41 protein-coding genes and 1 pseudogene are annotated in these 57,671 nt (G+C 54.1%); 13 read left to right on the plus strand and 29 right to left on the minus strand.

What is annotated here, in order from left to right; all coding sequences use genetic code 11:
- From KVT38_RS20505 to KVT38_RS20610, 22 genes are all read right to left on the minus strand, one after another.
- Window positions 1-567 (minus strand): thiamine pyrophosphate-binding protein (locus KVT38_RS20505; RefSeq protein WP_254639385.1); only part of this gene is annotated, 567 nt, incomplete at its 3' end.
- A 381-nt stretch (window positions 568-948) separates the two neighbouring features.
- Complete coding sequence (locus KVT38_RS20510; RefSeq protein WP_217595613.1) at window positions 949-1,641, minus strand: SGNH/GDSL hydrolase family protein; 693 nt, start codon at window positions 1,639-1,641, stop codon at window positions 949-951.
- A 42-nt stretch (window positions 1,642-1,683) separates the two neighbouring features.
- Window positions 1,684-2,442 (minus strand): sulfite exporter TauE/SafE family protein, encoded by a 759-nt coding sequence (locus tag KVT38_RS20515; RefSeq protein ID WP_217595614.1) that lies wholly within the window; start codon window positions 2,440-2,442, stop codon window positions 1,684-1,686.
- Window positions 2,443-2,524: 82 nt separating this feature from the next.
- Window positions 2,525-3,814, minus strand: a complete 1,290-nt coding sequence (locus KVT38_RS20520; RefSeq protein WP_368859138.1) for an alpha-L-fucosidase — start codon at window positions 3,812-3,814, stop codon at window positions 2,525-2,527.
- A 2-nt stretch (window positions 3,815-3,816) separates the two neighbouring features.
- A complete protein-coding gene (locus tag KVT38_RS20525; protein ID WP_217595616.1) occupies window positions 3,817-4,887 on the minus strand; it encodes an SGNH/GDSL hydrolase family protein in 1,071 nt (356 codons plus the stop codon).
- A 38-nt stretch (window positions 4,888-4,925) separates the two neighbouring features.
- Window positions 4,926-5,378, minus strand: a complete 453-nt coding sequence (locus KVT38_RS20530) for a NanQ anomerase/TabA/YiaL family protein (RefSeq protein ID WP_217595617.1) — start codon at window positions 5,376-5,378, stop codon at window positions 4,926-4,928.
- A gap of 4 nt (window positions 5,379-5,382) precedes the next feature.
- Complete coding sequence (locus KVT38_RS20535) at window positions 5,383-7,146, minus strand: fumarylacetoacetate hydrolase family protein (RefSeq protein WP_217595618.1); 1,764 nt, start codon at window positions 7,144-7,146, stop codon at window positions 5,383-5,385.
- A 91-nt stretch (window positions 7,147-7,237) separates the two neighbouring features.
- A complete protein-coding gene (locus KVT38_RS20540) occupies window positions 7,238-11,251 on the minus strand; it encodes a bacterial Ig-like domain-containing protein (protein WP_217595619.1) in 4,014 nt (1,337 codons plus the stop codon).
- Between the two features lie 94 nt (window positions 11,252-11,345).
- On the minus strand, window positions 11,346-13,025 hold the full coding sequence (locus tag KVT38_RS20545; protein ID WP_217595620.1) for a type 2 periplasmic-binding domain-containing protein: 1,680 nt from the start codon (window positions 13,023-13,025) through the stop codon (window positions 11,346-11,348).
- A gap of 84 nt (window positions 13,026-13,109) precedes the next feature.
- A complete protein-coding gene (locus tag KVT38_RS20550) occupies window positions 13,110-14,024 on the minus strand; it encodes a carbohydrate ABC transporter permease (RefSeq protein WP_217595621.1) in 915 nt (304 codons plus the stop codon).
- A 15-nt stretch (window positions 14,025-14,039) separates the two neighbouring features.
- Window positions 14,040-14,972, minus strand: coding sequence for an ABC transporter permease (locus tag KVT38_RS20555; protein WP_217595622.1), 933 nt, complete (start codon window positions 14,970-14,972; stop codon window positions 14,040-14,042).
- 259 nt (window positions 14,973-15,231) lie between these two features.
- A complete protein-coding gene (locus KVT38_RS20560; RefSeq protein WP_217595623.1) occupies window positions 15,232-16,833 on the minus strand; it encodes an FAD-dependent oxidoreductase in 1,602 nt (533 codons plus the stop codon).
- 188 nt (window positions 16,834-17,021) lie between these two features.
- On the minus strand, window positions 17,022-19,280 hold the full coding sequence (locus KVT38_RS35415) for a helix-turn-helix domain-containing protein (RefSeq protein ID WP_217595624.1): 2,259 nt from the start codon (window positions 19,278-19,280) through the stop codon (window positions 17,022-17,024).
- A 285-nt stretch (window positions 19,281-19,565) separates the two neighbouring features.
- Window positions 19,566-20,948, minus strand: coding sequence for an FAD-dependent oxidoreductase (locus tag KVT38_RS20570; protein ID WP_217595625.1), 1,383 nt, complete (start codon window positions 20,946-20,948; stop codon window positions 19,566-19,568).
- A 181-nt stretch (window positions 20,949-21,129) separates the two neighbouring features.
- Complete coding sequence (locus KVT38_RS20575; protein WP_217595626.1) at window positions 21,130-22,194, minus strand: GntR family transcriptional regulator; 1,065 nt, start codon at window positions 22,192-22,194, stop codon at window positions 21,130-21,132.
- A gap of 146 nt (window positions 22,195-22,340) precedes the next feature.
- Window positions 22,341-23,246, minus strand: coding sequence for an N-acetylneuraminate lyase (locus KVT38_RS20580; RefSeq protein WP_217595661.1), 906 nt, complete (start codon window positions 23,244-23,246; stop codon window positions 22,341-22,343).
- 568 nt (window positions 23,247-23,814) lie between these two features.
- Window positions 23,815-24,828, minus strand: coding sequence for a LacI family DNA-binding transcriptional regulator (locus tag KVT38_RS20585; protein WP_217595627.1), 1,014 nt, complete (start codon window positions 24,826-24,828; stop codon window positions 23,815-23,817).
- A 403-nt stretch (window positions 24,829-25,231) separates the two neighbouring features.
- The gene (locus KVT38_RS20590) at window positions 25,232-26,983 is read right to left on the minus strand and encodes a right-handed parallel beta-helix repeat-containing protein (protein ID WP_217595628.1); all 1,752 of its coding nucleotides are present in this window, start codon (window positions 26,981-26,983) and stop codon (window positions 25,232-25,234) included.
- 163 nt (window positions 26,984-27,146) lie between these two features.
- Window positions 27,147-27,428: a hypothetical protein gene (locus tag KVT38_RS20595; protein ID WP_217595629.1), complete on the minus strand. Its 282-nt coding sequence runs from the start codon at window positions 27,426-27,428 to the stop codon at window positions 27,147-27,149.
- Window positions 27,428-28,621, minus strand: a complete 1,194-nt coding sequence (locus KVT38_RS20600; protein WP_217595630.1) for an NAD(P)/FAD-dependent oxidoreductase — start codon at window positions 28,619-28,621, stop codon at window positions 27,428-27,430. Before KVT38_RS20600 ends, KVT38_RS20595 begins: the two co-directional genes overlap by 1 nt.
- A gap of 402 nt (window positions 28,622-29,023) precedes the next feature.
- Window positions 29,024-29,170, minus strand: coding sequence for a sporulation histidine kinase inhibitor Sda (sda, locus tag KVT38_RS20605; protein ID WP_090110608.1), 147 nt, complete (start codon window positions 29,168-29,170; stop codon window positions 29,024-29,026).
- Window positions 29,171-29,465: 295 nt separating this feature from the next.
- On the minus strand, window positions 29,466-30,137 hold the full coding sequence (locus tag KVT38_RS20610; RefSeq protein ID WP_217595631.1) for a YheC/YheD family protein: 672 nt from the start codon (window positions 30,135-30,137) through the stop codon (window positions 29,466-29,468).
- A gap of 349 nt (window positions 30,138-30,486) precedes the next feature.
- Here KVT38_RS20610 and KVT38_RS20615 point away from each other — a divergent pair, with 349 nt between their 5' ends.
- On the plus strand, window positions 30,487-33,855 hold the full coding sequence (locus KVT38_RS20615; protein WP_217595632.1) for a DEAD/DEAH box helicase: 3,369 nt from the start codon (window positions 30,487-30,489) through the stop codon (window positions 33,853-33,855).
- Between the two features lie 28 nt (window positions 33,856-33,883).
- Complete coding sequence (locus KVT38_RS20620; RefSeq protein WP_217595633.1) at window positions 33,884-34,222, plus strand: hypothetical protein; 339 nt, start codon at window positions 33,884-33,886, stop codon at window positions 34,220-34,222.
- Between the two features lie 77 nt (window positions 34,223-34,299).
- Here KVT38_RS20620 and KVT38_RS34870 read toward each other — a convergent pair.
- Window positions 34,300-34,398, minus strand: a pseudogene (locus KVT38_RS34870) (iron-sulfur cluster assembly accessory protein); the annotation flags it as partial.
- A gap of 230 nt (window positions 34,399-34,628) precedes the next feature.
- On the opposite strand from KVT38_RS34870, the gene KVT38_RS20625 reads away from it, so the two are divergent.
- The 5 genes from KVT38_RS20625 (at window position 34,629) to KVT38_RS20645 (ending at window position 37,668) form a co-directional block, all read left to right on the plus strand.
- Window positions 34,629-34,931 carry a hypothetical protein gene (locus KVT38_RS20625; RefSeq protein WP_217595634.1) on the plus strand — a complete coding sequence of 101 codons (303 nt, stop codon included), beginning with the start codon at window positions 34,629-34,631 and terminating at the stop codon, window positions 34,929-34,931.
- A gap of 17 nt (window positions 34,932-34,948) precedes the next feature.
- Complete coding sequence (locus tag KVT38_RS20630) at window positions 34,949-35,368, plus strand: DUF6547 family protein (protein WP_254639386.1); 420 nt, start codon at window positions 34,949-34,951, stop codon at window positions 35,366-35,368.
- A 40-nt stretch (window positions 35,369-35,408) separates the two neighbouring features.
- Window positions 35,409-36,419 carry an ankyrin repeat domain-containing protein gene (locus KVT38_RS20635; RefSeq protein WP_217595635.1) on the plus strand — a complete coding sequence of 337 codons (1,011 nt, stop codon included), beginning with the start codon at window positions 35,409-35,411 and terminating at the stop codon, window positions 36,417-36,419.
- A gap of 338 nt (window positions 36,420-36,757) precedes the next feature.
- Complete coding sequence (locus tag KVT38_RS20640) at window positions 36,758-37,081, plus strand: hypothetical protein (RefSeq protein WP_217595636.1); 324 nt, start codon at window positions 36,758-36,760, stop codon at window positions 37,079-37,081.
- On the plus strand, window positions 37,078-37,668 hold the full coding sequence (locus KVT38_RS20645) for an SMI1/KNR4 family protein (protein ID WP_254639391.1): 591 nt from the start codon (window positions 37,078-37,080) through the stop codon (window positions 37,666-37,668). Before KVT38_RS20640 ends, KVT38_RS20645 begins: the two co-directional genes overlap by 4 nt.
- An 855-nt stretch (window positions 37,669-38,523) precedes the next feature.
- On the opposite strand, the gene KVT38_RS20650 is transcribed toward KVT38_RS20645, so the two are convergent.
- Window positions 38,524-38,886 carry a HesB/IscA family protein gene (locus KVT38_RS20650; protein WP_217595638.1) on the minus strand — a complete coding sequence of 121 codons (363 nt, stop codon included), beginning with the start codon at window positions 38,884-38,886 and terminating at the stop codon, window positions 38,524-38,526.
- A 151-nt stretch (window positions 38,887-39,037) separates the two neighbouring features.
- Here KVT38_RS20650 and KVT38_RS20655 point away from each other — a divergent pair, with 151 nt between their 5' ends.
- Complete coding sequence (locus tag KVT38_RS20655; protein ID WP_217595639.1) at window positions 39,038-39,634, plus strand: pentapeptide repeat-containing protein; 597 nt, start codon at window positions 39,038-39,040, stop codon at window positions 39,632-39,634.
- A gap of 40 nt (window positions 39,635-39,674) precedes the next feature.
- On the opposite strand, the gene KVT38_RS20660 is transcribed toward KVT38_RS20655, so the two are convergent.
- Window positions 39,675-40,136: a hypothetical protein gene (locus tag KVT38_RS20660; protein WP_217595640.1), complete on the minus strand. Its 462-nt coding sequence runs from the start codon at window positions 40,134-40,136 to the stop codon at window positions 39,675-39,677.
- A 270-nt stretch (window positions 40,137-40,406) separates the two neighbouring features.
- Here KVT38_RS20660 and mqnE point away from each other — a divergent pair, with 270 nt between their 5' ends.
- Window positions 40,407-41,510: an aminofutalosine synthase MqnE gene (gene mqnE / locus KVT38_RS20665; protein ID WP_217595641.1), complete on the plus strand. Its 1,104-nt coding sequence runs from the start codon at window positions 40,407-40,409 to the stop codon at window positions 41,508-41,510.
- 26 nt (window positions 41,511-41,536) lie between these two features.
- Window positions 41,537-42,598 carry an NAD(P)/FAD-dependent oxidoreductase gene (locus KVT38_RS20670; RefSeq protein WP_217595642.1) on the plus strand — a complete coding sequence of 354 codons (1,062 nt, stop codon included), beginning with the start codon at window positions 41,537-41,539 and terminating at the stop codon, window positions 42,596-42,598.
- A gap of 32 nt (window positions 42,599-42,630) precedes the next feature.
- Here KVT38_RS20670 and KVT38_RS20675 read toward each other — a convergent pair whose 3' ends face one another.
- A complete protein-coding gene (locus KVT38_RS20675) occupies window positions 42,631-42,897 on the minus strand; it encodes a YuzB family protein (protein WP_217595643.1) in 267 nt (88 codons plus the stop codon).
- A gap of 82 nt (window positions 42,898-42,979) precedes the next feature.
- Between KVT38_RS20675 and KVT38_RS20680 the strand changes: the two genes are divergently transcribed.
- Window positions 42,980-43,228, plus strand: a complete 249-nt coding sequence (locus KVT38_RS20680; protein WP_090111072.1) for a NifU family protein — start codon at window positions 42,980-42,982, stop codon at window positions 43,226-43,228.
- A gap of 73 nt (window positions 43,229-43,301) precedes the next feature.
- On the opposite strand, the gene KVT38_RS20685 is transcribed toward KVT38_RS20680, so the two are convergent.
- The 3 genes from KVT38_RS20685 to KVT38_RS20695 form a co-directional block, all read right to left on the minus strand.
- A complete protein-coding gene (locus KVT38_RS20685; protein WP_217595663.1) occupies window positions 43,302-44,084 on the minus strand; it encodes an SDR family oxidoreductase in 783 nt (260 codons plus the stop codon).
- Window positions 44,085-44,112: 28 nt separating this feature from the next.
- The gene (locus tag KVT38_RS20690; protein ID WP_217595644.1) at window positions 44,113-44,835 is read right to left on the minus strand and encodes a Cthe_2314 family HEPN domain-containing protein; all 723 of its coding nucleotides are present in this window, start codon (window positions 44,833-44,835) and stop codon (window positions 44,113-44,115) included.
- 178 nt (window positions 44,836-45,013) lie between these two features.
- Entirely contained in the window at window positions 45,014-53,899 is an 8,886-nt protein-coding gene (locus tag KVT38_RS20695) for an NHL domain-containing protein (protein WP_306795342.1), read from the minus strand.
- A gap of 93 nt (window positions 53,900-53,992) precedes the next feature.
- Here KVT38_RS20695 and KVT38_RS20700 point away from each other — a divergent pair, with 93 nt between their 5' ends.
- A complete protein-coding gene (locus KVT38_RS20700; RefSeq protein ID WP_217595646.1) occupies window positions 53,993-55,549 on the plus strand; it encodes an ABC-F family ATP-binding cassette domain-containing protein in 1,557 nt (518 codons plus the stop codon).
- Between the two features lie 81 nt (window positions 55,550-55,630).
- A complete protein-coding gene (gene cls / locus KVT38_RS20705) occupies window positions 55,631-57,082 on the plus strand; it encodes a cardiolipin synthase (RefSeq protein WP_217595647.1) in 1,452 nt (483 codons plus the stop codon).
- Window positions 57,083-57,671 lie beyond the last annotated feature (589 nt).

Below are 57,671 nucleotides of genomic sequence, written 5' to 3' on the forward strand. Positions count from 1 at the left end.
GTCCTGCGGCAGGGCGAGCGTCACGGCGCCCGGCTCCGCCGGGTCGGTCAGCACGCGCATCGCGGTCAGCGCCGCGATCATGAGCTGCTCCGGCCGTACGATCCGGTCCCAGTAGCGGCTCACCGGCTTGAAGCAGTCCGTGGCGGACACGGTGTAGTCGCCCGGTGCCTCGATCTGCTGCAGCACCGGATCGGGCTGGCGGGACGCGAAGTTGTCGCCCGGCAGCAGCAGCAGCGGAATCCGGTTGACGGTCGCGGTGCCCGCCGCCGTCACCATATTGAGCGCGCCCGGTCCGATCGAGGACGTGCAGGCGTAGATTTGCTTGCGTTTTTTCTGCTTGGCGTATGCGGTTGCGGCATGGGCCATGCCCTGCTCGTTTTTGCCCTGCACGTAGGTCAGGCTGCCAGGGCTTCGCTCGAGCGCCTCGCCGATGCCGGTCACATTGCCGTGGCCGAAGATGCCCATGACGCCCGCCACGAACTTCGTCTCGACGCCGTCCTCGCTGATGTATTGCGCGTCCAGAAACCGGAGCAGCGCCTGCGCCGTCGTCAGTCGGATCGTTTCCATATGCCAAGTCCTCCAATCGTCAAATAAGATTAAGCGCTTAATCCAACAAGCGTCAAACGGCTGCGAAATCGCATGCGATTCCCGCTATCTATTCGTCCGGAAATTGCCGGACGACCCGCTCCGCCGGACGGGGAATCCCGACGTTCTCTATGTTCCCGATGTTCCAATGTGTCTTGTATGCGACGTTTATGCCTTCGATTGACGGTACCGCCGCATTCCTCTGCAACCGTTTTATTCATCTCTACTTTAATCGAAAATGCGAGTTAGGTAAAGCGCTTAATCTGAATTTCAAAAAAAATTTGTTGTACAAAAATACACTACTGCCCCGCCACAACGGCTAGAGTGAAGGACTGAATAAATTCAGCCCCTCCTCTCGGCCGATCAGTTGCAGCAAAAATCCATTTGTTCCTTCAGTTGCAGCGTCTCCTGCATGATGTCTTGCGGCAGCTGCAGTTCGGGAAGTTGAAATGCACGGGAAATATGCATCCCCATGATCAGATTGCCTAAATGGTTCACATGCATTGAATCGAGCATCAGCTTCGCGTATTGTTCAGGCTGCTTGCGATAAAACGGTTCAAATCGGTCGTATTGATCGACAAGAAGAACGCCCATCTCCCTGGCGATCGTCCGAATGACTTCCATATAGCTTTCGAACACGCTCTTGAAACCGTCCGCCCGCTGATGGTACATCGGACAATAATAGGTTTGCAGGATGGGCTCGGCGTCCCCATGTCGGCTGCGCGTACAAATTCGACGCAAATTGTCGGCATAACGTTCGAGCGGAAGGCTTTGAATGGCATCGTTGCCTCCGATCGTAATGATGACCGCAGACGGCTGAAAAGAAAGGACATCCCGATCCATTCTTTCGAGCAGATTGTTCGTCGTCTCCCCTCCGATCCCTTGATTTATCACGCATACATGTCGACCGATATGATGCCGGACATTCATATTCAGCCATTCAACCCAGTTGTGTCTGCCATTGCTCGACCAGGTCGATTCGGTATTGCTGGAACCGAAAGCGATGATCCGGTATGATCGATCCGGATTCGATTCCAAACGCTGCAAGTTATCCATTGCTTCACGCTTCCTTCATTAAATAATTGAAAAGCAGCTACTTTATAATACGAGTATAGCTGCACCGACCATCGGAAGCAGCACCATCGAACGCTGCAAAATGATTGCCGGCACGCGTCGCGTAAATTTCGCCCCGATGTAAGACCCTAGCATAATGCCGACTGCCACTTCAAGCAACAGCGTCACGTCCAGATGGCCGAGCTGATAGAATCCCGCACCACCGCCGACAGCGATGGGGATAATGACGATCATGGACGTTCCGGCCGCTTGTCGGATCGAAGTGCCCAAGATCGTCATGAGACCAATTTGGATAAATGGCGTGGCACCGATTCCGAACAAGCCGGACAAGCCGCCAGTGACAAGCCCGACGCCGCAGGCCGAGGCCCAGTAGATCGCGGGGCGCTGCCTAGCCTTCGCCGGTTGCGAGTCATTGCGCTTAGAGACGAGCCGCATGCGAAACCAAAGCGCCACGCCTGATAGAAACAGCATCCCTGCCGTCATCCACTTCAATTCCTCCCCGGGAATTCCGTTTGAAGCAAACGAGCTAAGCCAGGCACCAAACATGCCTGCACCTCCGACGACAGCCCCCGTGCCAAGTACGATATTTCCTTCGCGATAATGGCTGAAGGCCCCGGCCGCCGAGGAGAAAAACATGGCAGCGAGCGCAGTTCCCAGGGAAGTGTGGATCGAAAAACCGAAGACTACCGTCAGGATAGAAATGATGAACCCGGAGCCCCCTGCACCAACAAAGCCCAATAGTAATCCTACTGCAAACATCGTCCCTACCAGCTGTACAAGCAAATGCGGTCCCCTCTTCCTTGCTTATCCACGCTATCCTCTCTCTTTTTCCATGGGGGCGTCTACTTGGATCTCAGTGGAGTGGCTAGAATCTATTTTCGAGCTGACCGACGCTCTCAAAGCTGCCCACGATCCCGCTAAGATCATCAAATACAAGCTTAATGACAATAACCTGCGAGACGAATTCGTTGACCGGAATGTCGAATAAATGGAGATAATCCTTCTCGTTGGCCAATGTAGGCATTTTCTCTACGACTGCCTTCACAGCGGCTCCATTATTTAACAAAATCGCGCTATGGGGCATGACCGTGACAGGATTCAGAATGATTCCAGAGCTCTCGGGCGTCGGCACCAGATGCACGTATAGCGCGTTTCCTTTGCGAGTGAACATCAAATCGTCTCTTCCGAATAGGGCCGAGATCGGCTCCGCGCCTTCATATGCCTCTTTAACCGACTGATACCACTGTCCAACTGCCCGGATTGTATGGGCTCCTATATCAGGAATCGTTCCATCGGCTTTCGGGCCGACGTTGAGCGCGTAATTGCCGCCCATCGCCATGATCTTGGCGATGCTCTGCGTCAGGAACTGCAGGGAATAATAATCCTCGTTCGTCCGATATCCCCAGCTTTGCCTGCCGATCGATTGGACGGCCTCCGTCGGCTTGTCGAATTTCCACCCTGCCGGTACGTGTCGCTCCGGCGTGGAATAGTCGCCTTCGTCATAGCCTCGGTCGTTAATCAGGATGCCGGGCTGCATGCGACGAATCATGGCATTGAGCGACGGATCGTAAATTCTCGGCGGGATGTCCCAAAAAAAGCTGAAGATTTGACCGTAATTTGTACATAGCTCCGCGATCTGATTTTTGACAAAATCGATATACCGGTCCATGTCCGGCTCGTCTTCCGGTACGGGCGGCACTTGGTGGGAGCTAAGCGGATTGTAGCCGTTAGGGTGATGCCAATCCGGAATCGAATAGTATAAGCTAAGTCCCATCCCCCTCCGCCCGCAAGCATCTGCTAACATGGCCAGTGTGTCTCGTCCGTAAGGTGTATTCGTAATCTTGAACGCCGTATATTGCGTATCCCACAAGCAAAAGCCGTCATGATGCTTGGTCGTGAAGCAGATGTACTTCATCCCGGCTTGCTCTGCCAAGTCGATCCACGCGTCCGGATCGAAGCGCAGCGGATCGAACTGCGCTTGCAGCGTTTGGTATTGCGATTTATCCATCCGTTGCCGCATCTGAATCTGTTCATGCCAGCCGGGAATCGCGTAGAGCCCCCAGTGAATGAACAAACCGAATCTTCGATCGCCGAATCCCTGATTAACACCGCTAGTTTGCGCTTGTCGTACCATTCCTTTGTACCTCCGGCGGATCGTTAGTCAATTAAAAAGGCTCCGATTCTTATCCAATTCCCTTCAGACTGCGGATGCTTCTCTTGCAGCACTTTAATCTTCAGTACATGCTCGCCGGCTTGAAGATTTGAGTCAAGTATGCAATAACCCGCTCTGGTAAAGTTAAGCGCATGTTTATCCCAGCTTGATATTATTCCCGTCTTGTTTCCGTCCAGACTCCACGCAATGTCGCCCGAATCCGGTGCGATTAACCAATATAATCCGATTGACCCGCCCTTAAACTTATATTCAAGTTCCGCGCCCGGATTACCGCATACAAGCATGTGCGGATATCTGCCCGCCAGTGAGTTATTGTCCTTTGCCCATGGTTCCCGGAACAGCTCCCAGGCATCGACGAGTCTCCCCTTGTCATTGACCCTTGACGTTAGGTAATTTCCCAACTTCCTTTCTATCTGCCCCGGCGCTATGCTGTCTGAAAGAAAACGCTGCATTTCATCGGCATATATTTGATAACCCTTGTCCGAAGGATGGACCGAATCCGGCAGTAGCTCTTCCCACGTAAGCATTCCGGCTCCCACGGATTGCCATAATTTTTTTCCCACATTGACAGATGGGATTTCATAAAAGTCGGCCATTTTTTGATGTAATTGTACAGTCCGGGGGGCACGATCAAGCGCATAGCTCTCAGCCATCGCCTCTGTAATTGTGTATACGAATACAATATCGATATTTTTATCGAAATCCCATATCTGGCGAACAATGCCTTCCATAGAGCGCAATATCAATTCTTCATCCTTTTTATGATCATTGACGGCAAATTCAACGAATACCAAATCAGGTTTTCCCTTCAGGAGGTCGGTCCGGCATCTGTATGCCCCAAGGTCCGAACCCGTACCTCCTATGGCGGCCTGTATTTCGGTAATTTCGCAATCCGGATGATTGTTGCTGAACCAGGATGTTGTCAAAGCTCTCCAGCTGCGCTTAGACGGATCGGATGCGCCGCTCCCTTCTGTAATCGATCCTCCGAAATAGCCCAGCGTTAATCTTTTTCTTTCTTTAAGAGAATTGAATGTATGATGCAGGGGTTTCTGCATAGCTTCACCGCTCCTTGGCCCAATCCGCTCCATCCGCATCATGCGGTTTTAATCTTGATAACGACCTTTTTAACGTGGCTGGAGCCGTTTAAATGACATTTAACCTTATGGCCATCCGCAGAAAAAAAGAAAATGCATAAGCCCGGCGTCGCTTTTAAAACCTGTCTGTATTCCCCTTTATAAAATTCGCAATCATTACCCGGGTTGTAATCCACGATGCTGGTTAATTCATCGACAGGCGCCCAAAATATGCATTCCTCACCCGTCAGCGGTACATGCAAATCCATGTATTCCCGATGACTTTCCCATTTCATCTCCTCCGGCGCAACCGTGTCGTATTCAAATACACTGGCGTAAATCCGCTCCCCGTCAATCTCATAACGACCGTTCTCCATCTGGTCGGAACAGCCGGATAAAAACGCCATTATTTTTGCCATTCCCGGGATCAGACTTTCATAACTTTGCAGTTGGTTGATACTGTCCAATATCATGTTGTCACGCCTCCTTTAACGCAAGCGATACATCCGGCAGTCCCGACGCTTTCATGGCAATGCGTACGCCGGTATGACCGCCCGGAATGATTGCCGGCGCGCACAGCCCGCCAAGCGAGATGACGTCGCCCGCGTACAGGGTTGAACCATAACCGATCATCTCCAGCACATCTTCCGCTTTACAGATATAATCCTCGTACTTGGCATCCATCACCCGCTCGCCGTCAATTTCAAGCATCACGCGCATCTGTGCCAGCTCGTCCTTTAAAAGAGGCGTAACGGTATCGCAAGTCCTATTGCAACCGTCGGCCCATCTTGCGTAAATTTCCGGCATTGCGCTTTCCCTTGGAAGCGCCGGCTGGATGACCTGCTGCGAGAGTCGCTTGTCTGTAACGCTAACCAGAGGCAGATAGCCAAGTATACAGTCCGACAAATTTTCCTTGTCTGCCCATTTGATTGTCTTACCGATCACAACGGCTATTTCGGCGTTTACGTACAATTCTTCCTTATCGTCAGGCATATATGACGTACTGCTGGAAAGGGCGGAAGCGACACTCCAAAGATAGCGCGGGATGGGCGACGTCTGGCAGCCGGTATCCAGCGCGCTTGCCTGCGTATTTGCGTAAGTCATTACGAAGTTGCCCGCTTTCCCCAGATTCCATTCTTCAGCCTTCATTGGCGCAGAAAGGCTGAATTTCCCGCGTTCCTCCTCTATTTCCTCATCATCGAGATAAATGACCGTATTTCGTAAAACACCCAGTTTTTCGATCTCGCATTCCAACTGAACCGTCTCGCCGTTAACCTGCCAATCCCTATCAATCCCGATGCCATCCTTGCCGTTTGCTCCCATGTGAATGACATCGCCGGGCAGCAGTTCCATGAATGAGCTGAAATAAGCGATTGTTCGCTCAACGCCCACCAGCGTCGAACAGGTATTGGCTCGATCCCGAAGCATACCATTCGTCCTGGTGTACACCATTAAATCGTACGGATGTCCGACTTCGTCCTTTGTAACGAGATACGGTCCCACCGCGCAGCTGCTGTCGGTGTTTTTATGTGTCCATCCATACGCCATAATGGAAATCGGATCGGTATGTGCGCCCATCTCGCCGTATTTCGTATTGTAATACCCATGTGCGGTATCCGAGACCACCGTATATCCCGCGACATAAGACATGGCTTCCTCCACCGGTATGTCCTTGCCGGCTTTGCCGATAATGACACCCAGTTCTGCATTAAAAGACATACCATCGTATGGTCCCTTTCGTCTTCTCATTACAAATGGCTCGCCATTGCCAATCGCGCTTCCCAGATGTCGTTGATGTGCCTGCGGAATAAGGTTGATATGCCTGATATTGACGTGATTGCGGCTAAACCCTGGGCAGTTGCCCACGATCCCCAGCAGAAGTCTCGGTTCGGGGATGGGCGGCAAGAGCTTCACATCTTTCAACAGATGACCTGCTCTGGCCAACACTGAGAAACCGTCCGATTGTTCAACAAATCTTTCTGTGAAGGAAACCAGCTTTCCAAGCGTGTCCATCCCTTCTTCGCCAAGCTCCAGAAACGCTTTCATCGTCAAAGGCCAGGGCTTCGGGGAGAGAAAGCGCGGGACACTGAACTGATAACCTGACGTTTTGGCGACCGCAAAATGGATCATATCGGTTTCAGCCTTGCCTGGCTCTACTAGCAGTTCATCGCCTGTTATCGGGTGAAGCATCAAAAAGCCGAATCGTTCCTGACCGTCAACTAAAAAACTTGCGAGCTTCATAGAAGTACCTCCAGTTATGCGGGTTTTCAAACTTTCAATGGCGAAAGCCAGGGCGTGCAAGCAACACTCACGCCCTAGCACTACTTACATGCTACGCGCCGGCGCTTACCGTTACTGTCACCGGGTCGCACACCGTCGTGCCGGCGGCATTCGTCAGCTCACAGCGATACACATAAACGCCGGGCGCCCGTCCCGACACATCGGTGAAGGCTGTCTGGGCATCGGGCGTATGTCCGCTCAAAGTCTGCGTATCGATCAGTTCCCCGTTCTCGTACAAGCGATATTGCGTTCCGTTCATTCCCCACCACATATTCATCGTGACCCTGTACTCGGCGGCTCCGCTCCAATTGTCTTGCGACAATACCGGCTTGCCTGGCACCGCATCGGTCACGACGACCTCCAGTGGTTCGCATGCCGTCGTTCCGAACGTATTGCTCAGCTCGCATGTATAGGTGTAACTGCCGTTCGCTCTGCCTTCAATCTTTACGGTCGCGCTTTGGGCCGCTGGCGTTTCATCCGTCAACTGCCGCGTCTCCAGCAGCTCGCCGTTTTCGAACAATCGAAACGTCGAGCCGTTGTCCCCCCACCACATATTCATGGTGATATCGTAGTTTCCGTCCTTCAAGCCCGTATCGTAGCCATTGTTGTCGGACAATACCGGCTTGCCGGGAGCGGACCCGGCGCTATTCAAGGCCGGCGTTATTCCCATAGCCGATTTCTCAAATCGGACCACTTGCAGTCTCTGTGCATTATGTGCATTTGGCGCATATTGCACGGAGCGTCCATATATCACATAGATGTATTCCTCATTGATAAAAATACTCGCATCCAGAATCTGATAGATTTGATGAGCGTGTCCGTCTTGAGGGCCATTTTGAGCAACGCCGCCTGTCGAAATATTCCGGTCGACATCCAGTACGAACTCCCAATCTTTTCCGTTCGTACTTTTTGCCATTGAAAGCCGTGTGCGCGGCACGCCTGCGCCTCTTGATTCCGGTTTATTGTTTATCCAAACCATATACCAGGTTCCCGGATTGGACGGATCCTCAAAAACATTAAAGGAACTGGCGACCGTCGGCAAATAAGGAATCGTGTGAAGTCCGCTCCATGTGACTCCGTAATCGTATGATTCTGTATATCCGATAAACCCTTCAGAATTAAGCTTGGAAAAATACAAGCGCAAGGATCCGTCCGAGCAGCTTACGATTTTCCCTTCCATCTGCATAAATTTGTCCGTTGCCAAATTGTAGTCATTCGCTATTAGGTCCTTCGTACTCGTCTGAGACGCCGTCCAGGTATTTCCTTCATTATCGCTGTAGTAAACGACCGTATATCCCGATCCCGTAACGCTGGTCGTCGGCGTTGGGAAATTTCGAAACCCGACCGGAAGCAGAATTCTCATGGTTCCATCCGGCATCTCGACTTCAGTGATTCCATTCACATGTACGATGGGGATCAAATTTCCTGCAGATGTGTAGCGATCCTCTTCATCCACCACTTGCCCGCGATTTTCCCAGGTTTTCAGATCTGGTGAAGCTTTTGCAATAAAATCGTTCCCGACTTGTAAATAGGTTCCGTTTTTCAGTTGAATGATGACTCTGTAGCTTCCTGAATTATTCAAACCGCTGTATTCGTTGCTGATCTGCCAGGTTTCACCGTCATCATTGGAAATGTACTGCCCGCTATTGCCCGCCGCAAGAACAAGCATGTCGCCGGATTGCTCGATATCACCGTAAGTCGTAAATGTATTTTCATCGACCGTATACTCGACTACCCCATCTGCAACCTCTCCGCCGCCAGGAAATACCGTATGGACTTCGTCCACAAGCATAACGGCATTTTCGGCATACAGACCGTTTCTGCCATACCAATCTCCATCGCCGTCTATCTCATTCTCAAGCGACAGGACCGTATTTCCGTCAATGCTTAGCTCTGCGCTATGATCGAGCAATGTGAACACCATGTTGTAATACTCATTCGTATGAAACGGATAGACTGCGCTATAGAACCGCTTTGTTTCGTAATCCGGTCCTCGGCTATATTCGACATACCATTTGGACGCATCAACGTCATACCCTGCTTTCAGGTATGCTCCGCCAATCACATATCTGGCAAGCAGACCAAAATTGGCGCCCGATCCAAAATCTTTAGCCAGAATTTTCGCGCTGATCGTTGGATTCATCTCAAAACCGTGCAGCCACGTATAGCTATAGCCCGAAGCGGTCGTGTTGCCGTAAGCTTTCGCACCGTTCTCATCCATCACGATCCAATGATCGGTAGCGGGATTCTCGATCCAATGGCTCGGGCTTTCTCCAACCGTTTCATCCTCAAACGTATCGTCGTACGCTGCGGCATTCGTTTGTTCGGGTTCAGCCTCAATGCCTCTTAGCATGACATTGTCGAAATACCCGTCGCCGGTCGTCCGCAGTGCCGCATAGCCGTAATCGGATATCGTATCAAATTCTTCTTCTGTATAAGTAAGAATTTGAACATCGTCGAAATAGACGATCAGTGAATTGGACGGTTTGTCGATATTTACTCTTAAATTATGCCAATGATCCAAAATGTCGCTTTCGTCTAAGTCCAATGCCGCAATTTCAGTAACCGGCAAGCTTTTAGCGGCTATATAGGAGCCTTTGGTACTGTTTCTCTCCGAATATTTGTTAATAATGACCTCATACGCATTATGATTCGATTGCTGCCTGGTGGTGAACCTTACGAGATACGACGTTTCCGCGTATAATCCCACAAAAAAGCCGGCGTACGTGTCTTCGCTCAATTTGATGTCGCCTTGTATGCTTGCGATCGTAGACATCTCCGCAGCTATTGCCGCGGTGTTATTTTTCCTCGTTCCGTCCGCTCTCTTATTGTCCGAATAAAACGCACCGTCTGTCAGTATCCAGGGACTGTAGAACTCGTCCATGTCGTAACGATACGTATATTTGCCGATATCGACATAATCGTCATAGAGAAGGACGTCATACTGGGATAAATAGGGGTACTGCAATTCTTCCATTTTCTTAACAATCAAAAACATTTTGTTGCGAAGCGCCGCCGAATCATAACCGGCAGCATCATACATCGACATATCCGTTGCGGTAAAATCCATAAATTGAGCCTTTAGCTCACGGACCATTTGACTGTCTGCAACTGTCAGGCCGTCTATGGTCACGGCAAGTACTTCATCCGCAAGATCTTTCACTTCCTGGAGACGGTCAGTCACGAAAACAGGAAGATCGGCAGTCACACCTTCGTACGACACAGTGACGGTCTGACTACCCGGTTGATCGGGGTCATAGCCCGATAACATCTCAGCGGTAAGCGGCACTGTTTCTCCCGGCTTCTGCGAACCATACGATACGAATAGAGATAAACCCTCAATATTCAGGGGTTGTCCCGACTTTGCTTGCAATACACCGTCAGCGGGCAGTCCCAAAACTTCCAGTGACGAAACGATGTAGCTGCCCCAATCCTCGCATGGCTCTACGAGAAAATCATCAACCGTGCCGGAGACGCTGAATGCCAAAATGCCGGCCTTGCCCGGATTTTTCGTCATCTCGTCAATGGTGTACACGACCTGGCCGTCAACAAGGAATCGCGCGCGCGCACCGTAAAAGTCCATTCGCAGCGTTACCTCTTCGCCCAATTGATACCGCCTGTCATTCGCACCGTTCAAGGTAATGAGCGTCGTATTATTCCGAAGACGGACGACCTGCTCCGTGCCGCCTCCAGGTGCGGATACTACGGCCAGAAACAAATCATAGCCATTGAGCGCTCCTGTAGCTGCTGCAGGATTATACGCCGTTATTCCGATCCGGCTGGATGTGGCGCCACTACTCATCGCTACTTTGGCCGCAACCGAGTAATTGCTCCATGTATCGGAACCCGCGACAAAATTCGTGAAGCTGTTCGTTGTGGCAAAGGCGTACTTATCGTTCTCAACTTTATGCGTGGTATTATTAGGGGCCGTTGTCCAGCCGCTTAAGGTACCGGATGAAAAATCATCCGAAAAAGAAGTCAGAGGTGCCGTGCCCTCTTCTGCATGAACGGGATAGGGAATTGCCAAAAACAATGAAAGCGCTAAAATTAAATTGAGTATTCTCATTCCCAGAACACACCTTTCGCGCTTGTCTCATATTTTTTTGGAAGAAGCAGAACCTATTAACTCGATCTGCTTCTTTCCTCTCTTCATTCATGCACTAGTGTGACATGTAGTTATCATAGGTTTTCTGCATAATGGCGACTAAATCGTCTACCTTCATGGACTTTAAGGAATTCAAATAAGCGTCCCACTCCTTGTCGATATCGGATTGCCCTGTGATCCAGGAAGCTCTGTACTTACCCACGGTATTGAAAATATCCGTTCTCATCTCGTTCAGCTTTGCCGCGTCATCCGGGTCCAAATAAGGACGCGGCCATACTTCAGTGTTGATTACGCCAGCTTTTTCATATAACGCGTAGGTTTCACCCTTCACTTTATCAGCCGCGCTCATCTCGACTTTTCCATTCTTATAATCCGATTCCAGCACCGCCCCCGGAAGATTGTTTTGGAAATAGTTTCTAAACGTGTTTGCTGCATATTTCGACATTTCTTCAGCCGGTATAGAATTAACCTTATAAACGCCGTTGTTCAAAGTCAGCCTCGGGTCTTCATTGGCGACTCCGTTATAAGCTTCCAGCGTATTTTCCATTAGATAAAGCTGATCAATGAAAGCCATCAGAATCTCCGGGTTTTTGCTATGGCTAGTCAGTTCGAATTGGCCTTTGCTTCCGGATAAATAGGCCGGATTCAAATAAAATTTCGGTTTGTATCCATCTACGACCGGGGGCAGAATCGCGATGTATTGATCTGCGAACTTCCCGGCCGGATTTTTGGACGTAAGTATACCGTATTTTGCGGCGTTGGCATCATTTTGGATCGCGCTGAAGGTCTGGGGAGATCCTGTAAAGTACTCATTCCACAGCCATTTCTTTTCATACCATTTTTGCATCGTTTTGATATAAGCCTTGTATTCTTCCGTCGTCGGAGCGAAAATAACTTTTCCATCCTTCACGTATATAAAATTCTCAAATGTGCTGTCTTTTGTAGGTATGCCCCATAGGGAGAGCCAAGCTTCCAGGTGTTCGAACCCAGCTCCTGTACGGGCCAGGAGCGGAATTTCATCCGTCGGATCTCCGTTTCCATTTGCGTCCTTTGTAGAAAATGCTTCCATCACGTTTTCCAACTCTGCGAGTGTCGTCGGAACAGACAGTCCGAGATGATCCAGCCATACTTTATTGATCCAGATCGGACTTTCCAGGTACGTGCCGGGAACCTGGTTTGCATAGGGCAGCGCGTATATATTGCCGTCAGGCGATGTAATTCCCGTCAGCATATCCGCTTTTTCTCCGAGGATTCTGCTGTTGAATACCGGCATCACCTTCGGATCCTTCAAGTACTGATTCATCGGAACCAAATACCCTTCCTTCGCGTACAAGGCCAAAAAGGTTTCATTCATGGCAGATGCGCCCATAATCGCGTCTGGAGCGTCTGCCGTACCTAGAAGTACATTCAGCTTTTCCGTGGCGCCGCTCGCATCCGCGCCCAAGCTGATATACTTGATATGGACATTGGTCTTCTCCGCCATCTTTTTAAGAAAATCGGTTTGCTCCGGATTTTCGCTCTCCGTGCCATTTACGCCTGCAATGGTGAACGTGACGGGTTCCGCAAGAGGAAAGGTAATGCCCGTCGTGGCCGTTGCCGTGCCTCCGGATGCGGTTGGCGCTGCCGTTGAGCTCTCCGTTGTCTCATTGGCATTGTTGGAGCAGGCCGCCGCCGACAGCGCAATGACCGGAACCATGACCAGGGATAACCATCTTTGCATTTGTGTCATACCCATTAAATAAACCCTCCTGTAAAAAATCGTTTATATTGTGACGTTTAATCGCTCCCTTACTGAGCTCACGATCAAACATAATCACCGTCAGCCTTTTACTGCGCCTAACATAACGCCTTGTATCAGATATCTCTGCAGAAATGGATATAACAAAATCATGGGAAGCGCGCCCACAAATACGACGGCGTATTTCATCAATGATTTCTCCATGAGTAAATGGTAAGCTTCTTCACTTGGCATCGTCTCCAGCAGTGTTGTATCCACGTTGGCGACCATTTGCGATATGATGATCGTAAGCGGCTGTTTGTCAGGCGTTCTAATGTAGATCAATGCCGAGAAGTAATCGTTCCAATGACTTAAAGCATAGTAGAGAAAAATGACCGCTATCATCGCTTTGGACAAAGGCAATGCAAACCGGAAAAAAAACTGGAACTTACTGGCTCCGTCTATAATGGCCGCTTCATATATGCTCTCCGGTATGCCTCCCTCAAAAAAGCTTCTCGCGATGATCATATTGAATGCGGACAAGGCGCCGGGAATGACCAGAGCCCATATCGTGTCCACCATGTGCAGCGATCTGACCAGCATAAAGGTCGGAATAAGGCCTCCGCCGAATATCATGGTGAAAATAAAAAACATACTGATAATCCCACGTCCCGGAAGCGCTTTCCTCGATAAAGCAAAAGCAGCCGGCAATGTCACCGCAAGATTAATAAATGTCCCCACTGCGGTATATAAGATACTGTTCCGATATCCTGTCCATATTTTAGGAGTATGCCACAGCTTTTCGTAGGCTTCCGTATTCAGCCCGCTTGGAATGACAAATACACGACCTAGAAAAATATCCGAAGGATTGCTTACGGACGCGATTAGAACAAACCAAAGCGGATAAATCGCCATTAACCCTAAAAGGAGCAAAAATACCTTTACTGCAAGATCAAAAATGCGATCGTCTAAACCAGAACCAGGCTTGAAGCTTCTGTTCAGAGTCGTATCTTCCACGACATCACCCCCTTGTCAAAAAATCGACGTTTCGCTGTAACGCTTGGATAACCAATTGATCAGAAGCAGCATAACCATATTAATGCAATTGTTAAACAAACCTACAGCCGAAGCAAAACCGTACTGCGCGCCTTGGATTCCCGCTTTATACACATAAGTGGCGATGACTTCAGAAGCTGAAATATTCAAATCGGTCTGCATGAGGAGCACTTTATCCACGGAGACACTTAAAATATGTCCCATATGCAGGATCAACATCGTAATGATGACACGCAGAATCCATGGGATTTGAATCTTCATCATCACTTTGAATTTATTCGCGCCATCTATTCGTGCCGACTCGACAATGGATGTGTCGATGGAATTCAGGGCTGCCAAATATACAATCGCCGAAAACCCGACATGCTGCCATAGATTTGTGATCGTGTACATCGGGAGTACCAAATCGTTTCTTCCAAAAAAGCTGATCGCTTCCTGACCCATTAACCTGAGCATGATATTGATAAGCCCTGTTTCTCCGTTGCAAAACAGGTTCAGTATTCCGATAACCAGAACACTGGAAAGCAAATGAGGCAAATAGGTAAATGTCTGCGTAAATTTAGCCAGTCGCTTGTTGACGGAATTAAAAATCATAAGCGCCAGCAATATCGTAAACGGGAATGTGATCAAATAGCTTACTACACTTAACAGAATCGTATTTTTCATGATGATGCCAAACCAGCCGGCGTTAAAAAAACGAATAAAGTTATCAAAGCCGATCCAATCGCCATTCAGATAATTAGCGCCCAGACGCGTGGTTTTAAATGCGATCTGCAAACCATACATCGGCAAATATGAGAATACAAATGTCACTGCTATAGCAGGCAGCAGCATGACATAGAACTCCCAATTCGACAAAAAACCTATTTTAATTTTTCTTGCCAGCGGTATGCTCGTTGTTTCTGTCATTCATAATCGTTTCCTTTCTTTTGTGATTGAGAATGAATATAGGCCGATTTTATGCCACCAAGAAAACGGTTTCAATCTTCAAAAAGGAAACAAGGCCGCAACAGGTTTAATTTTTATGCACATGCGAAAACGAAACCTCTTATAACGATTCAAGCGCTAAACAGCCTATTGCAACCAGGGACTTGCGCAAGTTATTATTGAGTCCTTTGCGATAGCTTCACTAGGGCGTGTATGCATACACGCCCTAAATCGTTAATGACTAAAGCCGCTTCGCTTCCCCGTAATACCAATTTTTTCTCTTTCCAGAATAACTGGCATAGGATTGGGAGTGGCTCAGGCGAGGCCAGCCTCTTTCAACGCCTGCCTTGTCGAGAATGTACTGAAAATCTTCCAACGTGGTTTTGGTATTGCGCACGGCCCGGGGAGATTCACCCGTGTTCAGGCAGTATGCCGCCAAAGAACCGGCAGCTTCTCCTATATTCCATTCTGTGGAATGCACCCGGAAGGAACCATTGGTGACGTGGGTCGTACCGATGTTTTTGCAGGCAGGAATCAGGTTTTGAAGACGTATGGGGATAAGTGCGCCGAGGGGAAGCTGCTGCACCCAATGCTGGCCATGAACAGCAGAGGTAACGTTTGGTCCCCCGTCCTTTGCCTTTTCATGAATGTCAATCCGGTAACCGGATACGCCTACGCTGTCGGCATAATCAATGGGGCCGTCAGGGTGCATGTCGATACGGAAATCCTGTTCGCGAATGGTAAACTCCGCCTTTATCCTGCGGCTTTCACGGATATAGGGGTGGGCAGCCAGACCATTGCTCGTATCAAACACGTCGGATCTTGGGCAAAGCCCTTTGAACCCAAGTTCGGACTGTAGATAATAGACCAGGGAGAGGGAAAGTTCTTTGGCCTCCTCAAGCGCGGTTTGTTTTTCTGTCGGAGAAACGCCGGCCAGTACGCGGTCGCGATATTCATTCCCGTTCATCAGAACTGTAATATCGCTATTAAATAAGCTCCGGTCAAAATTATCGCGGCAAAAATGCCTGCGGAAATTCCACATGCTTTGCCGGTACGCTTCCGCGTCATTTTCAGCAAAAAGTCCGGCCATCGCGCCGCTTCGTTCAGTCGTAGCCGTAATATGAGAAAATTTAGAATAAAACTTCTCATAAGACTCAGGCTTCGGAATCGTGAAGTCTTCTTCTGGGTGATACGATAGTGCGATCAGATGCGTAAACGGCTGCTGCCTGAGCGGCTCGGCATCACCTTCCACGGCCAGAGGTTCGCCTGTCTGGCTGATGCTTTCGGCGCCTGTGACATACTCCGCTCCGCACATAGGCAGAAGGTCGCCCAGCTCTGTAGCGTCCACCATATAGTTGGCCGAAATGACAACCTGTCTTCCATCCATGGATTGAAATTCCACTGCATCGATAAAATCGCCTGTAGTCGTAACCTTGACTGGAGTAAGCCCTTTCAAAATGGACAATAATCCTGCGGACCGGTATGGAGCAAGCATTTCCTCCAATACCGCCTCGCCTACCCGCGGTTCAAAGCCAAGGGCGCTTACCCAACACGCTCCCGGATTCAAGGTTAAATCCTGCCGGGCCTTTTCGTTCATGGGATAATTTCGGCGGTAATAGTCTCTGACCTTGCTTCGGAATGTCATGTAGCTGCTGGTATGGCCGAACTTTTCTATCCACGGATGCTCGTCGATCGGTACGCCCTGCCCTGTGGCTTGGCCGCCAATCCAGCCGGTCTCTTCTGTCATGATCACCCGTTTCCCCATCTTGACAGCGGACAGTGCCGCGGATACGCCTCCAAAACTTGCGCCTACAACCAGGATGTCTGTTTTCATTTCTATCATAGCGTCTGCCTCCTGTCGTCGTTCTGTCGTCATTATAGGATCGACAGAACGGTGGAACAATTGGCTATTCAGAAACAGGCCGTTTTTACGTACGATCCATTTCGCATAGGCAGAGAATTCAATCGATCTTTAACGAGCTTTCTATATGGCCGATTGCGGACAACGCTTTTACATGTATGACGTGTGTTCTATTCATCCTTTTTATTCGTTTCCTGATGAGCCAGGCGATAAGCGCCTGGCGTCGAGCCTGTTTCTTTTTTAAACGCTCTTGTAAAGTTTGTTACATCAACCTTGCCGATCTTTTGAACGATCACAGCTAGGCTGTCATTCGTAGTGACTAGCAGCTCCTTAGCCTTTTCGATTTTAAGACCATTGACATACTCAGACAGCGTTTGTCCTGTATGCGTTTTGAAAATACTCCTCAAGTATTGAACGGACATCGAAAACTTATCTGCCAGCAAACTGATTTGAAATTCATGTTTCAAACCATTTTCATTAATAAATTGCATGATCTCATCGATAAGTTGATCAGATTGCTGCTTCTTATGACTATTTAAAAAATCCGTAATTTTTTGAAAAACTTGTTCGATTAATTCTATCAAATCATCTACAGTCTGGAAGTGTTCGATTTCCAAAATATCGAATCCATAATCCAACCTATTGGAATAAGCGGTATCCAGCAATGCGGAGAGGCGTTTAAAGTATTGGATAATATCAAAACAAATGTACCTGCAGGTGTAAAGCGTACATTTGTTTGTTTTAATGTAGTTCATCATTTCATGAAAACTTTTTTGCGCCTTTTCGATTTTTAACTCGGAGAGATGTTCTCCAAACGTTTTCAGCATTTCGGGAAGAGGCGTTTCCGCATCCGATATATGCGAGATTTGCCGATACTCGATGAGGGTTCCCGCACTGTAAAGCATTTTATATTCCAGGGCTTCGCGGCTTTGCAAGTATAGCCTTCCAATTTGGGATGGTTTTTCGTTTATGTCGCTCACGCCTACAGTCGCCAAAACTCCCGATTCCAAAAGCTGTTGAAGGATATCTTCAAACGCCTGTATCAAATCGCTGTAACTTTCTTTTTCAAGGCAACAAATACAGACAATCTGCTGATTAAAAAGCAGATTTTTAAATTGGCATTCTATAGACGCAGGTATCTTCCCTGCGATTGATTTTACGACAGCCGAATAACCGATCTTATTCAAAGCGACAATATCCTCAACAAAAATGGATGCAATGCAAAATACGCTTTTTGAAAAATATACTCCAATACTTTTCCCGGCAGAATTCAGGCTTTGCAGGTTATTAAACGAACTGTTGAGTACGGATAATAATAAATTCTCATACAGCGCGTCTTCGGAATGCTCCGTGAAATTGCGGTAATCCACTTGAAGCTGGTTCAGATCCTCGATCGCCCTTTCTATCGTACCAAGCTCATCCTCTTTGCCGCTCGAATACGCTTTCAATTGCGATACGATTTTCCGGATCGGAAAATAATTGAACCTTAGTCCCAGCATGATGATAACCGCACCAATGGCAAACATGAGCGTAATAACGACGATGACCCACACTTTTATTTGGTTAAGACTTTTCATGGCATATTGCATATCCGTAATCTTGACATAGTAATAACCTGTTACATCGGAATGCAATCCAATAATATAAAGCTGGCGTCCGTCCGTTTTGATCGTATCGGAGAAATCTCCGTTGTGCTGCTTCAGTAAAGGTGTAATATGATTTAATATAATTCCCTTTGAATCCGGCACAAAGCTGCTAAGCAATTGAAGGTCGTTATCGAATACAAGTACGTTTTCGTTCACTGCTTCATTCTCGGAGAAATTGAATAGCTTTTTTAAGTTTTCATTATCTATTACAAAAACAACGGTTCTTGTTGGATTAGAGAAATTCGGGGAAAGCGGCGAAAAATAAAAAATATACGAATGGTTGTTTTGGCTGATCACCTGGCGTACCTTTACGGATTCTGAATGGTTTAATAAATCATAAAAGTCATCAATCGTCAAATCGCTGGAGACGATGTAATTCGGCAATATTCGTGGAAAAAAAAAGGTGCCGGACGAGGAAAAAAGTTTTTGGGATCCTCTTTCGTACAAAAATATATCGCTAAGCGGGTCCTGCAGTCGTGTCAAAAAAGACAGCGTAGAAACAACGTTGTCTGAATGGTTTTTGATTTGAAACAACGTCATGGAAGGAGCGTTGTCCACTTTCACCGTTAATGTATGTAATTCGGATATTTTTACGTCGTATACATTTTTAACCGTATTTAATTTGTTGATGTTGGACGTATAAATCTCTTTTTCAAATGAATGATAAACAGTGGAATAGCAGAACAATAAAAACACCCCAATGGGTATAAACACCGCAATGCCATAAAGAAGCATGGTTTTCCTGAATAAATTGCTTCGAACCGACAGAAAAAGTGATTTCACGACGCTCACCTCTGAAAGATCGTCTCTAACAAATGCTTGCATTTTTTGAAAACGCTTGCAAGACTTTTATCGCTTCATATTCGCTAAATAACATGCCCAAAAGATGAGCAAGTAGGGTTATGGGGCAATAGAATGGCCTGATTCATTATAATACAAATCGATTAAAAAGCGGTCATTTATTCCCGTCCAAGTAAAACGAATGGCGTCCAACGAAAAGCGAGCATTACGCCCAGAAATGTTCCGGAAGCCTAATGCCCGCATGGTAAACGCTATCTTACCTTGCTTTTAATCAAAAACGCGTCGCCCGATGCCTTGTCCGAGCTCGGCACCTTGCGCAATCAAACGATGCTGCAGCTCGTGAATATTCAGCTCGCGCACCGCTTTGCCTTGCTGAACGCTCATCGCCGCCGCCACTCCGGCCGCTTGGGCCTGCGCCATCTGGATCGGAATGACTCTCGTCGACGACATCGCCTCATGCGTTGCCGAGATCGGTCTGCCCGCCACGATGATGCCCTCCAGTCCCTTTGGCAGCAAGCAGGAGAACGGAATTTCATAGGTGCTCACTTTTTTCGTATTTAAGCCTTTGTGATCGGGCGTATGGATATCCAGATGGTACCCGCCGAGACAGATCACATCGTCAAACCGTTTGCTTTCGATCAAGTCTTCGCCGGTAAGCACATAGTCGCCGACGATATGACGCGATTCCCGTATTCCGATTTGATGCGCCGTATCCAGCAGCCGAATGTGTTCGAAGCCGGGTACGTAAGTTTTGAGAAAATCGAAAATGTCTTTCATCTGCATCAAGCCGGTCACTTCTCCGTTCGAATAGCTCCGGTTGTCGTTCGGATTGACGCCCTCGACACGACTCGAGACAACGATCATTTGATCGAACTTCGGAATACAGACGCCAACCAGATTCGCGCGCGGAAAAGGAATCCCGGCTTGAACCGCCTGCTCAATATACTGCTGCAGACCGCCCAGTACAAACACTTCCGCTCCGTCCATCTGATCGATCAACCCGTGAACGACTTCGTCAGTCATCGAAAACGGACGGATCTGCGATGTATGTTCCCGGAAGTAGGCAATCAGCGGTTTGAAGTCAATCCCGCTCACCCGGAACACGAGCGAGGATACCTGCGTTTTGTTGTCGGACGGACGACCGTACACATAATCCGCGCCTGCCCGCACCGCTGCGTCGCCATCGCCGCTGCAATCGATCACGGCGCCGCAGGACAAAAGCTGGCTCCCTTCCTTATTTTGAATCAGCACGCCCTTCACGCATCCGTTCTCGACGACCGTATCCGTCAGCATGCTATGCAAGTAAAAGTGCACTCCGTCTTCCTGCAGCATCCGGGTGACGACATATTTGAACCAATGCGGATCGACGCCCAGCACGTCGCTGGTGATCGGGTCCATATAAAATTGCGTCGCGGCACCGATCTCTTGCAGTTTTGTTGCAATCTCGTAGGCGATTCCTTTGACGATCAACTGCCGCAGGTTGTTATGGAAGCCGAGCAGCGGCAATCCGGGGATGACATTGCCCCCGACGAAGCCGTTGTATTCGACGATCGCCGTCCTGGCTCCCGCACGGGCCGCCGCCATCGCCGCGACGATCCCTGTCGCTCCGCCTCCGACGACCACAACGTCGTAAGAATATTGTTTCAGCATGTGCTTCTCCCTTTTCGCCTCGTCTTAGAATGTAAACCTGTATTACAACTATAATTGAATATAGCACACTAATTTAAAACAAACAATATGAAAATCCAAACCTGTATTAAAGTTTGTCACGCAGACTTACAAAAAAGACGATTTTTACGCCCATTTACCGGGCGTAAAAATCGTCTATCGCTTAAGACGGATATGAGCTTTGACGGACGACAAGCTCGGGCTGGAGCACGATAATTTTGTTGCTGCGCACCGTTTCTCCGTTCATCATGTCGAGCAGCAACCCTGCTGAGCCTACGCCGATGTCGTAGGTCTGAAACTTGACCGAAGTCAGCTTGACCGGCAGGCTCTCGCAAACCCCCGTGTTGTCGTAACCAACGACGAGGACGTCCTTGCCGACGATGAGCCCTTTCTCCCCAAGCGCTTCGCAAGCACCCTTGGCGATACCGTCGTTAAAGCAAAAAATACCGTCCGGCGTTACGCTGCTCTCCAGCATTTGAGTCATGCTGTCGTAGCCCGGGCGCTCCGTATCGAACGTTGGCTCGAACAGGACCAGCCTATCGTCCAGATTCATCCCCGCTTCGGCCAGTGCGCTCGTGTAGCCTTGATAGCGCTCGTATGAGGTGGAATAAGCAGGACGCGAAATATAAGCGATGTCCCGGCAGCCATTGCCGATCAGATGCTTGACCGCCGCATACGCGCCGTAAAAATTGTTCGACACCACTTTCGGCGCTTCCACCCCTTCAATCCCGCGATTGCAGAAAACGATCGGAATGCCGGCGTCCCGCAGCTTGTCGAACAGATTTAAATCGGTATGTCCGATTATGGCAGGTACGATAATGAGCCCATGAATGCCCAAATCGATCATTTTGTTCAAATAACCCGCCTGTTTCTCGGTCTGATTGTCCGTATTGCAAATAACGAGGTTTATATCGTGCCGGTTCATTATATCTTCGACTCCGCGCAAAATGCCCGGGTACGTATCATGCCGGATATCCGGTATAATGAGCCCTACGGATCGGAACGCACTTCTGGGCGTATGCGCCGCAGACGTCGCCCTCTCCCCGGATACGTACGTACCGCTGCCATCTTTGGCGTATAAGTAGCCCTCGCCGATCAACTCGGAAATCGACCGCTCGATCGTAGTCCGGGCAGCGTTGTATTGCTTGGCCAAAGCATTGCGCGAAGGCAGGCGGACATGCGGCTCAAGCAACTTAATCTGCTCGATCAGCTTATGCTTGACTTCCATGTAGCGGTAACCATACTCCTCCAAGAGCTTCTCCCCAATCTGTATGCTTCCTATTGGTTTGATTGTAATAGAACGGGGAATGGTATTCAACAGCCATGGGGGGGATGGAACTACAACCGCATCCCGTCGGAAAATGGAGGGATCTCTTACAACTTCGAAACCTGTGCGCTGCTGCTTTGCAGCAAACTGTTGCTTCGGTAAAACTCGGCGATTCGCGCCGTCTCTTCGAGCGTAAAGCGCTTAAGCGGCGAACGGACGACCGGCGTCTTCAGTACCCCTTGCAAGTGGAGTATCGCTTTTTCGTAAGGGATAACTTCAAATTGCAGCATATGGGCGATCACCTCGTTCGCTTGGGCTTGCAGAGCCGGCAGCCTGCTCCATTGCCCTGTCGCCGCAAGCGAAAACATGCTCATGTAAAGCGAAGGCATCATATTAAACGTACTGCCGATGGCGCCGTCCGAGCCCATGAGCACCGATGCCGCATACACTTCGTCATGTCCGTTCATGATCAGGAAGCGCTCTCCGCACCTGTCGCGAATTTGCTGCATCTCGAACAGATTCATTGACGTGAACTTGACCCCGAGGCATTGCGGATGCCGAGACATTTTTTCGTAAAAATCTACGGACAAGCTAACACCGGTCGCCCCGGGAAAATGATAAATCAGCATTGGAACAGATACGGCGGACATGATCGTTTCATAATGCTGCTGCAATTCCTGTATGCCTGCTTTGTAGTAAAAAGGTACGACTGCAGATACTGCATCCGCCCCGGTCTTTTCAGCATGCACGGCAAGCTCGACACTATCCCTCGTGCTGATGCATCCGGTGTGCGCAATGACCTTCGCCCGCTTCGCCGCCGCACCGATCACCGCCTCAAGCAGCTCCTTGCGCTCCGTTATCGATAGCATGAACGCCTCGCCAGTGCTGCCTCCGACATAAAATCCGCTTACTCCTAACCGTAGTTGATGCTCGATAAGCGCTCGCAAAGAATCATAGTCGATATCCCCGTTCTCGTTCATCGGTGTGACTAACGCCGTATAAATGCCTTTCATCTGAATACTGGACGTCAAAGCAGCCGCTCCCCTCAAATCGATTTATAATCTGTATTACAATTCACTCAAACTATAACAAATCATCACCAAAAACTCAATAGACCACCAAAACCTGTATTAAAGAATCGTTGTGGCGCTATATAACATTGAGGCTCTATTTCCCTCATCCGGCTTTCCGAGGTTCGACATTCATGTGCTTGCGACTTTCAAGAGCGTTTTAAGTCCAAAATTCCAGACGCGCCATCATCGCCTGAATAAGCTTATTTCAGACCATGCCGCTCCCTCTTCGCCGGAGGACTCTTCACTGTCGCTCCGATTCACTTCATGTTACGGTCTGGTCTGTTGCTCGCACCGTCTCTGACGGTTACTTTCGACGATGCGCTTCTGCACACAGATTTCGCCACACGCAGTCATCCTAGCTATGCGGGGGCTTGGCTTCTCTCAGCGACCGGACTTTCACCGGCTAGAAGATGCGTGCTTAGCTGGGCACACGCAAATAAAAAAGGCATCCTTGCCGGATGCCTTTTCGTATCATTTATCGCCGACAGCAGGCATGCCTGTTGCGCGACTATTCGTTCCCTATCGCCGCCGTCGACTCGCGCACGACGAGCTCCGGCTGCATGACGATCCGCTGTGGAACGAGGCTCGCTCCCTCCTGCCCGCTCCCGATCAACAGCTCAAAAGCCAGCTTCACCATCTGCTCGATCGGCTGGGCGATCGTCGTCAGCAGCGGATTGGTCGCCGTCGAGAGCAGTGTGTTGTCGTAGCCGACGACGGACAGTTGCTCTGGAACGCCAATACCGGACTCCCGAGCTGCCTGGAGCGCGCCGACCGCGAGCAGCTCGTTGCTGCAAAACACAGCCGTCGGACGCGTTTCGCGCCGCAGCAGTTCGAGCGTGGCCCGTTTGCCGTCCTCGATGCTGGAAGCACAGGGCAGGATATCGCCGTCTTCGAGCCGAACGCCGGCCTCGAACAGCGAGAAGCGGAAGCCCCGAACCCGCTCCTGGCTGCTGCTCACCTTCAGATCTTCGGCTAGCACCGCCATCCGGCGATGACCGAGCGCGAGCAGATGGGCGGCGGCAAGCGTCGCCCCCCGAAAGTCGTCGGTGGCCACGCCGCCGACCGGCAAGCCCCGAACCTCGCGGGCGATCGTGACCGTCGGCAGCGGCTTCTCCGCCAGCTGCGCCAAAATCTCCGCGCCGCCGCCGGTGCCGATGAGAATGCCGTCGACGCTTTTCTGCTCAAGCAGCCGGATATAAGCCAGCACCCGTTCATCCTGATTGTCCGTGCTGCACGTAATGACGCTATAGCCCGCCGAATGAGCGATATCCTCGACCGCCCGCGCGATCTCCGCAAAAAACGGGTTGGCGACGTCCGGGATGAGCAGTCCGAGCGTGTACGTCTTTTTGCCGGTCAGCGCCGATGCGATGACGCTCGGCTGATAGTTCAGCCGCTCCATCACCTTTAATATTTCCTCGCGTTTCTTCTTGCCGATCTTGCCTTTGCCGTTAATCGCATTGGAGACGGACGCGATCGACACGCCCGCCTCCCTGGCGACATCGTATATCGTAGTCGGTTTCATAGACGCAGCTCCACTTTGGTCGAATCGAAAAAACGCACAACGCACGCTTAGGGCTATTATCCGATGTCGGCGCCGTCATTGCAATCGTCCGTGCCGACTCTGGCGCACAGCATACCTACGCATACATCCGCAGCCCCTACGAAGGCATTCGCTCTGACTACTCATCCTCGCCTGGTCGCGGGTATCCCCCTTGCGTCCCCCGCCTCCACGCCGCCGACCGAGATAACTGCATTTAAGCAAGTATTTTTTCAGCTGCAGTAGAAAGACTTCTCGATAAGTGTCAAAGAGCAGTTAATTTCGATACTTTTTGCGCGAGGAGCAAATTTGGGCTTAATTAATTGCCTTTTGACAGCTATTGCTCTAAAAAGGCCGGGCTCGGTCGAAATTAAATGCCTTTTGACAACTATTCCGACACATAAAACCGATTGTCCCGAACGTCCGTATCCGCGCACGCGGTCAATCGAAACGTCTCCTCCAACGTGCTGAACGCGCCGAAGCCGTCGCCGGGTATCGCAGACGCCAGAATCTCGTTGTCCGCAAAAGAAATGTCCGCAGTCCCCTTCGCCTTCAGCACCAAGGCGTCCCGCGTCTCGAAGCGGTTGCCTTCGATGCGAATCCCGCGATGCACCGGGTGCGCCGCGTCCGGCTCGTCGATCGCCGGCGTGATCGCGATCACCGGGAACGCCGCGTCGCCGCATTCGACGAACCGATTGTCCCTAATCGTCAGGTCGTGCACCGGTCCCGATTCGAACCAGGACGACGCATCCCCTTCGATCAGGATGGCGCTCATCCGCATCCGTTCGAACGTATTGTCTTCGATCACCGCCCGGCGCCGCGTCGAGATCAAGATGCCGCGCGTCGGGATGCGCGAGAAGCGGTTGCGCGCAATGCGCACCTCCGGCGTCCAGGTCACGTTCTCGACGACATCCCCCGGCGCAAAATCCTCGTCAGCCGGCGCCGACTCCGCTAACGTCAGCCTTAGCGTTCGGTCGTCCATCCGCTCCACCGAGCCAACCCGACCGCTCCCGAACGCTCTCAAAGAGCGGCCCCTCGCGAACTCAACCTCGTCGCCCGCCCGGAACGCCTCGAAGCCGTAGCTCTGCGGGTGCATAAACCGGACTTCCACGACGTTCGGCGCAGGCCGACCCACGATTTGCATATAGGTGCCGTGAACGTTGATCGCATCGTCATGGGCGCCGGCGAACCGGGAGTCCACGACTTCGATCCGGCCGCGGCAGCCCATCAGATGGATACAGTCCGCAAAAGCCGCGACGGTCCTCCCCGTCTCCGCACGCGGCGCAATCTCCATCCGCGTAAAAGCCAAGTTCTCGCTGAACTGCCCCACGATACCAAGCCCGTGCATGAAGTGCATGCCGACGCCGTCCATAACGATATCGCGGCTGTTCAGCAGGAACGCGCCGACCTGATCTCGGACGCCGTCCCGGCATTGCAGGACATAGCCGGGCTCGATCCCGTCGAGCGCCGCCACCGCAGACGACGCATCATCGAAGCGAAGCCTCACCCGATCAGGTCCAATCGACTCCGCCTTCGCCGCCGCTTCGATCGGATTGTCGATGCGCCAGGTCGCATCCCGCGCCGGATCGTACACTTGCACCGGCCCCTCGCGGAACCGCCAGCCTTTTCCGATCCAATGCAGCTTGCCTTCCTCCACGACGCAGCGCGAATCCGCATGAATCTCGAGCTCGAGCCAGTCCCAGCCGACACCGGTCACCTTCGCTTCCGTCACCGTCGGCTCCGCGTAGTCCATGCGCACGTTACGGATCGCGATCCGTTCGCACCCGTCCAGCGCGAGCATCGTCTGCTTGCCATGAAAGACGAACAACGCTCCTTGACCGTCCAGCTCCAGATCGCGCACGCCTTTCATATAGATGCCGATCGTCTTCGTCACATCCGGATTTTCCGTCTCGCTGGCCGTATTCGTGATGTAATAAGGCACATTGGTGACTTCCTCATCGTAAAAATCGTATCTTCCCGGCCCGCATGTCAGCAGCGCCGCCCCCTCCGAGCTCGCTGCCGCCGCGATCGCCAGCCGCATCGCGACCGTCGTATCCTCGCCGGAGTCTGCCCGCGCGCCAAAATCCTCGAGCCGCCATACCGTCCGTTCCGCACCCGTCTGTTGGTCCGATTCGCCCATCCTTCTCCCCCTGTTCTCGCACACTATGTAAGCAAGCATGAATGACTGCAAACACGGCCTATTATCGGCCTGCCGCTCTCCTTCGTCAAGCGGGCGCCAACGCAAAGACAGGCCGGCTCCGATCGAATCGGAACCGGCCTGCCTAACGCAGCGCTTCTCGCGCTTAGTCTTCCTCGTCGTCCATCGCCGCGCGCATTTGCGCTTCCCACTCCGCGCGCCGGCGTTCCTCTAAGTACTCCTGCGACATGCGGTCGCGCTCGCGTCCCTTCTCCTTGAGCCGCTCGATGCCCGGCTGGATGAGCAGGTCGACCTCGGCCTGCACGACGGCGGACAGGTCGTACCGCTGCTGCGACTCGAGGTATCCGCCCACTTCCATCAGCGCGTTGTAGCGGCCCAGCTCGTCCCGCGTCAGCAGCCCGCGCACCTGCACGCTGCAGTGCCGCATTAGAGGAACTTGCCCTTGCGGAGCACGAGCGGAATGCCGCCGATGATGAACAGGTAGCGCAGGTCGATCGCCTTCTTCAGCCAGGCGGCGACGCGTCCTTTATACTTTTTGCCGAACGCCATGCCGATCGCCTCGCCCTTGCCGAGCGAAGCCACCGTGCCTTTGTTGCTGAACACGAACGGCCGCAGCGACTGATTGCGGATCGAAGCGACGAGATTGTGCGCGCAATTGACGCCCTGCTGCATCGCGATCTGCGCCGTAGGCGGGTAAGGACGCCCCTCCGGGTTGAACATGAGCGAATTGTCTCCGAGCACGTAGATGTTCTCGTGTCCCGGCGCGCGCAGATGCTCGTCAACCTTGACGCGTCCGCGCATCGTCTCGAAGCCGGCTTCCTCGATCAACCGGTTGCCCCGAACGCCGCCGGACCAAATGACCGTCTGCGACTTGATCTCTTCGCCTTCGCCGACGATGACGCCGTCCGCCGTGCACTCCTTGATCGCGGTGCCGATGCGGAAGGTGACGCCCTTCTTGCGGAGCACCTCCATCGCGTACTCGACCAGCTCAGGATCGAAGCCGGGAAGCGCGGTCGGCGCGGCTTCGACGTTGATGATCTTGACAAGCGAGCGGTCGACGTCGAACTGCTTGCACAGATCCGGCACGCGGTCGGCCAGCTCGCCGATGAACTCGATCCCAGTGAAGCCCGCGCCGCCGACGACGAACGTCAGATAGTCCGTGCGATGGGGCTCGCGCTTGTAGCGGGCGAATTGATATTCGATATGCTCGCGAATGAGCCGAACCGAGTTGATGCTGCGGATCGTGAACGCATTTTCCGCCATGCCCGGGATGCCGAACGTCTCGGATTCGCCGCCCAGCGCGATGATCAGATAATCGTAGGAAAGCGTGCCGTCCTCCAGGATGACCTTGCGGTCCTGCGGACGAATCTGCACGACGGTCGACTTGACGAAGTCGATCTTGAACTCGTCGATGAGCTTGGAGATGCTCACGCGCGCGTTGTCCGGGTGGTCCGTGCCCGCTGCGGGCATATGGAGATGCGTCGTAATATAGTGATAATCGTGCTTGTTGACGAGTGTCACGTCGGCTTCATTATAATTAAGCTCTTTTTGGAGACGCAGCGACGTCAGAACGCCGCCGTACCCCGCGCCTAGGATGACGATTTTGGGTATACTGCTCATGGGATCCCATCCAATCCAGTTTGGTGTTCAACATGTGAAAAAATCCACAATGAAGATAGGCATATTTGTCTCTTTGCCTCAAAAGAATCATATCGGCTTTACCCTTCTATTTCAAGGTTCATTGTTACAAAATCGTTTGGACTTCTCCACAAATTTACCCTGATGCGCCAAGCTTTATCCCGAACGCGTTCCGCGTCCGGCCGCGGCTTCCCCGCGTTGAAGGCCCGCTTGCACTTTGTAGGAAGTCCATGAAGAGAGCAAGCTACCGTACTCGGCGGAAAATGGGGGTTCTAAACGCTTGTACGTGCGCATTTATAATAAAGAAGGCATCCCTGCCTCCGGCCCGGACGGCCGAAAAAGCGAGGATGCCTTCATCCATATGATCGATCGGGACGCGTGCGACTACTTCGCTAGCCGCTCTTCCTTTATGGGCAATTGTCTGCGACGGATCTCGGCGTGCAGCAGATGTACGAATTCCCTTTCCAGCTTCAAGCGGACGGCATGTTGGTAAGCTTCCAGTAGCAGCTCATCCGACAACAACGGCAACATGGCCTACACCCTTTCTTAAGCAGGCTATTCTGACGACGATCCCGCGCGGCGAGCTCTTCGTGATGGCATCATAGCATGCTCTTCAACCGACGGACAAGCGCTTCGCTATCCACATCCGGCTGTGCACAAGATGTGATTATTTTGTTGAAAAAACCCGGTTTTCCGCGTTCATCCGTAGAGGATAATGTGGATGGATTTATCCACAGGAAGAATACTGTTTTTTCCATAAAAATAATTCATAGCGAAATTTGCGATGATAGCTGCCGATAATTGATAATGCGGTTTTCGTAAACCGTTACTGCGGGCGCGTATTCACCTCAAGCATCCAGATCCGCCCGCCGCGATCGATGCCGTAATCGTAGCCGAGCTGGCCGATGCCGGGAAACCGGCTCTCCAGCAGCGCCGTCGACGTACGCGTCAAATGGCGCATTTGGCTCTTCTTGACGCCGACGAGCCGCCCCGACAGCGACCTGGCGATGCCTTGGCTTGCCGTGACCCGCGTGCCGCCTCTGCAGAGGTTGGTGACGAACAACCCTTTGCGCGCTACGCGTCCGACCATCGCCCTGATTTGCCAGCCCGCCTCCGTCTTCACGTGCTTGACCCGGTAGTCGATCGGCCTTCCCGCGATCGTGGCCAGCCGGATGCCGCGCTGAATCAAGTAGGCGCGCCTTCCCTTGAGCCTGCCGATGCGCCCGCAGAGCCCCGCAAACGTGCCGAAATAACTTACGCTGCTTCTCGCATGAAGCTGGTAGCCCTTGCCGACCCGCGCAGCCTTGATGACGCCGTTGCCGCCGGCGCCGCGCACGGGCTTCAGGACGACCATGCCATACCGGTTCAACATCGTTTTCAAATTTCCCGTGCTGTACATTCTAGTAGGCGGGATGTGACGCGCCACATAGCCGTTCGCCATAAGCGCAGTCGTTTTGAGCCATTTGCTCGCCAACATGCGTCCGTGCCGCTGATGCATGCGCCAGTCCTCCTTTATGCGGTATATAACCAGCATACTCGGACATCCGCGCAGCCTCTTGGATGAATGGACATGGCAACCCGCCCTTTTGTCTGCGGGCGGGGCGATGGCGGCCAACCTGTTTCTTTACCCACAATCGGCTGTGTATAAAACACCCCTTTCCTGTGGACAAGTATAAAATCCCCAGCAACAGCGCTGGGGACAAGCGGGAAAACTTTATTCACAGCCTTCGCTCGCAACCCTTCGGCCGCCGTCCGATTGCCCCTCTCGGCTTTGCATCTGGTATCATAGGTAGATACAGAATGGATGGCTTGCCGCAAGGCGGCGAAGAGAAGAGGAGTCCAGCTTAATGAACGCATCCGTCACGCGCCAAACCGTCCGTTCGCTCTGCGGCCGCATCGCCTACGAGAGCGGACTGGCATACGCCCGCGCCGGCAAAGTTACCTTTGATACTTATTACGACGAAGCCGGCGTCTACGCGGCAGTAGTCCGAGGAAGCGGAAAATCCGTCTACGAGACGAAGCTGCGAATCTCGCGTGCGGGAGACGTAGCCGCCTCCTGTACGTGCCCCTCCCTTGCTTCGTACGATAAATATTGCAATCACATCGCCGCAGCCCTGCTGCGCATCATCGAGCATCGGCACGCGGGCAGCTTTCCCGCAGCTGCGGCCGGTTCGGAAGCCGGCCGAGCTGGCGCGAAGGGGACTGTCGCGGAAGGCGTTGACGCGGACGACGGGCTGGCCGCCAAAATGATCGGCTTGTTCGCGGCGAAGCCGGCCGCGCGCAGCGGCGCCCGCAGACGGTTCGAGACGCGCGAGCGGCTGTCGGTCGCCTTCGTCTGCGTCCTGCTGGACGACGGCCGCGAGCTTGCGCTCGGCATCGAAGCGCGCCTCGGCCACGAATCGGGGCCGATGCATGCGGTGAGGCAGATCGGCGGCTGGCTCGACAGCGTCGAGCGCGGCGAATCGCATCCGATCGCCAAGGCGTTCGCCTACGATCCGGAGCTGCACTGCTTCTCCGAGACCGACGACGAGATTATTCAGACTCTCGCGCGCGTCAACCGCGGCGACGTCGCGTTCGTCCGGTCGCCCTCGGGCTTAAGCGGCGGCGCGCGCACCCAGCGGACGCTGCGGATTCCGCCGGAGAGCTGGGAGTCGCTCCACGCGCTGCTCGTCCGCGCCGCGGATGTCTCGCTGCGAGCCGGAGAGCGCCTGCTGCCGGGCTTGCCGTGGGCCGAGGGACCGCTGCCCGTACGGTACGAGATCGACGACGATCCGGACGACGCGGACGGCGGCTGCAGGCTAGAGGTACGCGGCCTGGAGTCGGTCGCGGTATTGGAGGCATACGGGCTTGCGCTGACGGAGGACGGACTCGTCAGGCTGCCTCCCGACGCCTGTGCGCAGCTGGCGCAGCTCCAGCGCATGCTGCCGGCCGCGACGCCGTCGGGGATTGCTCTCGAGGCGCCGACTGCAGGAGATGCGAGGCGGATTCGCATTCCGCGGGAGCAGGCGGACGGCTTCATGGAGCGCGTCGTGCCCGGGCTCATGCGGCTCGGCAGCGTGCGCATCGCCGAAGCCGTGTCGGACAAGATCGTCCGCGAGCCGCTCAAGGCCAAGCTGTACCTGGATCGCGTGCGCGACCGACTGCTCGCCGGCCTGGAGTTCCACTACGGCTCCGTCGTCATCAATCCGCTCGAAGCGGCCGGCGCCAAACGTTCGGACGAAGGCCCTATTCTCGTTCGGGACGGCGAGCGTGAGCGGCGCATCCTCGAACTCATGGACGACAGCGCCTTCGTCCGCACCGAAGCCGGCTACGTCATGGCGGGCGACGAGGATGGCGAGTTTGAATTTCTGTACCGCGTGCTCCCGCTGCTCGAGCCGCTGCTTGACGTTTACGCCACCGCGGCCGTCCGCATTCGCCTGCTCCCCGATCCCGTCGTCGTCAAAGTATCGGCCGACACGGACGAGCGTACCGATTGGCTCGAATTCAAGTTCGACATCTCCGGCATTCCCGAGGCGGAGATCAAATCGCTTCTCCAGGCGCTCGCGGAGAAACGCGCGTATTACCGCCTGACCGGCGGCGCGCTCGTGCCGCTGGACGGGCAGGACTTCGCCGAGGTCAACAGGCTGCTGAGCGCGACCGGCATGCTGCCCTCCGAGCTCAAGGACGGCAAGCTGCGCCTGCCGCTCGTCCGCGGCCTCCATCTGCTCGAGCCGGAAGGCGGAACGGTCGTCAAGCACGGCCGCATGCTACGGGGACTGCTCGACGACTTACGCCATCCCGACCAGGCCGCGTTCGCCACCGCCCCGGCCGCGCTCGCCGGTAAGCTTCGGGACTATCAGCTGTACGGCTACCAATGGATGCGGACGCTCGCCCACTATCGCTTCGGCGGCATCCTGGCGGACGATATGGGTCTCGGTAAGACGGTGCAAAGCATCGCCTTCCTCGTCTCGATGCTGCCGGTCATGCGTGAGCGCGGCCAGCAGGCGCTAGTCGTCTGCCCCGCCTCGCTCATGTACAACTGGCAGAGCGAGCTGCGGCGGTTCGCGCCGGACATTCGGTGCGGCATCGCCGACGGCGCGAAGGGCGAGCGAGCGGAGACGCTTGCGAATCCGTCCCGCTTCGACGCGCTGATCGTCTCCTATCCGCTGCTGCGCAAGGATATTCAGCTGTACGCGGGCATGACGTTCCATACACTTATACTGGACGAGGCGCAGGCGGTCAAGAACGAGACGACCCAGACGGCCCAAGCCGTCAAGCGGATCGTCGCGGAGCAGCGCTTCGCGCTGACGGGCACGCCGATCGAGAATGCGCTGGACGAGCTTCGCTCCATTGCGGGCGCCGTCTTCCCGGGCTTGTTCCCGGGACGGCGCGCGTTCGCCGAGTTGTCCCGCGAAGAGGTGTCGGACCGCATTCGCCCGTTTGTGCTGCGACGTCTCAAGACCGACGTCCTGCGCGAGCTGCCCGACAAGATCGAGTCGGTCATCGCCTCCGAGCTGCTGCCGGCGCAGAAGAAGCTGTATGCGGCCTATCTGGCCAAGCTGCGGACCGAGACGCTGAAGCATCTGGACCAGGATACGCTGGACCGCAACCGGATCCGCATCCTCGCCGGCATCACGCGGCTGCGCCAGCTGTGCTGTCACCCGGCGCTGTTCGTCGAGGACTACGCCGGGGGCTCCGCCAAGCTCGACCAGCTGCTGGAGCTGCTGGACGACTGTCGCAGCGCGGGCAGGCGCGCGCTCGTCTTTTCGCAGTTCACGTCGATGCTGGCGATGATCCGGCGAGAGCTGGCTGCGCGCGGCATGACCCACTTTTACCTGGACGGCGACACGCCTGCGGCGGAACGGGTCGAGCTGTGCGACAGATTTAACGCAGGGGAGCGCGAGCTGTTCCTCGCTTCGCTGAAGGCGGGCGGCACGGGGCTTAATCTGACCGGAGCCGATACGGTCATCCTTTACGACCTATGGTGGAATCCCGCCGTTGAGCAGCAAGCGGCGGATCGCGTGCACCGAATCGGCCAGCAGCGCGCCGTCCAGGTGATCCGGCTCGTGGCCAAGGGGACCGTGGAGGACAAGATGGCCGAGATGCAGCAGCGCAAGCGCCACCTCATCGATGAGGTCATCCGTCCGGGGACGGAGGCGCTGTCGACGCTTAGCGAGCAGGATATCCGGGAGCTGCTGTCGATCGGAACGGACGAAGCCGGCCAAGCGACTGTCTGAAACTGCGCAAGACCAAGGAGAAGAGATCATGCGCTTGCTGTTACTGCTGGCGCCCGCAGGGACGATCGCGCTGGCGCTGGTCTTATTGTACGCAAACCCTTATGATTCGCCGGACGCACCGCCGCTTAGCGCCGCGACGATCGTGATCGTGTACGCGCTTCTGGTCCTTCCAGCCGTCGCCACAGCAGCATCGATCGTCCTGCGTAGCCGCTGGCTCAAATGGCTCGCGTTTTACGTCTCGCTGCCGGGCGGGCTGTACCTCGGCTTAGCGGGCGTGCCCAGCTTGTGGACATTGTTCATTCTGTGTTTGGGGCTATATGCGTTCATTCCTGTTTACCGTTCTTCCCGGTCCGCTCCTTCTCTATAACGACAAAAAACCTCCCCGACCAAGCGCTTGAGATGCGCATGATCCGGGAGGTTTCGTTTTAAGCTGGTTTGGCTTAATCAGCACTCGCCAGCCGCAGCAGGCATGCCCGCGTCGGTCGCGGTGCGGAAGCTCGAGCCGCAGCCGCAGGTCGCGGTGGCGTTCGGGTTGAAGATGGTGGATGGTGAATTATCATTCCGTGTGTGCCTCCGTCGCTAATTGATCGCATTTCATTCTAATTTTGTAGATGCCTTCTCCCTTGGATTTAAAGCTATACGCGGCTTAATACTACCATATATTTCTCCTTTAATAAGCTTTTTCCTTTGCCTCATAGTCCCCTATTAACTTTGGTAGTATAATAAGGAAAAATAATGAAATAAGTGATTATCCCGTACAGCGGAGGGGTCTTATGAAAACGTTTCGCAAGAGAGAAAAGCAGATCATGATTGACGGATCTCACTTTCACATCGTAATAAATGAAGAACCCAGTAATGAATTTGTAAATTTCAAGGTATATTCATCGAAGACCTCATACTTCGAAGTCTTATTTACATGGCAAGGTAGTTGGCACTTCAATCCTCACAGACCTGAGAATTGCAAACGATTGATTAATTATGCAATAGCAGAGGGCTGGGAATATAACCTAGAGAAGAAAACGTTGAAAATCGAGCAAGGTGATTTTTTAATTCAGAAGTTAGGATTGGGCGTTTAAGATCGCAAAATTGATTTATGTGCTCAATTTTAGACGATTTATTCGAATCCATTGATCGGAGTGACATTATTAATGCAAAGTCAATCAATCAAGCTTTACAAGCCTTCATCGATGACTTAGTGCAATTACGATTATGTGTGCTTTCAAGATGGATCGTTGGAAACGGATGGCCCCAAACACCCGATAATGAGAAGATAAACAAAGTTTTAGGTGAGTTAACAGCAGAACAAAAAGAAGTAATTGCATCGATCGTTCAAGAAGCTCGAGATAGCGGAATTCATGATGTACTTGCCTATCTCACAGATCAGATCAACGTTGATGGCCTTGAAATCGCAAAGAATGGAGTCATTATGGCATCCGAACCCTTCGACACTCCTATGCACTTTGATTGGGTCTGTCGTAAAGAAGGCGATCCATGGCCTGATGAGAACGGATAGTCCAATGGTGCTATCAGAAAACTAAACGAGGTGTGAACTTTTGGACGACCAGGATTATGCGAGATTTGTACCCAAAAGACCTGACGGAACTGTACTTTCGTTTTTGGTATTACGCGATGTTCTTGGCCACAACAAACTGGATATTGCCTTCGACATATTAGAAAGATATCGCTTTGACGATTTAAACCATGAAGACTATCCGATAATGGATGCAGCAGCTGCTTATGGCAACAAGGCATTATTTCAAAAGTTAATTTCTCTTGGGGCAGATATTAATAAATCTGACGCAGTTCGTATTGCTCTTGGTTTTAAAAATTTTGAAGGCGTTCGTGATCTACTTGATTTAGGCTTTGTTATAAATTCTATTTCAGCAGGGATTGCACTTCGAGAAGCTGCTTGGGATGGCAAGCTTGAAATGGTTCGCCTTTATATTGAATACGGTGCGGATGTTAATTTTAATGGTGCTGACTCAGTATTTCCGTACTGCACGACACCTGTTCAAATGGCTGCGTCTAGCAATCACTTTGAAGTCGTTAAATACTTAGTAGAGCATGGTGCGGATGTAACGATAAAAGATAATTACGGAGGTCGTGCATACCTAGAGGCAAAGCGAAACAAGAACACAGAAATGATGGAATATCTAAAGCGACTAGAACCTCCCATCTGGCATAAAGCAGACAAAAGAGCAGCAGAACTTAAAAAGATGGGACTGCCAACGGAGATCATCAAATGGCTCGGAATAGAAAACAGAAAAATTGATCTTGCTGGAACAAGCCCTATTGGATACATAGAGTTTGAAACGATATTTGACGTTAAGCCTATACAGCATCAAGGCAAGGTTTTTCTTGACATAACCAAGGATGTCGAGGGATTTGAAAGTACTGGATTTATCATCTGGATTCCTGACCTAAAGTGCTTAGGCAGTTTTGATGTCGAGCATCAAGAACTATACACCTTCAAGGGTGTAAAGTGGAATAAGTTCATTAAGAAGCTGCCTATCGTTATCGATCACTTGCTGGATGGTACTTCGATTGATGATCTTTATAAATAACAAGGCTCAAAAGTTGCGAGATAACCCGAAAGGAAATGTCCCCATGCACACATGTATAGTTTGTGGCTATGACGGATTGGACTGTGAGCAGTATACGGAAGACGGGGGGCCAATGTTTAACATCTGTCCCTGCTGTGGGTTCCAATCAGGTTATCATGAATTGGACATGGGACTATCGACTGAAGAATATCGCAATTGGTGGATAAGCAACGGAGCTAGTTGGACGTTTCCTCCTTCCCCATTAAATTGGGATGTGAAGAAGCAGCTACAACGATTCAGTAATAATGCGAAATAGGAATTTATAGAAGTAACTGGCGGTTTAGTATGGGGGATAAAAATTGGGACAAAACTACGTACTTATAAATAACACCAAAAATGAAGTAATTGGGTTCGCACATCTCCCAGCAGGCAAAGCTAGGGAACTAACAGGAAATCCCGTAACAGCAGCTATTACCACATGGTATTTGTTACAAAACAGCGGTGATAATATCCTGTTTGTTGAAGAGGAACGTGTTGAAGATGGCTTTGTCGATGTTACAAACAATGTTATTGAAGCTTTAATTCAAAAAGGGATAATCCATGACCTCGGCATCGAGGTTTTAGATGAGGATGAGCCTACTGCAGTCTACATAAGAAGATTAGAGAATGTTTGGATGAAATGATTGAACATCGGAGAACGTCAGTTGAATACGAAGATTTGAGATTAATAAAGATGCCTTCCCTCACTTCCCTCCTCCTATTTATTCTAATAGCCTCTGGATGTTCAGAAAGACATAACAACAGTAGTATTGAAAGTAATAACGATAACATACTTGAAGAGGATGGATCATCTATGTGGAGAGATTATAAAAGTTCATTTACGCAAGAATACAGCTTCAACACTCCAGCGACGGATAAAGAAATAGCTCGGATCAGCGAGAAACTTGATGTGGTCTGTCCTGATGAATTGTCACAGTTGCTCCTTGAAACCAACGGAATAGATGATGAATGGGATTCACCTTTTATCTACTCAACATTAAGAATAGTAAATGTGAATGTAGAAGAGAGAAGTTCTGACGACAACAAAGAGATGGAGCTTTCGTACGATGACATGTTGCTATTTTCCGATGCAGGGAATGGCGATTACTTCGGATATGTTGTTAAAGAAGGAATTTATGTTGCAGACCATGAAGAAGGCAGCAGAACAAAAGTAGCTTCATCGTTAAGAGAATTTATTAAAGGCTGGACTGCAGGAGAGATCTCTATTTAAGTTTAAATCTGAACGATGATGAGAGCCACACAGAAGCATTATCACTACTACCACTGAGCATACATTGATGACTGAAGGGTGAAATAATGATTGAAAAAGTTGATGGTAAGACAAATGAATACTGGAGCAATGCAAGCTTTACGACAGTTTAAATCCAGAGCAACAAGATGTTCTGTTTAAAATCATTGAGCAAACAATGATTGATACTATTTCTAACGTATTAGGAATAATAGACGATAGCTCAACGCTTTCTGGATGCACTGTTGAGACAAAGCTGTTTCTCGATTTCGAAGATACAGCTGGCGATCTACAGGATTATTTTTTTAGCTCATATAGAAGATAGAAACAGCGAAGCGAAAAAGCACCGCATTGCCTAATCCATATAGGAAACAGAGGCGTAGTGTATGTTGGGAATCATTCACATCCTTTCTCCATGGCTTTTATCCTTGCTCCAACATGGCCCTAATTTTGTTTATAATCGCTTGTAACTTTGGCCGCAGTTAGGAGCAGTTTACCAATCCAAAGCGTCTAGAGGGCAATTAGCGGCTCCAAGGACGTTGTTATTACCATTCTGCTAGTGATCCTCTCCTTATTAACTTCATCATGTGACTTTCGCAGATCATCCGATCCATCTGAACTTCATTCTTCCCCTCACTGTCTCGGCACTTTTTGCGTGAATGACGAATTCAAGTGCTTGTTGAAATAAAGCCTTCGCACTTCGTTTTCCAAGACGATTTCCAATCGGAGCCTTCCGTTTTTTCTTAAACAAAATAAAAAACCTCCCAAAATGTATGTTGTCGCCAACACACAAGCTTGGAAGGTCGTAATCCAGCACTCACATGCCAAATCCTTTAATCAGCACTCGCCAGCCGCAGCAGGCTTGCCCGCGTCGGTCGCCGTGCGGAAGCTCGAGCCGCAACCGCAGGTCGCGGTGGCGTTCGGGTTGAAGATGGTGAAGCCGCCGCCCAAGCCCGACTCTTTCCAGTCGATCTCGAGTCCGTTCAGGTACTTCGCGCTGTCCTCGTCGACGACGACCTTAAGCTCGCGGATGTCAAGCACGCGATCGTTGTCGTGCTGTTCGTCGTCGAAGCCCATTCCGTATGAAAAGCCCGTGCAGCCGCCTTCTTGAACGCCTACGCGCAAGAACAGGCCTTCATTTTCCTCGGCTGCGAGCATTTCCTGTATTTTCTGACCGGCCGCCTCAGTGATCTGAATCATGTACGGTCCCTCCTGACATTTAAAAACGGTAATCGATCTGACTACAGTATACTCCTCTCCGCCAGTTCGCTCAAGAGGATCGGACGCGCTCGGGCGTTCGCCGCCTGTGCTATACTTAGCTGGAAGTCCTTAGGAACGGAGCGGATGCCGCATGACAGCGTTCACCGAAGACGAGTATTACAACGAGACGTTCAGCGACCTTGAATGGGCAAATGAAGAGCTGTCGTCCGTACGCTTCTACGATTGCACCTTCAGGAACTGCGACTTAAGCGAGACTGCGTTAAAAGCGTGCAAGTTTTCCGGCTGCGCCTTCGAGAGCTGCAACCTGAACTTCATCAAGGTGACGGACAGCGAGTTCGCCGACGCCTCGTTCGTCTCATGCAAGGTCGTCGGCGTCAACTGGACCGAAGCGGATTGGCCTAGAACGGCGGGACGGCGCATGCTTAGTTTCGACCGATGCACGATCAGCCACTCAACCTTCATCGGGCTGAAGCTGCCCGGGTGCGCGATCGTCGATTGTCTGGTCAAGGACGCCGACTTCAGAGAAGCCGAGCTGGACGGGACAAGCTTCACCGGCACCGATCTGACCGAGAGCTTGTTCGGCGATACGTCCTTGATCGGCGCGGACTTCACCCGGGCAACGGGCTACGCGATCAACCCGACCCAGAATCGCATCCGGAACGCCAAGTTCTCCCTGCCGGAGGCGACGTCGCTTCTGTATAACATGGACATCGAGATCGTCGATTAACCGTGGCAGCAACGCCGGCAACAATGTAAAAACCGGGCGCTCACGCGCCCGGCTCCTCGTCCTTCCACTCGACCGCGGCCGGCATCTGGATCGCCTTCAGTTCGATCCGGCAGCGAAAGCTGCCCGCCTCGCTGGCCAGAAAATCCGCGAGCCTGCGGAACACCATCGCAAGCTCCGGCCCGCTCGACTCGGTGTCGATGCCGTAACGGAACTGGTCCGCCGGCAGCCCCTTGAGCCGCCGGTCTTCGCCCGGCTGGACTTCCGCGTCCCGCGTGCGCTTCCATTCCTTGGTCGGCTCAAACTTGTCCGTCCGGCGCACAAGCTGTTCGTATATCTGGTGCTTGCGAAGCCACATATAATATTGAATCGGGTTGTTCAAGCCCCAAGCTTGCGTTAAATCTTTGATCGTATAGGTGGCGCGGTATTGTTGCAGCGTTGCGATCATGTCGGATTGCTCAAGCTGCTCCAATTCTTGAAGCGGCAGAACATCGGGTTTCGTCATTCCTTTTGGCTCCCTTTTATTCGATTGATCTTCTAATACAGTACCATAATTTGTTTATTATTCAAGGTCATTCCCACTTTTCAGATGAAATATACCTGCCCGATATATATTGCCCTGCACACGGAGGAAGCTTATAATGCTAATAGTGTGTTCATGCAGTATTTTTTTTATTTTTCTTATGTACCTTTTTTCACAAACTTAATCGACGAGCCGCTACCGTTATCCCGGCGCAGGCTTATCCCATTCCATCCGGAGGAGGTCATGATCAACATGACACTCGTAACGACGCATCCCGACCGGCGCATGGCGGAGATCGCGGACAAGGTTCGTTCTGGCGCCAGACTGTCCCTTGAGGACGGCGTGCACCTGTATCGGTCCGAAGACCTGCTCACCATCGGCCAGCTGGCCAACGAAGTCAACCTGAAGAAGAACGGCAAGAAGGTTTATTTTACCGAGACGATGAGTCTCTACTTCACCAACGTGTGCGAATCGCACTGCGCCTTCTGCAGCTTCCGCAAGGACCAGGGCGAAGAAGGCGCCTATACGCTGACGCCCGAGGAAATGTTCGCCTACGTCGATCAGCATATCACGCCGACGGCCAGAGAATTCCACATCGTCGGCGGTCATAACCCGCATGTTCCCTTCGAATACTACGTAGAATCGATCCGCGCGCTGAAGGAGCGCTACCCGCAGGTGACGATCAAGGCCTATACGGCCGCGGAGATCGATTTTTACTCCCGCATCTCGGGTCTCTCCTACCGCGACGTGCTGAAGCGCCTCATGGACGTCGGTCTCGAATCGCTCACCGGCGGCGGCGCGGGGATCTTGTCGGATCAGTACCGGGACAAGATGCGCGTCGAAAAGGCGGGCATATCCGAGTACCTCGAGGTTCACCGCACGGCGCATCAGCTCGGCATGCGGACGCCGACGACGATGCTGTATGGCCCCGTCGAATCGGTCGAGGAGCGCGTGCAGCACATGCTGCAGCTGCGCGAGCTGCAGGACGAGACGGGCGGCTTCCAGGTGTTCATCCCGCTGTCGATGCAGCCGACGAGCCCGAAGGCGGGCATCCGCCGGCGCAACTCCGCGTTCGACGATTTGAAGGCGATCGCGATCGGCCGGCTGATGCTGGACAATTTCCAGCACGTAAAGGCTTATTTCATTAATATCGGCACTCAGCTGACGCAGGTCGCGCTTACGATGGGCGCCTCCGACGCGCACGGGACGATCGTAAAGGAACGCATCAGCCACGCCGCTGGCGCGCTCACGCCGGCCGGCATCACAAGGGAAGACCTCGTTTGGCTCATTAAGGGAGCGGGTAGAATCCCCGTAGAACGCGATACGCTATACAACGAAGTGAAGGTCTACGAATAGAAGGCGTATTAAAGGAGTCGTTTAATGTGAGCCATATCGTCATTCTGGGCGGCGGCTACGGGGGCCTGACGCTCTTGAACGAGCTGATCGAGGATAAGCTTCCCTCGGACGTCCGGATCTCGCTGGTCGACCGCATGCCGTTCCAGGGATTGAAGACCGAATATTACGCGCTCGCCGCGGGCACGTCCTCCGACCTGGATATTCGCGTCGAATATCCGAAGCACCCGCAGCTGGAGATCGTACACGGCGAAGTCACGGACATCTCGCCGGCGGATCGCCGCGTCTCCTTCGCAGCGCGCGACCCGCTGGAATACGACTATCTGGTGCTGGCGCTCGGCTGCACGGACAGCTATCACGGCATCGAAGGCGCGGCCGAATTCGCCTGCAGCATCCAGTCGCTTGCAGCTACGCGCAAGACGTACCAGATGCTGAACAATACGGCGCCTTACGGCCAAGTCTCGATCATCGGCGGCGGCCTGAGCGGCGTCGAAGTGGCCGCCGAGCTGCGGGAGAGCCGCCCCGACCTCAACATTCGCATCGTCGACCGCGGTCCGAGCGTCATGTCCGGCTTCCCGGGCAAGCTCCAATCGTTCGTCGCCGACTGGTTCCGCGAGCACAACGTCGAGATGCTGTCGCATATTACGACGACGAGCATCGGCGAAGGCGTCATCCATACGGCGACGGGCGACATCGCGTCGGACGTCACCGTATGGACTGCCGGCATCCAGCCCGTCGAGCTCATCCAGCGGCTTGAGTACGCCAAGGACAAGGCCGGCCGCCTCATCGTGAACGAATTCCATGAGATGCCGGACGCGCCGAACGTGTTCGTCATCGGCGACTGCTCGAGCCAGCCCTTCTCGCCGAGCGCACAGCTGGCGCAGGCGCAGGGCAAGCAGGTGGCACATGTGCTTAACGCACGCCTGCACGGCAAAGGCATCCACCTGCCCAAGATCCGGCTGCGCGGCACGCTCGGCTCGCTCGGCAAAAAGTCCGGCTTCGGCATCATGGGCCATACGCCGATCATGGGACGCGTGCCGCGCATGCTGAAGAGCGGCGTGCTCTGGAAGAGCCGCCGCCACTTCGGCTAAAACCCGGAACCAGCACCGCAGGCGGCCGCAGGTCAGAGATCGTCCAGCAGCTTGTCGAGCGCCTTGCGGTGCTCGTCCTGGCTGTCCAGCTCCTTCAGGATCGCATCGTACAGCGCGTCCGCCGTCTCGGCGACGACCGTCTCCCCGTTTACCATCACGTACGGGGACAGGTAGCATTCGCCGCAGTTGCCCAGGCAGCCGTATTCGATCGTCTCGAGGTCCGGCAGCTCGTTCAGCTTATCGATAAGCCGGTCAGTGCCGTGGTGCGCGTTGCTGACGCAAAATTCAACGACGTTCATCGCCATTCTCCTTTCTCGGAGACATCCATTTTAATTGCGCGCAATTTGTATTATAATAAGCTGAAGAAGGGAGTGGATGATTGTGAGTGACAACGTTCAAGAAGCAACGAAGTACGACGAGGTGCTCGAAGTACTCGACAAGCTGCGCCCGTTCCTGCAGCGCGACGGCGGCGACGTCGAACTGGTCGACGTAGAGGACGGCATCGTCAAGCTTCGCCTGATGGGCGCTTGCGGCAGCTGCCCGAGCTCCACGATCACGCTGAAGGCCGGCATCGAGCGCGCCCTGCTCGAGGAAGTCGAAGGCATCGAGGAAGTCGTACAAGTATTCTAATATTCCCGCTAGGGAACGTTCGAAGCCCTGCCCGTCCTGCCTAGCGCCGGCGACGCAGGGCTTCTTTGTGCGGTTATTCGTCCTTGGCGCGCCGCACGTTGCTCTTGATCGGATCCAGTCCGCCCGAGACGTCGATCGTATTGCCCGTCACGAAGTCGGATTCGGGCAGGCACAGGAAGCCGATGACCCGCGCCACGTCCTCGCCGGTGCCGGGCCGTCCGCGCGGCGATTCCTCGTCCAGCACGCCCGCGGCGTCCGCGATGCCCTTCTCCTTGAAGCTGCCGCGAATGTCGCCGGGGCAGATCATATTGACCGTGATGCCGCTCGCCGCTTCCTCGACGGCGAGCGTCTTCGTGAAGGAGACGAGCCCCACCTTGGCCGCCGCGTAGACGGCCCGATGCGGCCACGATCTCGCCTCGGCCGCGTGCCCGAACCCGAAGTGGATGATGCGTCCCCAGCCGCGCTCGCGCATGCCCGGGAGCACCTGAAGATCCATATGCATCGTCCCGACCAGGTTGCCGTTCATCAGGAAGTCGATCTCTTCGGCCGTATAGTCGGCGAACAGCTTGCGCTTGCGGATGAACGGTCCCGCACTGTTGACGAGGATGTCTACGCCGCCAAGCGTCTCCTCCGTCGTCCGCACCAGCCGCTCCGTGTCCTCGGCCTTGGCGATATCCGCCTGCACGGCGACCGCGCGTCGGCCCATCGCCTCGATCTCCGCGCATACGCGCAGCGCCTCGTCGCGGCTGTGCACGTAGTTCACGGCCACGTCGCAGCCGTGACCGGCCAGCTCGAGCGCGGTCCGTCTGCCGAGCCCTTTGGCGCTGCCCGTGACCAGCGCCGTTCTGCCTGCCAGCTTCAACGTCTCCACTACGAATCGCTCCTTAGGCGTGATGCGCCTGTTTCTTCGCCTTTTTGCACATATGATTGAATACAAGCGCGAGCGTCAGATAGACGAGCTCCCAGCCCTCGTTCAGATCGTCCATGTTCTCGTCGATATTCTCCAGATGCGGCTGCTCGCGCTTCACGTTCAGCACCTGCAGCAGATCATCCTGGAGCTCCGCGTTCATCTGATGGATCTCCATGTTGCGCCTTCTGCGCAGCCGGCCCATCGTCTCGCGCCGCGGCTCGTAAATCGCCTCCAGCTTCTCGGCCAGCTCGGGCTGCAGTCCGTTATGGCGCATATTGCGAAGCACGGTGAAGAAGGAGAAGTGGTTTTCCATCCGATTTTCCGTATCGAGCTCCAGGTACTCGTTCATGAGCGTGCCGAGCTTGTCGAGCACCGAGAACAGACGGATAAACGCATTTTTGTCGAAGTAGATATGATTGTAATAGTTCAGCCGGTCCTCCGGCGTCATCTCTTCGAAGCTGGTCACGTTCAGCATCTTGGCGAACCGAAGCGCCGCGTAGCGGCTCGACTCCAATTCGTCCAGCGAGCGCAGCAGGCCCTCGGTCCAAATCTGGTACTTGCGAATTCGCGCCGCTTCGACCGAATCCCCTTCCCCTTGCTCCTGCATCAAGAGCGCGAAGCGCTCCATCGCGTCGATCGTATTCCGAACCGGCCCTCCCCAGTCGTACGGGGGTTCGCCGAACAAAGCTCGCAGCATAATAGGCCTCCAACCGGCGCGGCATGTCTCGAATCGTAAAGTAATCGCGCCATTCGCCTATTTCTACATTGTACCGCAAGAGCGATCCTGTGCTCAAGGAACGGGAACGATGAAAAGGCTATCGCCCCTTCTCAACGAGAATGAACGATAGCCTTTAAAAAATAGGGTGTTATCTGATTTAGATCAAGCCTGACTTTTGCAGCAGCCGCTGAATCAGGGTTGTCACCTCGGCACGGGAGACGTTGTCCTTGGGCATCAGCTTGCCGCCCTGTCCGATAACTAGACCCGCTTTTACGGTGCCTGCTATGCCGTCTAGCGCCCATGCTCCAGCTTGTCCGGCATCCGCAAACGCACCAAGCGTGCCGGTCGTGTCTGCGTCTTCTGTTAGGGTGAACAGCCCTGTCAACCTCATTGCTTTGGCGATGACCACCATCGCCTGCTCGCGGGTGAGCTTTTCGTCCGGTTTGAACGTGCCGTCCGGATAGCCCGAGACCAGTCCGTATGCCGACGCCGTCCGAACCGCGCCTGCATACCAGGCGTCGGAGGAAACGTCCAGGTACGAAGCCGTTCCTTCGCCTAACCGAAGCCCAAGCCCGCGCACGATGATTGCTGCGAACTCCGCACGAGTCATATCTGCATTCGGGGCAAATATCGTGTCGCTTACTCCGTTGACTACAAGGCGTGACCCCAGGTCGTTTATCGCGCCCTTCGCCCAGTGATTCTCCGCGTCTGCGAAGGTCAAGGGATGCCAGACGACCGCGTAGACACTATTGGTCAGACTGTTAATTTTGGCGACATAACGGCCATCCTCTACAATTACCTTAGTGGGCACGTGTCGGATCGAGCCGTCTTCCCCAACGACGACACCGGTCGTAATGCGATTCGGATCGATGCCATCGGGCAGGACGATCGTGCGTTCTACGTATCCGTTGAAGCGATCGACAACCGTTCCTTGATCCGCTACTGTCGCGGTGATGGTGAATTCGACTGCCGGCGAAATGAACTGCACGTCTCCCACTGAAGTAGCCGGAACGGCTTCCAGCATTTCTATTTTGACTCGGACGACGATATCGCTCAAAGAAGTGCCCGCTGCAAAATGAGACGCAAGCGAACCGACGTCGATTCGGCTTGCGGGCAAACGGTAGCCGATACCTGCAGAACGGATCTCGAGCACGGCTTCTTTGTCCGCCATGTTGCGAATCAGTTGCGCATTTAACTCGCCTGTGACGATGCCCGATCCGTTTTGGACGGGAATCGTTAAAACATAACCGTTCGGCTTGGAAGCCAGCAGCGCTTCTGATTTGGCAGGGTCTAGCTGCACAACCGTCGACTTTTTGGAGCCGATCGTCGTTACGTTAGCTTTAGCCACGCCGTTTTGCGGAGAGCCGTTTATCAATACGGTCGTACCGGGTTCTGTCTGTTGAACTTCAGCCGGAATCGAGGGAACAGACGCCTCACGAACATTCGCTGCAGACACCGCGACATCGGTCCACGCGACGATTTTGCCGCTTGCGCCAACCTCTGCGATGTACAGATGCTGGCCTGCCGTCACCTGGATGTCGCCGTTTGCCGACAGCGAATCCACGTAACCTGCGGCTGCAGCGTCCGTGCCTGCGACCGGGTGCGTCCTGTCGCCAGCTGCGCCGACGATGACTTTCAGTGTGTGGCCGTTGCCCACGCTTGGCAGTGTCGTCGTCTTCGTTGTGCCCACTGTGCTGCCAGGCGTCCACGCGAAGTCGCTTGCGCTTAGCGTCGGCACCGCTCCCGGCGCTTGCTTGATATTTTCTGCCAACACCGTAATGTCGGCCCATGCGACGATTTTACCGCTTGCGTCAACCTCTGCGATGTACAGATGCTGGCCTGCCGTCACCTGGATGTCGCCGTTTGCCGACAGCGAATCCACGTAACCTGCGGCTGCAGCGTCCGAACCTGCGATCGGGTGCGTCCTGTCGCCAGCTGCGCCGACGATGACTTTCAGTGTGTGGCCGTTGCCCACGCTTGGCAGTGTCGTCGTCTTTGTTGTGCCCACTGTGCTGCCAGGCGTCCACGCGAAGTCGCTTGCGCTTAGCGTCGGCACCGCTTCCGGCGCTTGCTTGATATTTTCTGCCAACACCGTAATGTCGGCCCATGCGACGATTTTACCGCTTGCGTCAACCTCTGCGATGTACAGATGCTGGCCTGCCGTCACCTGGATGTCGCCGTTTGCCGACAGCGTGTCCACGTAACCTGCGGCTGCAGCGTCCGAACCTGCGACCGGGTGCGTCTTGTAGCCAGTTGCGCCGACGATGAACTTCAGCGTGTGGCCGTTGCCCACGCTTGGCAGTGTCGTCGTCTTCGTTGTGCCCACTGTGCTGCCAGGCGCCCACGTGAAGTCGCTTGCGTTTAGCGGCGGTACCGCTCCCGGCGCTTGCTTGATATTTTCTGAAGCCACCGTCACGTCAGTCCATGCGACGATTTTACCGCTTGCGTCAACCTCTGCGATGTACAGATGCTGGCCTGCCGTCACCTCGATGTCGCTGCTTGCCGACAGCGAATCCACGTAACCTGCGGCTGCAGCGTCCGTGCCTGCCACCGGGTGTGTCTTGTCTCCCTCTGCGCCGACGATGAACTTCAGGGTGTGGCCGTTGCCTAAGCTTGGCAGCGTGGTCGTCTGCGTCGTGCCGACTGTGCTGCCAGGCGTCCACGCGAAGTCGCTTGCGCTTAGCGTCGGCACCGCTTCCGGCGCTTGCTTGATATTTTCTGCCAACACCGTAATGTCGGCCCATGCGACGATTTTACCGCTTGCGTCAACCTCTGCGATGTACAGATGCTGGCCTGCCGTCACCTGGATGTCGCCGTTTGCCGACAGCGTGTCCACGTAACCTGCGGCTGCAGCGTCCGAACCTGCGACCGGGTGCGTCTTGTAGCCAGTTGCGCCGACGATGAACTTCAGCGTGTGGCCGTTGCCTAAGCTTGGCAACGTGGTCGTCTGCGTCGTGCCGGTCGTGCTGCCAGGTGTCCACGCGAAGTCGTTTGCGTTTAGCGTCGGCACCGCTTCCGGCGCTTGCTTGATATTTTCTAAAGCCACCGTCACGTCAGTCCATGCGACGATCTTCCCCGTTGCATCTACTTCAGCGATGTACAGATGCCGGCCTGTCGTCACCTCGATGTCGCCGTTTGCCGACAGCGTGTCCACGTAACCTACGGCTGCAGCGTCCGTGCCTGCGACCGGGTGCGTCTTGTCGCCAACTGAGCCGACGATGACTTTCAGTGTGTGGCCGTTGCCCACGCTTGGCAGTGTCGTCGTCTTCGTTGTGCCCACTGTGCTGCCAGGCGCCCACGTGAAGTCGCTTGCGTTTAGCGGCGGTACCGCTCCCGGCGCTTGCTTGATATTTTCTGAAGCCACCGTCACGTCAGTCCATGCCACGATCTTCCCCGTTGCGTCAACCTCTGCGATGTACAGATGCTGGCCTGCCGTCACCTCGATGTCGCTGCTTGCCGACAGCGAATCCACGTAACCTGCGGCTGCAGCGTCCGTGCCTGCCACCGGGTGTGTCTTGTCTCCCTCTGCGCCGACGATGAACTTCAGGGTGTGGCCGTTGCCTAAGCTTGGCAGCGTGGTCGTCTGCGTCGTGCCGACTGTGCTGCCAGGCGTCCACGCGAAGTCGCTTGCGCTTAGCGTCGGCACCGCTTCCGGCGCTTGCTTGATATTTTCTGCCAACACCGTAATGTCGGCCCATGCGACGATTTTGCCGCTTGCATCTACCTCAGCGATGTACAGATGCTGGCCTGCTGCGACCATGATATCGCTGCTTGCCGACAGCGTGTCCACGTAACCTGCGGCTGCAGCGTCCGTGCCTGCGACCGGGTGCGTCTTGTCTCCCTCTGCGCCGACGATGAACTTCAGTGTGTGGCCGTTGCCCACGCTTGGCAGTGTCGTCGTCTTCGTCGTGCCAGTCTTGTTGCCAGGTGTCCACGCGAAGTCGCTTGCGTTAAGTGTCGGTACCGCTCCAGACGCTTGCTTGATATTTTCTGAAGCCACCGTCACGTCAGTCCATGCCACGATCTTCCCCGTTGCGTCAACCTCTGCAATGTACAGATGCTGGCCTGTCGTCACCTCGATGTCGCCGTTTGCCGACAGCGTGTCCACGTAACCTGCGGCTGCAGCGTCCGTGCCTGCGACCGGGTGCGTCCTGTCGCCAGCTGCGCCGACGATGACTTTCAGTGTGTGGCCGTTGCCCACGCTTGGCAGTGTCGTCGTCTTCGTTGTGCCCACTGTGCTGCCAGGCGTCCACGCGAAGTCGCTTGCGCTTAGCGTCGGCACCGCTCCAGGCGCTTGCTTGATATTTTCTGCCAACACCGTAATGTCGGCCCATGCGACGATTTTACCGCTTGCGTCAACCTCTGCGATGTACAGATGCTGGCCTGCCGTCACCTGGATGTCGCCGTTTGCCGACAGCGTGTCCACGTAACCTGCGGCTGCAGCGTCCGAACCTGCGACCGGGTGCGTCTTGTAGCCAGTTGCGCCGACGATGAACTTCAGCGTGTGGCCGTTGCCCACGCTTGGCAGTGTCGTCGTCTTCGTCGTGCCGACTGTGCTGCCAGGCTTCCACGCGAAGTCGCTTGCGTTTAGCGGCGGTACCGCTCCAGGCGCTTGCTTGATATTTTCCGCAGCCACCTTCACGTCAGTCCATGCGACGATTTTACCGCCTGCGTCAACCTCTGCGATGTACAGATGCTGGCCTGCTGCGACCATGATATCGCTGCTTGCCGACAGCGTGTCCACGTAACCTGCGGCTGCAGCGTCCGTGCCTGCGACCGGGTGTGTCTTGTCTCCCTCTGCGCCGACGATGAACTTCAGGGTGTGGCCGTTGCCTAAGCTTGGCAGCGTGGTCGTCTGCGTCGTGCCGACTGTGCTGCCAGGCGTCAACGCGAAGTCGCTTGCGTTTAGCGGCGGTACCGCTCCAGGCGCTTGCTTGATATTTTCTGAAGCCACCGTCACGTCAATCCATGCCACGATCTTCCCCGTTGCGTCAACCTCTGCGATGTACAGATGCTGGCCTGCCGTCACCTCGATGTCGCTGCTTGCCGACAGCGAATCCACGTAACCTGCGGCTGCAGCGTCCGTGCCTGCGACCGGGTGTGTCTTGTCTCCCTCTGCGCCGACGATGAACTTCAGGGTGTGGCCGTTGCCTAAGCTTGGCAGCGTGGTCGTCTGCGTCGTGCCCACTGTGCTGCCAGGCGTCCACGCGAAGTCGATTGCGTTTAGCGGCGGTACCGCTTCCGGCGCTTGCTTGATATTTTCTGAAGCCACCGTCACGTCAGTCCATGCGACGATCTTCCCCGTTGCATCTACTTCAGCGATGTACAGATGCTGGCCTGCCGTCACCTGGATTTCGCCGTTTGCTGACAGCGAATCCACGTAACCTGCGGCTGCAGCGTCTGTGCCTGCGACCGGGTGCGCCTTGTCCCCCGCGGCACCGACGATGAACTTCAGTGTGTGGCCGTTGCCTAAGCTTGGCAGCATGGTCGTCTGCGTCGTGCCGACTGTGTTGCCCGGCGACCATAAGAATGCTTCAGGGTCCAAGAAGGGAACCATCGCCGGCGCTTGCCTGATATTCTCCGCCAAAACGGTGACGTCTGTCCATGCGACGATCAGCCCGCTTCCGTCTACTTCGGCGATGAACAGATGCTGATCCGCCGCTACCGGAATATCTTCGTTTGCCGTCAACGTGGACACATAGGCTTGCTCTACAGCGTTCATCCCTTCGACCGGGTGCGTCTCGCCGCCCTCTGCACCCACAATGAATTTCAGGGTGTGTCCGCTATCTATGCTTGGCAGCGCCGTCGCCTGTGTCGAGCCGACCGAATTTCCAGGCGCCCACGCGAAGTCGTTTGCGTTTAGAGTCGGCACCGCTTCCGCCGCTTGCTTGATATTTTCCGCAACTACCGTCACGTCAGTCCATGCGACGATCTTCCCCGTGGCGTCAACCTCGGCGATGAACAGATGTTGGCCCGCTTCGACCTCGATGTCGCCGTTTGCCGACAGCGTGTCCACGTAACCTGCGGCTGCAGCGTCCGTGCCTGCGACCGGATGCGCCTTGTCCCCCGCGGCACCGACGATGAACTTCAGGGTGTGTCCGTTGCCCACGCTTGGCAGTGCGGTCGTCTGCGTCGTGCCGACTGTGTTGCCCGGCGACCATAAGAATGCTTCCGGGTCCAAGAAGGGTACCATCGCAGGCGCTTGCCTGATATTCTCCGCCAATACGGTGATGTCTGCCCAAGCGACAATCTGACCGCTTCCGTCTACTTCGGCGATGAACAGATGCTGATCCGCCGCTACCGGAATATCTTCGTTTGCCGTCAACGTGGACACATAGGCTTGCTCAACAGCGTTCATGCCTGCTACCGGGTGCGTCTCGCCGCCCTCTGCGCCCACAATGAATTTCAGGGTGTGTCCGCTATCTATGCTTGGCAGTGCGGTTGCCTTCGTCGAGCCGACCGAATTGCCAGGCGACCACGTGAAGTCGCTCAATTCGAGCATAGGTACGGGTTTGGGCGTTGTATTCTTAATTTTCACATTTACGACAGGATCGACACCTGCGCTCATATGCAGACTAAGTGAATATGTTCCTGTCTCGAGCGAGCTCAGAAACTCCTTCTTCACCAAAATCTGATTGCCGCTGACCGTATAGTCGATCCCGGCACTAAGCGTCGATTGGTCGATAGAGATGCCGTTAAGCGTGTTTCCGTTTGCCGTCAAGGTCAGGGACAGATCTTCTTGTGCTGCCGTATTTTTATCGAACTCCGCTTCGGTCGGCGTCACGGTTGCGTTCACAACCGGTAGCGAGATGACACGGACAATCGAGTTCCCCGAATCCGCGACAGCCAGACCGCCTGCATTGGTCATAGTCAAGCCTTGAGGATTATAAAGGCGGGTATCCAGCGCTGCAAAACCATCGCCGTTGTAGCCAGATGCTCCCGTGCCCGCGAAGGTCGTGATGATTCCCGCCGAATCAACCTTTCGAATCACATGATTCTCCCGTTCAGCGATATAAACATTGCCTGACGAATCCACGGCGATACCCTGCGGCGAGATTAGCGTGGCTGCAGTGGCCGGACCGCCGTCCCCAGCATCTCCGGGACCGCCTCCCGCAAAAGCATGAAATTTGCCGTCGATGCCAATTCTACGTACTTTTTCGAATGTGGAAAAATACACATTACCGGCTTCGTCGACTGCCAGCGAATTAACCGAGCCGATCCCGCCAGACTTCGCATCTGTTTCGTCGGCGCCTTCCAGATACGATCCATTGCCGGCAAACGTTGTGATAATGCTATCCGTATCAATCTTTCTAATCCGGTTATTGTACGAATCCACAAAGAGCACATTCCCGGCGCGATCAATTGCAATCGCACTTGGACTAGCTATTTTGGCCTCGGTGCTCGGTCCTCCGTCACCTGAAAATCCGAACTCACCGTTGCCTGAAATCGTGGTAATCATGCCATTTTGATCCACCTTGCGAATACGGGCATTGCCGGTGTCAACGATATAAAGATTATCATTCAGGTCTACTGCAATCCCATTTGGAGAAGAGAGCTCGGCCTGAGCAGCCGGACCGCCGTCGCCGAAATACCCGCTGATTCCGGTCCCTGCAATCGTTGAAATACCACCGGTTGTATCGACTTTTCGTATGCGATTATTTTCGCTGTCCGAAATATACAAATTGCCTTGTGAATCGTAAGCGATGTTGTTTGGAGCTTGCAACTGTGCGCTCAGCGCTTCGTTGCCATCTCCCGAATATCGCGAGGTGCCGTTGCCCGCATAAGTGCCGAGTTTGCCGTCCGCCTCGATTACCCTGATCAAATAATTGTCCATGCCCTCAGTAAAATAAACTTTGTCACCGTCAACCGCAACGCTCCCTGGATTGCTGATCAGGGCAGTCTCGGCATCCTCGCCGTCTGCGGTGTATCCCCCAATGTTGTGCACGCCGGCTACGGTGCTGATGACTTTAGTGTCTCCGTCAACTTTCCGAATGACTTTACTCAGGGTCGTAATGTACAAATTGCCTGAAGCATCAATAGTCAGATTGCTGGGTACCCCCATTTTCGCCAAAGTTGCCTGGCCGCCGTTGCCTGAATTACCGAACGCGCCTGAACCGGCGTAGACATTAATGATGCCCGACGTGTCGACCTTTCGAACGCTCCAATTATATGTTTCCGAAATATAAAGATTACCGTTTATGTCTACCGCAACGTCATTCGGCTCAAGCAGTCTAGTCGCTGTGGCTTGTCCGCCGTTTGCTGTTGGACCGGTACTTCCCATTCCCGCCACCGTATGGATCAGACCCTGCGAATTGACCTTGCGAACCCGATAATTGCTATTTTCAGCTATATAAAGATTGTCTTGAGCGTCAAGCGCGATTCCAGTAGGGGACAGCGCGGTGAGGGTAGCAATCATGTTCTCGCCCTCATAGCCATGTTGTCCATTTCCCGCCACGGTTGTAATGATACCGTCAACGCTTAGTTTACGCACGACGCTATTGCCTAAATCCACGATATAAAGATTGCCGGAACTGTCCAACGCAATGTCGGATGGCCTATTCAATTGTGCGGAGTCTCCCAGCCCGCCGTCTCCCGAATAGCCAGGGAAACCGGTGCCCGCTACGACGGTCTGCAGTTCGGTAGACTTGTCGATTCTGCGAATCACGTGATTTTCTTGATCCGAGATGAACACATATTGGCTGTTTATGGCGACAGCGCGAGGAACGATAGCTATTTCGGATTTCAAAACGCCGTTCTTGCCCGCGCCTCCTGAACCCGCCACGATCTTAACGACCGGTTCTTGAGCCGCATGTGCCTGCTGGAGACCAACGACCGGCCACAAGCCTAACAAAACAGCGGCAGCCGTCAGTAGGGCAACACTTTTCATGATGATCCTGCGTTTCATCCAAATCTCTCCTACCCATGCATTTTGATTTCCAGCTGCATTTGTCAGCCTGTACATTATAGGTGAGAGCACTGAACAGACGCTTAAAAATTCCCAGATATATTTGGAAGGTGGGGTCGATAAAAGCGGGAGCGCCATTCCAACTTTGTCTTCCTTTGCCCACGCTCCGCGACTATAATAGTACTTGGTGCTCAAAAAGCGCCAGACAACCAGATACGAAGGGGAATTCCCATGAGCATATTGAACGTGCAAAACTTAAGCCACGGCTTCGGCGACCGTGCCATCTTTAACGACGTGTCCTTCCGTCTCTTGAAGGGCGAGCATGTCGGTCTCGTCGGCGCCAATGGCGAGGGCAAGTCGACCTTCATGAACATTGTGATGGGCAAGCTCGAGCCCGACGCGGGCAAGGTCGAGTGGGCGCGCAAGGTGCGCGTCGGCTATCTCGACCAGCACTCCGTGCTGCAGAAGGGCATGACGATCCGCGACGTCCTGAAGACGGCGTTCCAGTACCTGAACGATCTTGAGGCCGAGATGAACGGCATGTACGAGCGGATGGGCGACGTGGAGCCCGAGGAGCTTGAGCGCCTGCTTGAAGAGGTCGGCGAGATTCAGGACATTTTGAACACGAACGACTTCTACCTGATCGACGCCAAGGTGGAGGAGATCGCGCGAGGCCTCGGATTGACCGACATCGGTCTCGAGCGCGACGTCAACGATCTGAGCGGCGGTCAACGGACGAAGGTGCTGCTGGCCAAGCTGCTGCTCGAGAAGCCCGATATCCTGCTGCTGGACGAGCCCACCAACTACCTGGACGAGCAGCACATCGAATGGCTCAAGCGTTATTTGCAGGAATACGAAAATGCCTTTATTCTCATCTCGCACGACATTCCGTTTCTGAACAGCGTCATCAACCTCATTTACCATATGGAAAACCAGCAGTTGTCCCGCTACGTCGGCGACTACGACAACTTCCTGACCCTGCACGAGGCGAAAAAGTCGCAGCTCGAGTCGGCGTACAAGCGGCAGCAGCAGGAGATCGCGGACCTTAAGGACTTCGTCGCCCGGAACAAGGCGCGTGTGTCCACGCGGAACATGGCGATGTCCCGCCAGAAGAAGCTGGACGCCATGGACGTCATCGAGCTGGCCAAGGAGAAGCCGAAGCCGGAGTTCAACTTCAAGGAGGCGCGGACGTCCAGCCGCCTGATCTTCGAGGCCAAGGGCCTCGTCATCGGCTACGACGAGCCGCTGAGCCGTCCGGTCGACCTGCTTATGGAGCGCGGGCAGAAGGTCGCCCTTGTCGGCGCCAACGGCATCGGCAAGACGACGCTGCTGCGCAGCCTGCTCGGCGAGATCCCTTCCCTGGCGGGCTCCGTGGAGCGCGGGGACAACCAGTTCGTCGGCTACTTCGAGCAGGAGGTCAAAGGCGGCGCGGACGATACGTGCATCGAGTCGGTATGGCGCGAGTTCCCGTCGATGACGCAGTTCGAGGTGCGGGCGGCGCTCGCCAAGTGCGGCCTGACGACCAAGCATATCGAGAGCCGCATCTCCGTGCTGAGCGGCGGCGAGAAGGCCAAGGTGCGGCTGTGCAAGCTCATCAACCGCGAATCGAACCTGCTCGCGCTCGACGAGCAGGCGAACCACCTGGGCGTCGACGCCAAGGAAGAGCTGAAGCGTGCGCTCAAGGCGTACAAGGGCAGCATCCTGCTCATCAGCCACGAGCCCGAATTTTACCGCGAGGTCGCGACCGACGTCTGGAACGGCGAAGCTTGGACGACGAAGGTCATCTGACGAATGCGAAGGAGCAAAGGAACGGCTTCGCATGACGTTTAAGAACGTAGCCGCGCTTAAGAAAAACAAGGGGGAAAGCCGGTGACCGTCACTTCGATTATTCTCGGGTTGTTCCTCGTGCTGAACATGATTTTTGCCGTCTTCGTCGTCTTTCAGGGGCGCCGCGATATCGGTTCGACGTGGGCATGGCTGCTTGTCCTCTACTTTATCCCGATTCTCGGCTTCATCATGTACCTGTTCCTGGCGCAGGACTATCGAAGAGTGAAGCTGTTCAAATGGGGCGATCTAGAAAGGATTGGCATCCGCAACCTGTCACAGGCGCAGCTCGATTCGCTCGGCTCTCCCGATTCGATGCGCTCGCTGGGCAAGATCGCGACGCGGCACGCCGACCTGATCCATCTCCATCTGAAGGGAAGCCGGGCGTTGTGGAGCCGGGACAACGAGGTGGAGACGCTGACGGACGGGCGGGCCAAGTTCGACCGGCTGCTCGCGGATATCGCGGCGGCTACCGAGACGATTCATTTTCAAACGTATATCTTCCGCTGCGACAGTCTCGGACGCAAAGTGCTGGACGCGCTGACCGCCAAGGCCAAGCAAGGCGTCAAAGTGCGCCTGCTGTACGACGAGCTCGGCTCGCGGCGCTTGAGCAGGCGCATGCTGCGCCCGCTCATCGAAGCCGGCGGCGAAGCGGCGGCCTTCTTCCCATCGCGCTTCCGCGTCTTCAATCTGCGCATGAACTACCGCCACCACCGCAAGCTGGTCATCGTGGACGGCCGGATCGGCTATGTGGGCGGCTTTAACGTCGGCAACGAGTACCTGGGACTCGATCCGAAGTTCGGCTACTGGCGGGACACGCATCTTCGCATCCGCGGTTCGGCCGTGCACAGCCTGCAGACGCGCTTCATCCTCGATTGGAACCAGGCGTCGCGCAAGCACGATATCACCTACGGGGAGGAGCTGTTCCCGGAGGACGCGCCCGCGGGAGAGGTCGGCATGCAGGTCGTGGCGAGCGGGCCCAACTCGCGGCTGGAGCACATCAAGCAGGGCTACATCAAGATGATCGCTTCCGCGAAGCATTCGATCTATTTGCAGAGCCCGTACTTCATCCCGGACGCGAGCATGCTTGACGCGCTGCGGATCGCCGTTCTATCCGGCGTGCACGTCCACGTCATGATCCCGGACAAGCCTGACCATATGTTTATCTACTGGGCGACGCTGTACAATATCGGGGAGCTGCTCGAGACCGGCGCGAACGTTTATTTGTACAAAAACGGCTTCATCCATGCAAAAACACTCGTCGTGGACCAGGAGATCGCCTCCGTCGGCACCGCGAATACGGACGTACGCAGCTTCAAGCTGAACTTCGAGGTCAACGCGTTCATCTACGACGCGAGCGTCTCCTTGCGCCTCGTCGAAGCGTTCAAGCAGGACATCGCCGTGTCGGAGTTGCTGACGATCGAGAAGTACCGCAGCCGGCCGCTGCGGATCAAGTTCAAGGAATCGATCTCGCGGCTGCTGTCGCCGATTCTGTAAGGCGTGCAGGCTGGGCCGCCGGGTCTGATAACGGCATAGAGTGCCGCTAAGCCGCTTGGGCTGGGGGCCGCTGGGGCCATTAACGGCACGGAGTGCCGCTAAGCCGCTTGGGCGGGGGCCGCCGGGGACGATAACGGGACTCCGTGCCGCTAAGCCGCTTGGGCGGGGGCCGCCGGGGCGCCTAACGGCACGGAGTGCCGCTAAGCCGCTTGGGCTGGGGGCCGCTGGGGCGCTTAACGGCACGGAGTGCCGCTAAGCCGCTTGGGCGGGGGCCCCGGGGCCGATAACGGCACGGCGTGCCGCTATGCGGCTTGGGCGGAGGCCGCCGGGGCCGATATCGGCACGGAGTGCCGCTAAGCCGCTTGGGCGGGGGCCGCCGGGGCCATTAACGGCACGGCGTGCCGCTAAGCCGCTTGGGCGGGGGCCGCCGGGGCCGATAACGGCACGGAGTGCCGCTAAGCCGCTTGGGCGGGGGCCGCTGGGGCCATTAACGGCACGGAGTGCCGCTAAGTCGCTTGGGCGGGAACCGCCGGGGCCGAAGCAGCTAGTTGAAACGAAGCCAAAATGACAAATGGGACGAAGCAGTGGA

This window comes from Cohnella sp. GbtcB17 (assembly GCF_019091135.1).
Lineage (GTDB): Bacteria > Bacillota > Bacilli > Paenibacillales > Paenibacillaceae > Cohnella.

Bases quoted from the DNA above. Each gene is read 5' to 3' on its own strand.
- KVT38_RS20510 (WP_217595613.1), bottom strand. From the start codon at position 1,641: ATGGATAACTTGCAGCGTTTGGAATCGAATCCGGATCGATCATACCGG.
- KVT38_RS20525 (WP_217595616.1), bottom strand. From the start codon at position 4,887: ATGCAGAAACCCCTGCATCATACATTCAATTCTCTTAAAGAAAGAAAA.
- KVT38_RS20530 (WP_217595617.1), bottom strand. From the start codon at position 5,378: ATGATATTGGACAGTATCAACCAACTGCAAAGTTATGAAAGTCTGATC.
- KVT38_RS20535 (WP_217595618.1), bottom strand. From the start codon at position 7,146: ATGAAGCTCGCAAGTTTTTTAGTTGACGGTCAGGAACGATTCGGCTTT.
- KVT38_RS20540 (WP_217595619.1), bottom strand. From the start codon at position 11,251: ATGAGAATACTCAATTTAATTTTAGCGCTTTCATTGTTTTTGGCAATT.
- KVT38_RS20545 (WP_217595620.1), bottom strand. From the start codon at position 13,025: ATGGGTATGACACAAATGCAAAGATGGTTATCCCTGGTCATGGTTCCG.
- KVT38_RS20555 (WP_217595622.1), bottom strand. From the start codon at position 14,972: ATGACAGAAACAACGAGCATACCGCTGGCAAGAAAAATTAAAATAGGT.
- KVT38_RS20560 (WP_217595623.1), bottom strand. From the start codon at position 16,833: ATGATAGAAATGAAAACAGACATCCTGGTTGTAGGCGCAAGTTTTGGA.
- KVT38_RS20570 (WP_217595625.1), bottom strand. From the start codon at position 20,948: ATGCTGAAACAATATTCTTACGACGTTGTGGTCGTCGGAGGCGGAGCG.
- KVT38_RS20575 (WP_217595626.1), bottom strand. From the start codon at position 22,194: ATGGAAGTCAAGCATAAGCTGATCGAGCAGATTAAGTTGCTTGAGCCG.
- KVT38_RS20580 (WP_217595661.1), bottom strand. From the start codon at position 23,246: ATGAAAGGCATTTATACGGCGTTAGTCACACCGATGAACGAGAACGGG.
- KVT38_RS20585 (WP_217595627.1), bottom strand. From the start codon at position 24,828: ATGAAACCGACTACGATATACGATGTCGCCAGGGAGGCGGGCGTGTCG.
- KVT38_RS20590 (WP_217595628.1), bottom strand. From the start codon at position 26,983: ATGGGCGAATCGGACCAACAGACGGGTGCGGAACGGACGGTATGGCGG.
- KVT38_RS20595 (WP_217595629.1), bottom strand. From the start codon at position 27,428: ATGCGGCACTGCAGCGTGCAGGTGCGCGGGCTGCTGACGCGGGACGAG.
- KVT38_RS20600 (WP_217595630.1), bottom strand. From the start codon at position 28,621: ATGAGCAGTATACCCAAAATCGTCATCCTAGGCGCGGGGTACGGCGGC.
- sda (WP_090110608.1), bottom strand. From the start codon at position 29,170: ATGTTGCCGTTGTTGTCGGATGAGCTGCTACTGGAAGCTTACCAACAT.
- KVT38_RS20610 (WP_217595631.1), bottom strand. From the start codon at position 30,137: ATGCATCAGCGGCACGGACGCATGTTGGCGAGCAAATGGCTCAAAACG.
- KVT38_RS20615 (WP_217595632.1), top strand. From the start codon at position 30,487: ATGAACGCATCCGTCACGCGCCAAACCGTCCGTTCGCTCTGCGGCCGC.
- KVT38_RS20620 (WP_217595633.1), top strand. From the start codon at position 33,884: ATGCGCTTGCTGTTACTGCTGGCGCCCGCAGGGACGATCGCGCTGGCG.
- KVT38_RS20625 (WP_217595634.1), top strand. From the start codon at position 34,629: ATGAAAACGTTTCGCAAGAGAGAAAAGCAGATCATGATTGACGGATCT.
- KVT38_RS20630 (WP_254639386.1), top strand. From the start codon at position 34,949: ATGTGCTCAATTTTAGACGATTTATTCGAATCCATTGATCGGAGTGAC.
- KVT38_RS20645 (WP_254639391.1), top strand. From the start codon at position 37,078: ATGATTGAACATCGGAGAACGTCAGTTGAATACGAAGATTTGAGATTA.
- KVT38_RS20650 (WP_217595638.1), bottom strand. From the start codon at position 38,886: ATGATTCAGATCACTGAGGCGGCCGGTCAGAAAATACAGGAAATGCTC.
- KVT38_RS20655 (WP_217595639.1), top strand. From the start codon at position 39,038: ATGACAGCGTTCACCGAAGACGAGTATTACAACGAGACGTTCAGCGAC.
- KVT38_RS20660 (WP_217595640.1), bottom strand. From the start codon at position 40,136: ATGACGAAACCCGATGTTCTGCCGCTTCAAGAATTGGAGCAGCTTGAG.
- mqnE (WP_217595641.1), top strand. From the start codon at position 40,407: ATGACACTCGTAACGACGCATCCCGACCGGCGCATGGCGGAGATCGCG.
- KVT38_RS20675 (WP_217595643.1), bottom strand. From the start codon at position 42,897: ATGAACGTCGTTGAATTTTGCGTCAGCAACGCGCACCACGGCACTGAC.
- KVT38_RS20690 (WP_217595644.1), bottom strand. From the start codon at position 44,835: ATGCTGCGAGCTTTGTTCGGCGAACCCCCGTACGACTGGGGAGGGCCG.
- KVT38_RS20695 (WP_306795342.1), bottom strand. From the start codon at position 53,899: ATGGCGCTCCCGCTTTTATCGACCCCACCTTCCAAATATATCTGGGAA.
- KVT38_RS20700 (WP_217595646.1), top strand. From the start codon at position 53,993: ATGAGCATATTGAACGTGCAAAACTTAAGCCACGGCTTCGGCGACCGT.